55 protein-coding genes and 3 pseudogenes (1 of these 58 cut by a window edge) are annotated in these 56,173 nt (G+C 63.1%); 26 read left to right on the top strand and 32 right to left on the bottom strand.

What is annotated here, in order from left to right:
* The 13 genes from fliF to fliR all read left to right on the top strand — a co-directional run.
* Window positions 1–304: the 3' end of a flagellar basal-body MS-ring/collar protein FliF gene (gene fliF, locus ACQ4WN_RS13955; protein WP_436552083.1), read on the top strand. 1,412 nt of this gene lie to the left of the window's left edge; the window shows 304 of its 1,716 coding nt (coding positions 1,413–1,716); the start codon falls outside the window, past its left edge; it ends in the stop codon at window positions 302–304.
* Window positions 297–1,295, top strand: a complete 999-nt coding sequence (gene fliG / locus ACQ4WN_RS13950) for a flagellar motor switch protein FliG (RefSeq protein WP_034787109.1) — start codon at window positions 297–299, stop codon at window positions 1,293–1,295. Before fliF ends, fliG begins: the two co-directional genes overlap by 8 nt.
* 43 nt (window positions 1,296–1,338) lie before the next feature.
* Complete coding sequence (locus ACQ4WN_RS13945; RefSeq protein ID WP_436552159.1) at window positions 1,339–2,040, top strand: flagellar assembly protein FliH; 702 nt, start codon at window positions 1,339–1,341, stop codon at window positions 2,038–2,040.
* Window positions 2,041–2,129: 89 nt separating this feature from the next.
* Complete coding sequence (fliI, locus tag ACQ4WN_RS13940) at window positions 2,130–3,446, top strand: flagellar protein export ATPase FliI (RefSeq protein ID WP_436552158.1); 1,317 nt, start codon at window positions 2,130–2,132, stop codon at window positions 3,444–3,446.
* Window positions 3,447–3,478: 32 nt separating this feature from the next.
* A complete protein-coding gene (gene fliJ / locus ACQ4WN_RS13935) occupies window positions 3,479–3,919 on the top strand; it encodes a flagellar export protein FliJ (protein WP_436552082.1) in 441 nt (146 codons plus the stop codon).
* A 19-nt stretch (window positions 3,920–3,938) separates the two neighbouring features.
* Entirely contained in the window at window positions 3,939–5,231 is a 1,293-nt protein-coding gene (locus ACQ4WN_RS13930) for a flagellar hook-length control protein FliK (RefSeq protein ID WP_436552081.1), read from the top strand.
* A 186-nt stretch (window positions 5,232–5,417) separates the two neighbouring features.
* Window positions 5,418–5,930, top strand: coding sequence for a flagellar basal body-associated protein FliL (gene fliL / locus ACQ4WN_RS13925; RefSeq protein ID WP_436552080.1), 513 nt, complete (start codon window positions 5,418–5,420; stop codon window positions 5,928–5,930).
* A gap of 6 nt (window positions 5,931–5,936) precedes the next feature.
* Complete coding sequence (fliM, locus tag ACQ4WN_RS13920; protein WP_070220128.1) at window positions 5,937–6,923, top strand: flagellar motor switch protein FliM; 987 nt, start codon at window positions 5,937–5,939, stop codon at window positions 6,921–6,923.
* A gap of 52 nt (window positions 6,924–6,975) precedes the next feature.
* The gene (gene fliN / locus ACQ4WN_RS13915) at window positions 6,976–7,410 is read left to right on the top strand and encodes a flagellar motor switch protein FliN (RefSeq protein WP_034754038.1); all 435 of its coding nucleotides are present in this window, start codon (window positions 6,976–6,978) and stop codon (window positions 7,408–7,410) included.
* Complete coding sequence (gene fliO, locus ACQ4WN_RS13910) at window positions 7,407–8,015, top strand: flagellar biosynthetic protein FliO (protein ID WP_436552079.1); 609 nt, start codon at window positions 7,407–7,409, stop codon at window positions 8,013–8,015. Before fliN ends, fliO begins: the two co-directional genes overlap by 4 nt.
* Window positions 8,005–8,781, top strand: coding sequence for a flagellar type III secretion system pore protein FliP (fliP, locus tag ACQ4WN_RS13905; RefSeq protein WP_071075858.1), 777 nt, complete (start codon window positions 8,005–8,007; stop codon window positions 8,779–8,781). Before fliO ends, fliP begins: the two co-directional genes overlap by 11 nt.
* A 10-nt stretch (window positions 8,782–8,791) precedes the next feature.
* Window positions 8,792–9,061, top strand: coding sequence for a flagellar biosynthesis protein FliQ (fliQ, locus tag ACQ4WN_RS13900; protein WP_099762562.1), 270 nt, complete (start codon window positions 8,792–8,794; stop codon window positions 9,059–9,061).
* A gap of 22 nt (window positions 9,062–9,083) precedes the next feature.
* Window positions 9,084–9,938 (top strand): flagellar biosynthetic protein FliR, encoded by an 855-nt coding sequence (fliR, locus tag ACQ4WN_RS13895; RefSeq protein WP_436552078.1) that lies wholly within the window; start codon window positions 9,084–9,086, stop codon window positions 9,936–9,938.
* 2 nt (window positions 9,939–9,940) lie between these two features.
* Here the strand turns inward: fliR and ACQ4WN_RS13890 are convergent, their stop codons facing one another.
* From ACQ4WN_RS13890 to flgB, 13 genes are all read right to left on the bottom strand, one after another.
* Window positions 9,941–11,203, bottom strand: a complete 1,263-nt coding sequence (locus ACQ4WN_RS13890) for an MFS transporter (protein ID WP_436552077.1) — start codon at window positions 11,201–11,203, stop codon at window positions 9,941–9,943.
* A gap of 48 nt (window positions 11,204–11,251) precedes the next feature.
* Window positions 11,252–11,695 carry a MarR family winged helix-turn-helix transcriptional regulator gene (locus tag ACQ4WN_RS13885; protein WP_436552076.1) on the bottom strand — a complete coding sequence of 148 codons (444 nt, stop codon included), beginning with the start codon at window positions 11,693–11,695 and terminating at the stop codon, window positions 11,252–11,254.
* A 168-nt stretch (window positions 11,696–11,863) separates the two neighbouring features.
* Window positions 11,864–13,105: a flagellar hook-associated protein FlgL gene (gene flgL, locus ACQ4WN_RS13880; protein ID WP_436552075.1), complete on the bottom strand. Its 1,242-nt coding sequence runs from the start codon at window positions 13,103–13,105 to the stop codon at window positions 11,864–11,866.
* A gap of 51 nt (window positions 13,106–13,156) precedes the next feature.
* On the bottom strand, window positions 13,157–15,124 hold the full coding sequence (gene flgK, locus ACQ4WN_RS13875) for a flagellar hook-associated protein FlgK (RefSeq protein WP_436552074.1): 1,968 nt from the start codon (window positions 15,122–15,124) through the stop codon (window positions 13,157–13,159).
* Between the two features lie 87 nt (window positions 15,125–15,211).
* Window positions 15,212–16,138, bottom strand: a complete 927-nt coding sequence (flgJ, locus tag ACQ4WN_RS13870; protein ID WP_436552073.1) for a flagellar assembly peptidoglycan hydrolase FlgJ — start codon at window positions 16,136–16,138, stop codon at window positions 15,212–15,214.
* Between the two features lie 10 nt (window positions 16,139–16,148).
* Window positions 16,149–17,264, bottom strand: a complete 1,116-nt coding sequence (locus ACQ4WN_RS13865; RefSeq protein ID WP_436552072.1) for a flagellar basal body P-ring protein FlgI — start codon at window positions 17,262–17,264, stop codon at window positions 16,149–16,151.
* A 2-nt stretch (window positions 17,265–17,266) separates the two neighbouring features.
* On the bottom strand, window positions 17,267–17,917 hold the full coding sequence (locus tag ACQ4WN_RS13860) for a flagellar basal body L-ring protein FlgH (RefSeq protein WP_436552071.1): 651 nt from the start codon (window positions 17,915–17,917) through the stop codon (window positions 17,267–17,269).
* 50 nt (window positions 17,918–17,967) lie between these two features.
* A complete protein-coding gene (flgG, locus tag ACQ4WN_RS13855) occupies window positions 17,968–18,750 on the bottom strand; it encodes a flagellar basal-body rod protein FlgG (RefSeq protein ID WP_076568129.1) in 783 nt (260 codons plus the stop codon).
* Between the two features lie 72 nt (window positions 18,751–18,822).
* The gene (locus tag ACQ4WN_RS13850) at window positions 18,823–19,566 is read right to left on the bottom strand and encodes a flagellar basal body rod protein FlgF (RefSeq protein WP_436552070.1); all 744 of its coding nucleotides are present in this window, start codon (window positions 19,564–19,566) and stop codon (window positions 18,823–18,825) included.
* 109 nt (window positions 19,567–19,675) lie between these two features.
* A complete protein-coding gene (locus ACQ4WN_RS13845; protein WP_436552069.1) occupies window positions 19,676–21,223 on the bottom strand; it encodes a flagellar hook protein FlgE in 1,548 nt (515 codons plus the stop codon).
* A 54-nt stretch (window positions 21,224–21,277) separates the two neighbouring features.
* Window positions 21,278–21,976 carry a flagellar hook assembly protein FlgD gene (locus ACQ4WN_RS13840; protein WP_436552068.1) on the bottom strand — a complete coding sequence of 233 codons (699 nt, stop codon included), beginning with the start codon at window positions 21,974–21,976 and terminating at the stop codon, window positions 21,278–21,280.
* A gap of 15 nt (window positions 21,977–21,991) precedes the next feature.
* A complete protein-coding gene (gene flgC, locus ACQ4WN_RS13835) occupies window positions 21,992–22,393 on the bottom strand; it encodes a flagellar basal body rod protein FlgC (protein WP_436552067.1) in 402 nt (133 codons plus the stop codon).
* A gap of 2 nt (window positions 22,394–22,395) precedes the next feature.
* A complete protein-coding gene (gene flgB / locus ACQ4WN_RS13830; protein WP_426071621.1) occupies window positions 22,396–22,845 on the bottom strand; it encodes a flagellar basal body rod protein FlgB in 450 nt (149 codons plus the stop codon).
* 191 nt (window positions 22,846–23,036) lie between these two features.
* Here flgB and flgA point away from each other — a divergent pair, with 191 nt between their 5' ends.
* The 3 genes from flgA (at window position 23,037) to ACQ4WN_RS13815 (ending at window position 24,628) form a co-directional block, all read left to right on the top strand.
* Window positions 23,037–23,732, top strand: coding sequence for a flagellar basal body P-ring formation chaperone FlgA (gene flgA / locus ACQ4WN_RS13825; RefSeq protein ID WP_436552066.1), 696 nt, complete (start codon window positions 23,037–23,039; stop codon window positions 23,730–23,732).
* A gap of 111 nt (window positions 23,733–23,843) precedes the next feature.
* Window positions 23,844–24,152, top strand: coding sequence for a flagellar biosynthesis anti-sigma factor FlgM (flgM, locus tag ACQ4WN_RS13820; protein ID WP_034787161.1), 309 nt, complete (start codon window positions 23,844–23,846; stop codon window positions 24,150–24,152).
* 8 nt (window positions 24,153–24,160) lie between these two features.
* Entirely contained in the window at window positions 24,161–24,628 is a 468-nt protein-coding gene (locus tag ACQ4WN_RS13815; protein ID WP_436552065.1) for a flagella synthesis protein FlgN, read from the top strand.
* A gap of 63 nt (window positions 24,629–24,691) precedes the next feature.
* Here ACQ4WN_RS13815 and ACQ4WN_RS13810 read toward each other — a convergent pair whose 3' ends face one another.
* The 11 genes from ACQ4WN_RS13810 to ACQ4WN_RS13760 form a co-directional block, all read right to left on the bottom strand.
* On the bottom strand, window positions 24,692–25,552 hold the full coding sequence (locus ACQ4WN_RS13810) for a hypothetical protein (protein ID WP_436552064.1): 861 nt from the start codon (window positions 25,550–25,552) through the stop codon (window positions 24,692–24,694).
* Window positions 25,553–25,625: 73 nt separating this feature from the next.
* Window positions 25,626–25,988 (bottom strand): translation initiation factor Sui1, encoded by a 363-nt coding sequence (locus tag ACQ4WN_RS13805; RefSeq protein WP_436552063.1) that lies wholly within the window; start codon window positions 25,986–25,988, stop codon window positions 25,626–25,628.
* Window positions 25,989–26,038: 50 nt separating this feature from the next.
* Window positions 26,039–26,827, bottom strand: coding sequence for a flagellar motor protein MotD (motD, locus tag ACQ4WN_RS13800; protein ID WP_436552157.1), 789 nt, complete (start codon window positions 26,825–26,827; stop codon window positions 26,039–26,041).
* Window positions 26,828–26,832: 5 nt separating this feature from the next.
* The gene (locus tag ACQ4WN_RS13795; protein WP_071075840.1) at window positions 26,833–27,579 is read right to left on the bottom strand and encodes a flagellar motor protein; all 747 of its coding nucleotides are present in this window, start codon (window positions 27,577–27,579) and stop codon (window positions 26,833–26,835) included.
* Window positions 27,561–28,292 (bottom strand): RNA polymerase sigma factor FliA, encoded by a 732-nt coding sequence (locus tag ACQ4WN_RS13790; protein ID WP_436552062.1) that lies wholly within the window; start codon window positions 28,290–28,292, stop codon window positions 27,561–27,563. Before ACQ4WN_RS13790 ends, ACQ4WN_RS13795 begins: the two co-directional genes overlap by 19 nt.
* Window positions 28,293–28,336: 44 nt before the next feature.
* Window positions 28,337–29,200 carry a MinD/ParA family ATP-binding protein gene (locus ACQ4WN_RS13785; RefSeq protein WP_436552061.1) on the bottom strand — a complete coding sequence of 288 codons (864 nt, stop codon included), beginning with the start codon at window positions 29,198–29,200 and terminating at the stop codon, window positions 28,337–28,339.
* Window positions 29,193–30,521, bottom strand: coding sequence for a flagellar biosynthesis GTPase FlhF (flhF, locus tag ACQ4WN_RS13780; RefSeq protein ID WP_436552060.1), 1,329 nt, complete (start codon window positions 30,519–30,521; stop codon window positions 29,193–29,195). Before flhF ends, ACQ4WN_RS13785 begins: the two co-directional genes overlap by 8 nt.
* A gap of 315 nt (window positions 30,522–30,836) precedes the next feature.
* A complete protein-coding gene (flhA, locus tag ACQ4WN_RS13775; RefSeq protein WP_436552059.1) occupies window positions 30,837–32,933 on the bottom strand; it encodes a flagellar biosynthesis protein FlhA in 2,097 nt (698 codons plus the stop codon).
* Window positions 32,930–34,123: a flagellar biosynthesis protein FlhB gene (gene flhB / locus ACQ4WN_RS13770; protein WP_436552058.1), complete on the bottom strand. Its 1,194-nt coding sequence runs from the start codon at window positions 34,121–34,123 to the stop codon at window positions 32,930–32,932. Before flhB ends, flhA begins: the two co-directional genes overlap by 4 nt.
* A 139-nt stretch (window positions 34,124–34,262) precedes the next feature.
* Window positions 34,263–35,261: a fumarylacetoacetate hydrolase family protein gene (locus ACQ4WN_RS13765; RefSeq protein ID WP_436552057.1), complete on the bottom strand. Its 999-nt coding sequence runs from the start codon at window positions 35,259–35,261 to the stop codon at window positions 34,263–34,265.
* 88 nt (window positions 35,262–35,349) lie between these two features.
* Window positions 35,350–36,060, bottom strand: coding sequence for a pseudouridine synthase (locus ACQ4WN_RS13760; protein WP_077409252.1), 711 nt, complete (start codon window positions 36,058–36,060; stop codon window positions 35,350–35,352).
* 257 nt (window positions 36,061–36,317) lie between these two features.
* On the opposite strand from ACQ4WN_RS13760, the gene ACQ4WN_RS13755 reads away from it, so the two are divergent.
* Window positions 36,318–36,695: a hypothetical protein gene (locus ACQ4WN_RS13755; RefSeq protein WP_436552056.1), complete on the top strand. Its 378-nt coding sequence runs from the start codon at window positions 36,318–36,320 to the stop codon at window positions 36,693–36,695.
* 384 nt (window positions 36,696–37,079) lie between these two features.
* Here ACQ4WN_RS13755 and ACQ4WN_RS13750 read toward each other — a convergent pair whose 3' ends face one another.
* The 4 genes from ACQ4WN_RS13750 to ACQ4WN_RS13735 form a co-directional block, all read right to left on the bottom strand.
* A complete protein-coding gene (locus ACQ4WN_RS13750) occupies window positions 37,080–38,081 on the bottom strand; it encodes a S49 family peptidase (RefSeq protein ID WP_436552055.1) in 1,002 nt (333 codons plus the stop codon).
* A gap of 40 nt (window positions 38,082–38,121) precedes the next feature.
* Window positions 38,122–38,499 carry a Rieske (2Fe-2S) protein gene (locus ACQ4WN_RS13745; RefSeq protein WP_436552054.1) on the bottom strand — a complete coding sequence of 126 codons (378 nt, stop codon included), beginning with the start codon at window positions 38,497–38,499 and terminating at the stop codon, window positions 38,122–38,124.
* Window positions 38,496–39,155: an HAD-IIIA family hydrolase gene (locus ACQ4WN_RS13740; RefSeq protein WP_436552053.1), complete on the bottom strand. Its 660-nt coding sequence runs from the start codon at window positions 39,153–39,155 to the stop codon at window positions 38,496–38,498. Before ACQ4WN_RS13740 ends, ACQ4WN_RS13745 begins: the two co-directional genes overlap by 4 nt.
* A gap of 84 nt (window positions 39,156–39,239) precedes the next feature.
* Entirely contained in the window at window positions 39,240–40,235 is a 996-nt protein-coding gene (locus ACQ4WN_RS13735) for an RluA family pseudouridine synthase (protein ID WP_436552052.1), read from the bottom strand.
* Between the two features lie 697 nt (window positions 40,236–40,932).
* On the opposite strand from ACQ4WN_RS13735, the gene ACQ4WN_RS13730 reads away from it, so the two are divergent.
* From ACQ4WN_RS13730 to ACQ4WN_RS13705, 6 genes are all read left to right on the top strand, one after another.
* A complete protein-coding gene (locus tag ACQ4WN_RS13730; protein WP_436552051.1) occupies window positions 40,933–44,052 on the top strand; it encodes an Rne/Rng family ribonuclease in 3,120 nt (1,039 codons plus the stop codon).
* A gap of 92 nt (window positions 44,053–44,144) precedes the next feature.
* Entirely contained in the window at window positions 44,145–45,491 is a 1,347-nt protein-coding gene (gene chrA / locus ACQ4WN_RS13725) for a chromate efflux transporter (protein WP_436552050.1), read from the top strand.
* 29 nt (window positions 45,492–45,520) lie between these two features.
* Complete coding sequence (moaA, locus tag ACQ4WN_RS13720; protein WP_436552049.1) at window positions 45,521–46,642, top strand: GTP 3',8-cyclase MoaA; 1,122 nt, start codon at window positions 45,521–45,523, stop codon at window positions 46,640–46,642.
* Between the two features lie 62 nt (window positions 46,643–46,704).
* A complete protein-coding gene (gene moeA / locus ACQ4WN_RS13715) occupies window positions 46,705–48,552 on the top strand; it encodes a molybdopterin molybdotransferase MoeA (RefSeq protein ID WP_436552048.1) in 1,848 nt (615 codons plus the stop codon).
* Window positions 48,549–49,331, top strand: a complete 783-nt coding sequence (locus ACQ4WN_RS13710) for a hypothetical protein (protein WP_436552047.1) — start codon at window positions 48,549–48,551, stop codon at window positions 49,329–49,331. The genes moeA and ACQ4WN_RS13710 overlap by 4 nt, the downstream gene beginning before the upstream one ends.
* 293 nt (window positions 49,332–49,624) lie before the next feature.
* On the top strand, window positions 49,625–50,563 hold the full coding sequence (locus tag ACQ4WN_RS13705; RefSeq protein WP_436552046.1) for an MHFG family PEP-CTERM protein: 939 nt from the start codon (window positions 49,625–49,627) through the stop codon (window positions 50,561–50,563).
* Window positions 50,564–50,575: 12 nt separating this feature from the next.
* On the opposite strand, the gene ACQ4WN_RS13700 is transcribed toward ACQ4WN_RS13705, so the two are convergent.
* Window positions 50,576–52,225: a DNA recombination protein RmuC gene (locus tag ACQ4WN_RS13700; protein ID WP_436552045.1), complete on the bottom strand. Its 1,650-nt coding sequence runs from the start codon at window positions 52,223–52,225 to the stop codon at window positions 50,576–50,578.
* Window positions 52,226–52,229: 4 nt separating this feature from the next.
* Window positions 52,230–52,625 (bottom strand): group II truncated hemoglobin, encoded by a 396-nt coding sequence (locus tag ACQ4WN_RS13695; protein ID WP_436552044.1) that lies wholly within the window; start codon window positions 52,623–52,625, stop codon window positions 52,230–52,232.
* Window positions 52,626–52,758: 133 nt separating this feature from the next.
* Between ACQ4WN_RS13695 and ACQ4WN_RS13690 the strand changes: the two genes are divergently transcribed.
* Window positions 52,759–54,018, top strand: a complete 1,260-nt coding sequence (locus ACQ4WN_RS13690) for an MFS transporter (protein ID WP_436552043.1) — start codon at window positions 52,759–52,761, stop codon at window positions 54,016–54,018.
* Window positions 54,019–54,271: 253 nt separating this feature from the next.
* Window positions 54,272–54,721: a MarR family winged helix-turn-helix transcriptional regulator gene (locus ACQ4WN_RS13685; protein WP_436552042.1), complete on the top strand. Its 450-nt coding sequence runs from the start codon at window positions 54,272–54,274 to the stop codon at window positions 54,719–54,721.
* Between the two features lie 10 nt (window positions 54,722–54,731).
* On the opposite strand, the pseudogene ACQ4WN_RS13680 reads toward ACQ4WN_RS13685, so the two are convergent.
* Window positions 54,732–55,259 (bottom strand): annotated as a pseudogene (locus tag ACQ4WN_RS13680) (aminotransferase class I/II-fold pyridoxal phosphate-dependent enzyme); the annotation flags it as partial.
* Here ACQ4WN_RS13680 and ACQ4WN_RS13675 point away from each other — a divergent pair.
* Window positions 55,164–55,997, top strand: a pseudogene (locus ACQ4WN_RS13675) (sensor histidine kinase); the annotation flags it as partial. The pseudogenes ACQ4WN_RS13680 and ACQ4WN_RS13675 sit on opposite strands and share 96 nt — an antisense overlap.
* A gap of 63 nt (window positions 55,998–56,060) precedes the next feature.
* On the opposite strand, the pseudogene ACQ4WN_RS13670 reads toward ACQ4WN_RS13675, so the two are convergent.
* Window positions 56,061–56,173 (bottom strand): annotated as a pseudogene (locus ACQ4WN_RS13670) (IS1595 family transposase); the annotation flags it as partial.

Genomic DNA, 56,173 nt, shown 5'->3' with positions numbered 1-56,173 from the left:
GGCGAAATTCCTCATCACGGCCCTGATTTTGCTGTATATCTTCATCAAGATCGTGCGCCCGATGCTGCGCCCCGTGATGCGCAAGATCGACGATTTCGGTGCGCCACCGCCCGTCATCGAGCCGGAACTCGCCAAGGACGACGCAGAAAACGAAGTCCTGCTCAGCGAAGCCGAGCTGGAAGAACTGGAAGAAGATACGGCCCGCGGTTATCGCGAAAACCTGGCGATGGCCAGGAAACTGGCACAGGAAGACCCGCGCGTGGTGGCCAACGTAATCAAAGCATGGATAGGCAATAATGACTGAGACAACGGGACTGCAAAAAGCATCCATCCTGATGCTGGCACTGGGCGAGAGCGAAGCGGCTGAGGTCATGAAATTCCTCGGCCCGCGCGAAGTGCTGAAACTGGGCGCCGCCATGGCCACCATGAAGGGCATTGCGCACGAACAGGTGGTGGAGGTGCTGGACGACTTCCGCGCGCAGACAGAACTCAATTCCACGGTCGGCCTCGATTCGGACGAATACATCCGGCAAGTCCTCACCAAGGCGCTGGGCGACGACAAGGCTTCCGTGCTGCTGTCGCGCATCCTGGGCGGCAAGGATGCGTCCGGCATCGAATCGCTGAAGTGGATGGATTCGCAATCCGTGTCCGAGCTGATCCGCAACGAACACCCGCAGATCATCGCCACCATCCTGGTCCACCTGGAGCGCGACCAGGCGTGCGAAATCCTCGGCCATTTCACGGACCGCCTGCGCAACGACGTGGTGCTGCGCATCGCCACCCTGGACGGCGTGCAGCCGGCCGCCTTGCGCGAACTCAACGATGTGCTGACGAAACTGCTGTCGGGTAACGAAAACATCAAAAAATCGTCGCTGGGCGGCGTGCGCGCAGCGGCCGAGATCCTCAACTTCATGAGCGGCGAGCAAGAGGGCTCCGTCATGGACAATATCAAGAACTACGACAACGACATGGCGCAAAAGATCATGGACGAAATGTTCGTGTTCGACAACGTGATCGATATCGACGACCGCGGCATCCAGTTGCTGTTGCGCGAAGTACAGTCGGAAATGCTGATCATCGCCCTGAAAGGCGCGTCGCAAGAGCTGCGCGACAAGATCTTCAAGAACATGTCGCAGCGTGCCGGCGAGATGATGCGCGAAGACCTGGAGTCGAAAGGCCCCGTGCGCCTGTCGGAAGTGGAATCGCAACAGAAACAGATCCTGCAAATCGTGCGCCGCCTGGCGGACGAAGGGCAGATAGTACTGGGTGGAAAAGGCGAGGATTCGTTTGTCTAATTTAATACCCAAAGAGCAACAAACCGCTTACCAGCGCTGGGAAATGACCTCGTTTGGCGACGAGCGTCCCAGCGTGGTGGCGGCGCGCAAGCTGCTCGAACCGGAGCCGGAACCGGAATTCGACCCATTTGCCGAGCTGCCGGAAGAAGAGCTGGCCCCGCCGCTCGAATATCCGACGCAGGAAGAACTTGACGCCATCCGCGAAGAAGCGCGTGCCACGGCCTTCGATGAGGGCCGCGCCGCCGGCTATGCGGAAGGCCACGCGGCCGGGCATGCCGATGGCCATGCGCAATCGTATGCCGAAGGCAAGGCCGCCTCCGGCGTGGAACTGGCGCACCTGCAAACCATCGCCGTCGACTTCGGCACGGCCGTGCACCAGGCCGATGAACTGATCGCCAACGACGTCATGGAACTGGCCTTGCAACTGGCCAAGGGCATGCTGAAAACGGCCTTGCCCGTGCGCCCCGAGCTGATGCTGCCGATGGTGCGCGAAGCCATCGAATACTTGCCCGTGCTGCAACAACCGGCCTTGCTGATGCTCAATCCGGAAGACGCGCAAGTGGTACGCGACGGCATCGGCGATGAGCTCGACAAGGGTGGCTGGCGTGTCATCGAAGACCCGACCGTGGAACGCGGCGGTTGCAAGATCGACACGGCCAGCAACCAGATCGACGCGCAGACGTCCACCCGCTGGCAGCGCCTGACGCATGCGCTGGGCAAGGACCTGGACTGGCTGGCGCCGTGAGCGAGTCCGTCAAAGGACCGGCTGCCCATGCGGCGCGCTGGCGCGCCTACCTGAACGACTGTTCGGCCGTGGTCGGCTTTGTCGAACCGATGCAAATTTCGGGGCGGGTCACGCGCGTGGCCGGCCTGGTGATGGAAGCGGTGGGCCTGCGCCTGGCCGTGGGCGCCGCCTGCACCGTGCCGCTGCCCAATGGCGGGCGGGTCGAGGCGGAAGTGGTAGGTTTTGAAGGCGAGCGCCTGTTTTTGATGCCGCAAAGCGACGTCGAGGGCATCGTGCCCGGCACGCGCGTGTTTTCCGTCGAACCGGCTATTCCCCGCCCCGGCAGCGTGGCGCACCCGCGCCGCCGCCCCAGCGACCGCGCGCGCCACCTGCCGGTAGGCCCGCAACTGCTGGGCCGCGTGCTCGATGGCGCAGGACGGCCGCTTGATCAGCTGGGCCCGCTGCATACGACCGATAGCGCTCCCATCAATGTACGCCCCGCCAATCCGCTGGGCCGCGCGCCCATCGTCGATACGCTCGACGTGGGCGTACGCTCGATCAATGCCATGCTGACCGTGGGCCGTGGCCAGCGCATGGGCCTGTTCGCCGGTTCCGGCGTGGGCAAGAGCGTGCTGCTGGGCATGATGGCCCGCTACACGGAGGCGGATGTGATCGTCGTCGGCCTGATCGGCGAACGGGGTCGCGAGGTGAAGGAATTTATCGAGCAAATCCTCGGCCCCGAAGGCCTGGCCCGCTCCGTCGTCGTGGCGGCGCCGGCCGACACGCCGCCCCTGATGCGCCTGCAGGGCGCCGCGTATGCAACGGCCATTGCCGAGTATTTCCGCGACCAGGGGCAAAATGTACTGTTAATCATGGATTCGCTGACCCGCTACGCCATGGCGCAGCGCGAAATCGCCCTGGCCATCGGCGAACCGCCTGCCACCAAGGGCTATCCGCCGTCCGTCTTCGCCAAGCTGCCCGTGCTGGTGGAGCGGGCCGGTAATGGCGAAGAAGGCGGCGGCTCGATCACCGCCTTCTACACCGTGCTGACCGAGGGCGACGACCAGCAAGACCCGATCGCCGACTCGGCACGCGCGATTCTCGACGGCCATATCGTGCTCAACCGCCGCCTGGCCGAGGCGGGCCACTACCCGGCCATCGACATCGAGCAATCGATTTCACGCGCTGCCCACTCGATCACCACGCATGAACACCAGCAGCAGGCGCGCAAGCTCAAGCAACTGTATTCGCGCTATGAACGCAGCCGCGACCTGATCAGCGTGGGTGCCTACAGCGCCGGCACCGATCCCGTGCTGGACCAGGCCATCGCCCTGCATGAAAAGATCGAGGCGTTTTTGCAACAGCAAATCACGGAACGGGTCAGCATGGACGAGAGCTTGGGGCAACTTACCGCTCTATTCGACTGATTAGGGCTTGCATAGCGGGAATATAATCAGACATGGCTTCTCCTTCCCAACTTGCAACCCTGATCGACCTTGCCCAGCGCGAAACGGATGATTGCGCCAAGCGTCTGGGCGCGGCCCTGAAAGCGCTCGACGATTGCCGCCAGAAGCTCGACATGCTGTCCGGCTACCGCGATGACTATGCGAAGCGCTTCGAGGCGAGCATGAGCAATGGCATTACGCCCATGGCCTACCGCAATTTCCAGGCCTTCATGGTCAAGCTCGACAGCGCCATCCTGGGCCAGCAGCAAGTGGTCGAGCATGCGCAAGCACGCAGCGACAATGAAAAGATGCGCTGGCAGCTGGCCGAACGCAAGCGCATGTCGTACACCACCCTGAACAACCGGGCGCAGGAACAGGCGCTGAAGCTGGAAAACAAGCGCGACCAGAAAGCAATGGATGAGCACGCGGCGCGACAAGCCTATTACAAACGCTAAGCAACACTGAGGCAGCATCATGCAAACCCTGCAAAACCCGATTTCCCAGATTGTCTCGCCGAACGCCACGCCGGGCGCCGCCAACCGCAGCCAGCCGCCCACCAGCGGTACGGCGGGCGACTTCCAGCGCACCCTGAACCGCCAGATCGAGCAACGCCAGGCCAGCCGCAATATGGAGCAAGCAGCAGCACCGGCGGCGACCCGCCCCGCCAGCCCTGCCGCCACGCCGGCACCCGCCCAGGCGCCGGCCAAGGAAACGAAGCCGGCGCAAGCGGGCACCGAACAGGCCGCCAACAGCGAACAGCCATCCGCGCCGGCCAGCGAGGCGGCCGCGCCCGCCACCAGCGATGCTTCCAGCACCGCGGCCGAGGCAAGCGTGCCTGCCATCCCCACCGCGACAGCACCGCCGCCTGCCGATCCGGCCGCCGAGATGCTGGCCCTGGTGGGCAGCATCCAGTTGGCCATCCAGCCGCAAGCGGCAACAGCCAAGGCCGTGCCGGAACTGCCCGCGCGCGCCAGCGTCAAGGCCGACGGCAAGGGCCTGGCCGCAGGGCCATTGCTGGCAGCCGGCCAGGGCAGCGGCAAGGCCGCCGCCACCAACACCACCGCGCAAGCCGACAGCGGCGACTTTGCCGACAGCCTGGGCCAGGCCCAGGGCAAGACAACTGCCACGCCAGGCACCAGCGTGCCAACCGGCAAGGCCGAGCCTGGAAAACTGGCCATCGATGCCCAGCTGGCGGCCACCGCCAAGGCTGGCACCGCCGTGGCCGAAGCGAGCATCAAGGAAACGTCAGCCGACCTGAGCCGCCTGGCGACCCAGTTGCAGCCAAGCGCCCTGCAGCACGCTGCCGCCGCTGTGGCTGTGCCGGCAGACAAGCTGACGGGCCGCGTCGGCACGCCGGCCTGGGACCAGCAACTGGGGCAGAAAGTCGTGTGGATGGCGGCCGGTGGCGACCAGAGCGCCACCCTGACCCTGAATCCGCCCGACCTTGGCCCCGTGCAAGTGGTCCTGACGGTTACCAATGACCAGGCCGATGCCGCCTTCATGTCGGCCCAGCCAGAAGTGCGCCAGGCGCTGGAAGCGGCCATGCCGCGCCTGCGCGAGATGATGAGCGAAGCGGGCATCGCCTTCGGTAGCGCCACCGTCTCGGCCGGCACGCCGGAACAGCAAAACAATGGCGAGCGGGCCGGCTCGGGCGAACGCCGCGGCACTGGCCAGGGCGGCGGCGTATCGGGTGGCGAGATCGCTATCGCGCCAGCGGCAGGCGGACGCAGCCGGCCCAGCCTGAGTGCCGTGGATACCTTTGCCTGAGGCCAATTCGTCGTCCTCGGGCCACAGGCGGGCCCCACAGCGTAACTTTTCGTATAAAAACAGCGAGTTGAGGGCGCTTCCGCCCTCTTTTCACTGCATCCTTCTGCGCAGAATTTGCCGATAATGACATAATGGCGTCGTGATCCACTTCCATGCACTCGAGTACCATTGAAAGCAAATCCAAAAATGAAAGCAGATCCGAAAGCAGATGCAGGCCTGGCCCCCGCCGGCGCCTCGAAAAAAAAGCTTCTGATCATCGTGCTGGCCTCGGTGCTGGTGGCCGGCAGCATCGGTGGCGGTGCAGCCTGGTACTTCCTGCATGGCAAGGCCGATAAAGAAGAATCGGCGCCCAACAAGAAAAAACATGCCGTTTCCAAGGCAGGTCCGCCCGTCTTCGTGCCCGTCGATGCCTTCACCGTCAACTTGCAGCCGGAAAATGGCGAGCAATACCTGCAAATCGCATTCACCTTGCAAGCGAGCAGCCCGGAAGAAATGGACTTGATCAAGGTCAACATGCCGAAGGTGCGTAGCCGCTTGCTGCTGCTGCTGTCCGGCAAAAAGGCATCGGAACTCAATACCGTGGAGGGCAAGCAGCAACTGGCGGCCGAAATCATCAATCAGGTGAACCAGCCGTTCGAGGACAAAGGGCCGGAGCAGGACGTGACGGACGTATTATTTACCGCATTCATCATTCAATAAGCAGCCATGGCCGATAATTTCCTCTCCCAGGAAGAAGTCGATGCCCTTTTGAAGGGCGTCAACGGAGATCAGGACGACGCGCAGACGCCGGAAGATGTCACGGGAGTTCGTACCTACAACCTGGCAACCCAGGAGCGCATCGTGCGCGGCCGGATGCCAACGTTGGAAATTATCAACGAGCGTTTTGCCCGCCTGCTGCGCGTGGGCCTGTTCAACTTCCTGCGCCGCAGCGCCGAAGTGTCGGTGGGTTCCGTGCGCGTGTCGAAGTACAGCGAGTTCATCCGCAACCTGGTGGTGCCGACCAATCTGAACCTGGTGCACATGAAGCCGCTGCGCGGCACAGCCCTGATGGTCTTCGATCCGGGCCTGGTCTTCCTGCTGGTCGACAATCTGTTCGGCGGCGACGGACGTTTTCATACGCGCGTCGAAGGGCGCGATTTTACGCAGACGGAGCAGCGCATCATCTTGCGCATCCTCGACATCGTCTTTGAAGCCTACACCAAGTCGTGGGAGCCGGTCTTCCCCGTCGAGTTCGAATATATCCGTTCAGAAATGAACACGCAGTTCGCCAACATCGCCACGCCGAATGAAGTGGTGGTTGCCTCCACGTTTACGGTGGAACTGGGCTCCGTTTCCGGACAAATCCACTTCTGCATGCCGTATTCGATGATCGAGCCGATCCGCGATTCGCTGACCTCGAGCCTGCAGGGCGAAGCGCTGGAAGTGGACAAGCGCTGGATCCGCCTGATGACGCAGCAGATCCAGATCGCCGAAGTCGAACTGGTGGCCTCGCTGGGCACGGCGCGCGTCTCGTTCGACGAAATCCTGAACATGAAGGTAGGCGACATCATCCCGCTGAATATTCCCGAACTGATCGCCGCCACCGTCGACGGCGTGCCCGTCATGGATTGCACGTACGGCGTGTTGAACGGACAATATGCGCTAAAGGTCGAAAAGTTGCTGGCTAATGCCGACAACATGAACAATCATTAAGTAATGCACCCGGGCCGCGCTGCGGTCCGCATCTGTACAACAGGAGAAACACATGTCTGACAACCAAGACGACCAAAGCGCGGAAGACGATTGGGGCGCGGCTATTGCCGAGCAGGCCAAGGCGGAAGCCGAAGCGCTGCAAAACCAGGCTGCCAATACGGCCAGCGCGGCCAGCGCCGCCGTGTTCAAGGACTTTTCCAAGCAGGCATCGAAGTCGGAAACGCACAACGATATCGATTTCATCCTCGATATTCCCGTGCAGCTGACGGTCGAGCTGGGCCGCACCAAGATCGCCATCAAGAACCTGCTGCAACTGGCACAAGGTTCCGTGGTCGAGCTCGACGGCCTGGCGGGCGAACCGATGGACGTGCTGGTGAATGGCTGCCTGATTGCCCAGGGCGAAGTGGTGGTGGTGAATGACAAGTTTGGTATCCGCCTGACCGACATCATCACGCCTTCCGAACGCATCCGAAAATTGAATAAATGAAGCCTGGCCTGTTGATTTCCACCCTGCTGCCGCTGGCAGCAGCTTGCTGCATCGCCCAAGCTGCACCGGCGCCGGCGCCCGCGTCGGCGCCAGTTGCCGCAGCGGTGACGGCAGAAGCGCCGGCGGCCAGCGTCGCCAGCGCGCCTGCCGAAGTGGCAACTGAAAAAACCGCTGCAGCCGCTGAAGCGGCGCCCGCGCCAGCTGCCGCCCTGCCCGCCATGCCGGCGGGCGCGCCCATGACGATGGCGCCGACGAGCTCGGCCGGCAGCTTGCTGCAAACCATCTTCGCGCTGGTGTTCGTGCTGGCCCTGCTGATCGGTCTGGCCTGGTTCATGAAGCGCTATGGCCCCAAGGTCATGGGTGGCAACAACAAGATGCGCGTCGTCAGTTCGCTCAATCTGGGTGGACGCGAACGCATCGTCCTCGTCGAAGTGGCCGACCAGTGGATCGTCGTCGGCGCCTCGCCAGGCAGGATCAACGCGCTGGCCACCATGCCGCGCCAGGAAGGCGATTTGCCGCAACTGGCCACGGCGCAAAATGGCCCCGCGGCCGCCAATTTTTCCGAGTGGCTGAAACAGACCATCGAAAAACGCAATGGGAAATAAGCAGCAGATGGCGTGGTCCAACGTGAAGACTCCCCTGACCTGGCTGCTGGCGGCGGCCGCGCTGGCCTTGCCGCTGTGGGCCATGGCCCAGCCGGGCATCCCGGCCTTCAACAGCACGCCGGCGCCGGGCGGAGGACAGAATTACTCGCTGCCGGTGCAGACGCTCATCCTGATGACGTCGCTCACCTTCCTGCCGGCGGCCCTCTTGATGATGACCTGCTTTACGCGCATCATCATCGTGCTGTCCCTGCTGCGCCAGGCCATCGGCACGCAGTCGGCGCCGCCCAACCAGGTGCTGGTGGGACTGGCCCTGTTCCTGACCCTGTTCGTCATGGGCCCCGTGTTCGATAAGATCTATACGGATGCCTATCTGCCTTACCAGGAAAACAAAATCAGCATGCAGCAAGCGATGGACAAGGGCGTCGATCCCCTGAAAACCTTCATGCTCAAGCAGACGCGCCAGGCCGACCTGGCCCTGTTTGCCAAGATGTCGCGCTCGCCGGCCCTGCAAGGTCCGGAAGACGTGCCGTTGCGCATCCTCGTGCCCGCCTTCGTCACGAGTGAACTGAAAACGGCGTTCCAGATCGGCTTTGCCATCTTCATCCCCTTCCTGATCATCGACATGGTGGTCGCCAGCGTGCTGATGTCGATGGGTATGATGATGATGTCGCCGGCCACGATCTCGCTGCCGTTCAAACTGATGCTGTTCGTGCTGGTCGATGGCTGGCAACTGCTGCTGGGCTCGCTGTCACAGAGTTTTTACTAGGGGAAATACGATGACACCCGAAAGCGTCATGACCCTGGGCCGCCATGCGATGGAAATCACCCTGATGGTGGCCGCGCCCATGCTGCTCGTCGCCCTCATCATCGGCTTGATCGTCAGCATCTTTCAGGCGGCCACGCAGATCAACGAGTCGACCCTGTCCTTCATCCCCAAGCTGGTCGGCATCTTTGTCGCCCTCGTCGTGGCGGGCCCGTGGATGCTGTCCGTCATGCTCGACTACATGCGCCAGGTCTTCACGGGCATCCCGAACCTGGTCGGTTAGTGCATCAATCGCTGATCTTCCTATGCTGACCCTGTCGAGCATCGAGCTGAACACGTGGATCGCAGCACTGCTGTGGCCGCTTAGCCGCATCCTCGGCCTGATTGCGGCCGCGCCCCTGTTCGGCAACGCGGCCGTGCCAGCCAGCGTGAAGGTGACCCTGGGTGCGCTGCTGGCCATGATCATCGCGCCCACCGTACCGGCCCTGCCTGCCGTCAACCCGATGTCCTTGCCCGGTTTGCTGATCCTGACGCAAGAGATGCTGGTGGGCCTGGCCATGGGCTTTTCCATCCGCATCGTGTTTTCCGCCATCGAAATGGCCGGCGAGCTCAGCAGCCTGACCATGGGCCTGGGCTTCGCCTCCTTCTTCGACCCGCAAACCAAGGGCAGGTCTTCCGCCATCAGCCAATTCCTCGTCATGCTGGCCACCTTGATGTTTCTGACAGTCAATGGCCACCTGGTCTTGCTGGCGGCGCTGGCGGAAAGTTTTGTCAGCCTGCCCATCTCATCGAGTCCCATCAGCGGCGGCGGTTTCCAGCAATTGGCCGCCTGGGGCGGGGAAATCTTCCGTTCCGGCCTGCAGATTTCGCTGCCCATCATCGCCGCCTTGCTGCTGACCAACGTGGCGCTGGGCATTTTGACGCGCGCCGCGCCGCAGCTGAACATTTTCGGTATCGGCTTCCCCGTCACGCTGGGCGTGGGCTTGCTGGTGATCAGCATGGTCCTGCCCTACCTGGCCACGCCCTTCCAGAACATGTTCCTGCGCGGCATAGAAACGGCACGCTTGCTGCCGCGCGGCTTCGCCACGCGCGACCGGCCACCGCCGCCGCTGCCGGCCAATCCCCTGCGCCCCGCGCCGCCGGCCACGCCAGCGCCGTAAGATCAGCGCTGCTGGTCGCTGCTGAGTGCGAGGCGCCAGCGCCGCACATCGACGTTCAGGCGCAACTGGTGATGCTTGACCAGATAGTGCACGCCGACCAGCGCCGCCGCCAGCCCCGACAGGGCGCCGATGCCCAGCGCCCAGCGCGGGCCGAAGGTATCGGCCACCCAGCCCACGACGGGCGCGCCCAGCGGCGTGCCGCCTGCCGAGATGGCCAACAGGATGGCCATCACGCGGCCCCGCATGGCGGGCGCCGTCGACAGTTGCACACTGCTGTTGACGCTGGTGGTAAACGTTTGCGCGGCGATGCCGATGACCACCAGCATCATGCCGAACAGCCAGTAATTGGGCATCACGGCGGCCAGCGCGCAGGCCAGGCCGAACAGCGCTGCCGCCCCCAGCAGCAAGGCCAGCGTAGGCTGGCCACGCCCCGCCGCCAGCAGGGCGCCGGCCACGGAGCCGCATGCCATCACGGAACTGAGTACACCATACTGGCCGGCGCCCGCATGGAAGGCCGTGACCGACATGGTCGACAGGAAGATGGGGAAATTCATGCCAAAAGTGCCGATCAGGAACAGCATCAGCAGGATGGCCATCAGGTCGGGCCGCTGGCGCACATAGCGGAAGCCCTCGCCCAGGCTGGCGCGCGTGGCCTTCAGGCGCGGCGCGCGGCGCAGCAGTTCCACGCGCAGCAGCAACAGCGAACCGATCACGGCAGCAAACGAGGCGGCGTTGATGATGAAGACCCAGCCGCTGCCGACGCTACTGATGAGCAAGCCGGCCACCGCCGGGCCCAGCATGCGCGCCGCATTGAACGAGGTGGAATTGAGCGCCACGGCATTCGTCAAATCTTCCTCGCCGACAATGTCGGAAACAAACGTCTGGCGCACGGGCGAATCGAAGGCCGTCACGCAGCCCAGCAGGAAAGCAAACACATATACATGCCACAGTTGTACCCGTCCGCTGATGCACAAGATCCCGAGTCCCAGCGCCAGCAAGCCCATGGCCGCCTGCGTACACAGCAGCAGCTTGCGTCGGTCGAGCAGGTCGGCCGCCATGCCCGTCAGGGGCAACAACAGCAGTTGCGGGCCGAATTGCAAGGCCATGACGATGCCGACGGCACTGGCTTTATGCTGCGTCAATTCGCTCAGCACCAGCCAATCCTGGGCCGTGCGCTGCATCCAGGTGCCGATATTCGACACCAGGGCGCCACCGGCCCAGATACGGTAATTGGGAATGCGTAGCGAACGGAATGTGTTGTTCATCTGGGCGTGCGGGCTCCTTGCCGGGGTCGTGGTGGATGGTTCAGCGGATCACTCCGCCAAGCGTTTGAGCAGGGCCACCGCATGGTTCAGTTCGGTGACTTCGTCCGGCGTGAGCCGGGTTTCAATGGTGCGCGCCAGCCAGTCTTCGCGCGCGGCCCGGCTGGCCGCGATCCAGGCACGGCAGCTGTCCGTCAGGGTCAGGATCGTTTGCCGTCCGTCGGCCGGATCGGGCGAACCCGTCACCATCCGCGCCTCGGTCAGCGCCAGCACCGTGGCGGCCATCGACTGGGGCCGCATGCCTTCGGCGCGCGCCAGACTGCTGGCCGTGGCCGGGCCGTCGCGCTCGAGGCGGCTCAGCACGGATGCCTGCGACATGCTGACATCGCCCAGATGCGCTTCTTCGCGCAGGCGGCGGCGCAATTTTCCGATGAGAATGCGCAAGTCGCCGGCCAGCTGCAATACGTGTTCGTGCTCTTCTTGTGGGGTGTGCATGGGAGGCAGGTAATCAATCAACAGGCTCCACTATAACAGATACACAGGTAGACTGCACAGTTTGCCTGCATATATTATCAAGGCGACCATCTTGCGGACGTAAAAAAGCCGGGGCGGGAGATGCACTCCCTGCCCCGGCCCGGCTGGCCGTCACGCTGAAATGACGGCTTAGCTGATGTAGTTGAACAGCGACAGGCCCGAGATCGAAGTGAACGATTTTTGCGCCGCCTGCAGGGTGACTTGCTGCTGACTGAAAGTGGAAATGGCTTTGACCATGTCCAGGTCCTGCAGGTCCGACAGGGTGGTGGCGTACTGGATGTCGAGGTCGTCGCCAGCACTGTCGAGATAATCGAGTTCCTTCATGCGGGAACCGACTTCCGCGCGCACGGACAGTACATTGTCGTAGGCCGTGTCGAGAATATTATGCGCGGCGTTCAAGCCGTTCGTCAGGCGTGCCTGGCCCGCATCGCCGCTACCCGGCTGGCGCAGCACGCCGATCAGGTTTTTCACGGTGGTGAACAGCGATTCCTTGGCGCTCGGCTCCAGCGTAAAGCTGTCCTGGTCGGCCGGCTTGCCCGTGATATTCACTTGCTGGCCATCGAAGGTGATGGCGTCGCCCGCCTTGTAAGGGATGGGCACGGCGGGATTTGGCACCGTCTGGCCCAGCGTGGCGTCCGTGACGGTGTAGGTGGTGACGGCGGAGGTACCCGTGCCCGTGACCTTGAAATCGATCGAATACTTGTGCCCCGTCAATGCCGACGGGTCCGTCACCGTGCCGCCCGAAATGATGCCCGAGCCGCCGCGCGTAAAGTTGGCGGTGGCGGCCGCCGTGGTGAACTTGCCATTGCCGGTCAGGTTATTCTCGAACACGGTGGCACCGGAATCGCTGGTAGCGAGGTAGCGCGCCGAACCCACCTGCAATTCGCGCTGGCCCTGATCGCCCACATAGGTGGCGCCCGTCGGCGTCTGGCTGAATGGCTGGGTGGTGGATTTATAGCCGGAAAACAGGTAGCCGCCGGCGCCATCGGCCGTGTTGGCGATGCCCAGCAAGTCAGTCAGCCGGCCTTCCAGCTCCTTGGCCAGGGTATCGCGGTCGACATCCTTGAGGGCAGGATTACCGGCCTTCAGGACCAGGTCTTTCACGTCGGCGATCAGCGAAGTGGTGCTGCCCAGTGCCAGCTCTTCCTGCGACAGGAAGTTCTTCGCGTTCGAGCGGTTCGTCACGAACTGGGTATTGATCGATTGCGACTGCGTCACTTCCAGCGCGCGCGCCGAGGCGATCGGATCGTCGGCCGGCGTCAGGTTGCGGCGGTTCGCCGACAGTTGCATCTGCGTACGGTTCAAGGCGCCCTGCAGATTATTCAGCTGCGAGCTGCCCTGGTCATAAATCATTCGTGTGCTGATGCGCATGATGCTGCCCTTCCAGAAAGCCGCCGCGCGCTATGTCGCGGCAAAAATTGATTAACGTCCCAGGCCGATCACCACGTCGAACAGGGTGCTGGCGATCTGCATGACCTTGCCGCACGCCTGGTAGGACTGCTGGTAACGCAGCAGGTTGGCCGCCTCTTCATCGAGGTTGACGCCGGAAACGGCCTGCTGCTGGGTGCTGACCTGCTGCAGCAAGGCCAGGCTGGCCAGGCCGCTGACCTGTACTTCACGTGTCTTGTTACCCACGAAGCTGACGGTCTGCGCATACGAACCCTGGAACGTGGCATTGCCGCCATCGAGGATGTTCTTCGTCTGCAAGCCCGCCAGCAGCGCGGCATTGCGGTTGTCGCCCACGCCGCCCCTATTGGGCTTGATCGTGAAGGTATCGCCCTGTGCCGGCGCGCCCGTCATGCTGACATTGATGCCGCCAAAGCTGAAGTTATCGCCTTCCTTGTACGGGATATTCGCCGTGCCGGCCGGATAGGTCGTGGTGGCCCCATTCAAGCCCTTGACCGTCACCGCCTGGCCGGGTGGGAAACCCGTCAGCGAGGTGGTCGCCTTGTCATATGTCAAGGTCAAGGGAGCCGTCAGGGCATTGCCCGGGCTCAGGTATGCCTTGTCGACGGAGCCGGCGCTGAGCTTACCCGAGCCCGTATTGGCCACCGGCGCCGAGGTGGCGATGGGCGCGGCGGCGGCGATCTTGTTGCGGTCGGTGATCAGCACGTTCAGGCCGGCCGCGCCATTCGCCGTCGGCCTGATGACGTAGTTGTCGCCCTGGGCAGCCGTGCCCGAGATCGAGAAATCGACGCCGTCGATGGTTTGCGGCCCCGTTTGCGGATAGGGATTGATGATGGTGTGCGCACCGTCCGATTCGCGCGTCACCACATAGTTGCTGCCGTCGTATTTCAGGCTGTAATCGCTGGCCGTCAGCTTGGTGGGGTCGCTGACCTTGGCCGACAGCACGGTGGTGCTGCTGGCGTTGTTGCCGCGGTCGGCGCCGATCACGGGGTCGGGTATCTTGAAGAAGTCTCCGCCCATGGCGTCATTCAAGTCCTGGCCCAGCTTGTGCTGGTCATTGAAGGTGCTGGCCAGCGCGATGGCCACCTTGCCCAGGGAGTTCTGGACATTGTCCAGGGTGCCGCTGCGGAAATCCAGCAAGCCGCCCAGCGAGCCGCCGGTCAGGGAGCTGTCCGGCAACACGGTGACGGTACTGCCCGTGACATAGCCCACCTCGATGCGGTTCGGGTCCGTCCGCGAAGGCGTGGCCGCCAGCTCGAAGCTGCGGTCCGCCACCACCAGCGGCTGGCCCGCGCCGATGGAAATGGTGACGGTATTGTTGGCAGCGGGTTGCACCGTCGCCTTGACATATTTGTTCAATTCCGTGATCAGCTGATCGCGCTGGTCCAGCAGATCGTTGGGCTGGTTGCTGGCATCGACCGACAACTGGGAAATCGACTTGTTCAGCTCGGCGAGCTGCTTGGCGTAGGTATTAATCACCGTCACATTCGACGTGATCTGCGAATTGACGCCGTCGCCGATCTCCGTCAGGCGCGCGCTCAAGCCCTGGAAACGGGAAGCGAGCGAGCCGGCGCTCGACAGCAGCGCCTGACGCGAGGCGACCGAAGACGGATTGGCGCTGAAATCCTGCACGCCCTTGAAGAAGTCTTGCAGGGCGGGCGACAAACCCGCCGTGGGATCGGCCAGCAAGTTGTCGATCTGGCTGATCTGCGTGTAATAGCTATCGAGCGCGCTGGTGGCACTTTGTGCGGCATTGACCTGGGTGGCCATGAAGCTGTCGTACTGGCGCTTGATCTGCGACACTTCCGTGCCCGTGCCGACGAAGCCATAGCCGGCAAAGTTGGACTGCGAAGTCTGCTGCAGCACCGTCTGGCGATTGTACCCGGGTACATTCGCATTGGTGATGTTATGCCCGGTCGTCGACAGGCCCACCTGCGCTGCAAGCAAACCGCTCTTACCGATGCTGAGTAGATTCGAAGTCATGGTGTCTTATTGGTTACCGTCAAATGTATTTACGGCAGCCGCGGCGAAAACTTGAAGCGCGCGGCCTGCACATGGGCACGGCAGGTATCAGCCGACCAGCGAATTCTTGATGATTTTTGTCAATTTGGCGGCGTAATTCGGGTCCGTCGCGTAGCCGGCCTTTTGCAAGCCCTGGGCGAACGTACTGGCGTCGCCTGCGCTGGCCAGCACTTTCTCGTAGCGTTTGTTGTTGGTAATCAACTGCGCATAATCCTTGAAGCTGTCCGCGTAACTGTCGTAGGCGCGGAATTTTTCCACCTTGCGCTGCGCCTTGCCATTCACATATTCCGTGGTGACGGCTTCGGTGACCTTGCCCTTCCAGTCGTTTGACGCCTTGATGCCGAACAGGTTGTGGCTGCTGCTGCCGTCGCGGCTGATGATTTCGCGCTTGCCCCAGCCCGTCTCCAGCGCCGCCTGGCCCAGCATGAACTTGGCCGGGATGCCGGTGGCACGGCTGGCTTCTTCCGCATGCACGCCCAGCTTTTCCTGGAAGGCGCGCACGTGCGGCGCCTGCGTGGCGTTGGCCTTGTCGCTCAGGGTCTTGCCGGTGCCGGTGGCACTGCTTGCACCATCGGTGAGGGCGCCCTGCTGCTGGCGGAAGGCGGCCAGCGCCTGCGCCATGCTCGAGGAACGCGGCGACGGCGCTTCGGCCCCATCGGCGGCCAGCGCCTGGCTCGATGACGACAGTTGGCGGATCAGCACGTCCGCCAGGCCCGTGCCTCGCTTGGCCAGGTTCTGGCTCGTCTGCTGGTCCAGCATCGAGGTGTACATCTTGCTTTGCTGGCTATCCATGATGCCGTCCTGCGGCGTGGCGTCGCGCATGCTTTTCATCATCATGTTGATGAACATGGCTTCAAATTGCGTGGCTGCCTCTTTCAGGGCGGCGGGGTCCTTCGCCCTGGCGGACTGGCGCAAGCCATCCATGCCCTTGACGTCATAGGCGGCGGTATTGCTGAGGTCGGTTTGGCTGATCATGGCATGTCCATCAAATGATTTCGAGTTCGGCGCGCAGCGAACCGGCCGCTTTCATCGCCTGCAGAATGGCCAGCAAGTCTTGCGGCGAGGCGCCGATGGCATTCAAGGCTTTCACCACGTCGGACAGCGAGGCGCCGCCCTTGACCAGCATGACCTTGCCCGGTTCCTTCTTGATATCGATCTGTGCCGTCTGCGTGACCACCGTGCGTCCACCCGACAAGGGCGCGGGCTGGCTCACCTGCGGCTCGACATTGATGGTGACGGACAGGTTGCCGTGCGAAATGGCGCACGTTTCCAGGGTCACGGACTGGTTCATCACGACCGAACCGGTGCGCGCATTCATGATGACCTTGGCCGCCAGGCGGGCCGGGTTGACTTCGATGCTTTCCAGCTGGCCCAGGAAGGACACGCGCTGGTCGCTGCCGCTGGGCGACTGCACCTGGATCACGCGGCCATCGAGCGCGGCGGCCGTGCCGGCGCCGTAACGGCTGTTGATGGCGTCGACCACGCGGCTGGCGGTGGCGAAATCGGTGGCATTCAATTCCAGGCGGATGGTGTTGTTGGCACCCAATACCGAGGGCACGCTGCGCTCGACTGTCGCGCCGCCCGAGATGCGCCCCACGCTCAAGTGATTGATGACGACCGAGCTGCCGGCCGCCTGCGCACCCACGCCGCCCACCAGCACGTTGCCTTGCGCCATGCCGTACACCTGGCCATCGGCACCCTTCAATGGCGTCATCAGCAAAGTGCCACCGCGCAAGCTTTTTGCATTGCCCATCGACGATACCGTCACGTCGAGCAGCTGGCCCGGCTGGGCAAACGCGGGCAAGGCCGTCGTTACCATCACGGCAGCCACGTTTTTCAGCTGCAAACTGGTGCCTTGCGGCAAGTTGATACCTTGCTGCTGCAGCATCGCCGCCACGCTCTGGATGGTGAATGGGGTTTGCGTGGTCTGGTCGCCGCTGCCATCGAGGCCGACGACGAGGCCATAGCCCATCAGCTGATTCTGCCGCACGCCGGCGATGCTGGCCAGATCCTTGATGCGCTCGGCCTGCGCCACGGGTGCCAGCAGAGAGATAGCCAAGCCGACAATGGCGAAAAAGCGGGGAAAAGTAAACGTGGCCATGATCAGAACGGCAACAGGCTGAGGAAGAAGCGCGACGCCATCGAGGCCATTTCGGCGCGGTCGATCTGGCTGTTGGTGCGGTATTCGACGCGCGCTTCGGCCACCTGGGTCGATGGCACGACGTTGCCGATGCCGATCGTATCGGGATTGACCATGCCCGAGAAGCGGATGAATTCGGTGCCCTTGTTCATGGCGATCTGTTTTTCGCCGGCGACGATCAGGTTGCCATTCGGCAATACCTCGATGACCGTCACGCCTATCGTGCCGCTGAAGGTGTTGCTGGCGGACTGGTTGTCGCCATCGGCAAATTTCGTCGCGCCATTCGCCTTCACGCTACCGCCCAGGCTACCCTGGGCAAAGCCGGGCACGCTGAAGCCCACGCTGCCGGACTTGTTGCCGGAACTGGCGCCCGCCTTGACGGCATTCGTGCGCTCGGTAATGGCAATCGTCATGGTGTCGCCCACATGCCGCGCGCGGCGGTCTTCGAAGGCGGGACGGTAGGTCGACGGCTGGTAGATGGAACCATTGCTGACGACCACCGGTTCGGGCATCGGCGCACGCGTGGTGGTCGGATATTGCACGATCGAGGTGGGCGTGATGGCGCAGCCGGACAGCAGGACTGCGGACAACAGGGCGATGATAGGGTATTGCATGACGAACCTCCGCTGCCATCCGGCGGCGGATGGCATGACGACTATGAAAATTAAAGTTGCGACAATTTCTGCAGCATTTGATCGGATGTGGTGATGGCCTTGCTGTTGATCTCGTAGGCGCGCTGCGTCTGGATCATGTTGACCATTTCCTCGGCCACGTTGACGTTCGAGGTCTCGATATAGCCCTGCATCAGCACCCCGGCGCCGTTTGTGCCCGGAGTGTTGGTTTGCGCCACGCCGGAGGCGCCCGTTTCCATGTACAGGTTTTCGCCCTTCGATTCCAGGCCGGCCGGATTGACGAAGGTGGTCAGCTGCAGGGAGCCGATCTGCGATGGCGCCACGGTATTGGGCAAGGTAACGGAGACGGTGCCGTCGCGCGCCACGGTCAGGCTCAGCGCATTGGTCGGCACGGTGATGGCGGGCTGAATGACGAAGCCTTCGGAGGTCACCAACTGGCCATTGGCATCCGTCTGGAAGGAGCCGTCGCGCGTGTAAGCGGTGGCGCCATCGGGCAGCAGCACCTGGAAGAAACCGGTGCCGTTGACCATCACGTCACGCGAATTGCCCGAAGCCTGCGGATTGCCCTGGGTATGGATGCGTTCGGTAGCCACCGTGCGCACGCCCGTGCCGATCTGCAAGCCCGACGGCAGCTGGGTTTGCTGCGAGGATTGCGCACCAGGCTGGCGCACATTTTGATACAGCAAGTCTTCAAACACGGCGCGCGACTTCTTGAAGCCGGTGGTGCTGACGTTGGCCAGGTTATTGGCGATCACGTCCATCTGCGTCTGCTGCGCTTCCAGGCCGGTCTTGGCTATCCAAAGGGAACGAATCATGTTTTTTCTCCAATAACAGCGCTTGCCAGCCCTGTAGACTATTTCTATGTGACCATTATGCGACCGGCTCTATCAATTCAAAGCGAGGATCTGGGTGGCTTTCGCCGCGTTATTCTCGGCATTCTTCAACAAGCTCATTTGTGTTTCGAACTGGCGCGCCAGAGCGATCATGCTGACCATGGAGTCGACGGGGCTGACATTGCTGCCTTCGAGCGCGCCTGTGGTCAGTTTGACGGCCTGGTCGGCCTGCGCCACCGTGCCATTCTTCAGGCGGAACAGGCCATCGTCGCCGCGCACCAGTTGCTGCTCGGGCGGGTTGACCAGCTTGATGCGCCCCAGCACTGTGGACGGGCCCGGCGGCACGTCCGTGGAAATCGTGCCCACCGTGCCATCGCTGGCGATGGCCACCGTCACGCCCGGCGGAATGGCCAACGGACCCGTGTCGCCCTGCACCATCAGGCCCGATTGCGTCTGCAACATGCCATTTTCATTGAGCTTGAAGGCGCCGTTGCGCGTATAGGCTTCGGAACCGTCGGCCGACTGCACCGCAATCCAGCCATTATTTTCCACGGCGACGTCGAGCGTGCGCCCCGTGTGCTGCATCGGACCTTGCGTGAAATCGGAACCGACCGTCGAATCGACGACGAAGGTGCGCGTCGGCATCATGCCGTCGGCCACCACGGGCACGGCGCGAAACGAATCGAGCTGGGCACGGAAACCCGTGCTGGTAGCGTTCGCCAGGTTGTTCGCCGTGGTCGCCTGCTTGTCCAGGATGTGCTTGGCGCCCGAGCCGGCGGTGTAGATGAGACGGTCCATTTTTTATTTCTCCTGTTGCCTGAAACCCAACGTAGAAACCGGGGTCGGACGGGGACGCCAAGTCCCTGAGGGTCCGACCCCAGCCTTTCGCCGTTAAGGGTGCAAACGATTAACGCAGATTCACCAGGGTCTGCAAGACCGAATCCTGCGTCTTGATGGTCTGCGCATTCGCCTGATAGGCGCGCTGCGCGGTGATCATGTTGACCAGTTCGGCGGTCAGGTCGACGTTCGATACTTCCACTGCCGAGGCGCGCAAGTCGCCCAGACCGCCCGAGCTCGGTTCGCCCGTCATGGGGCTGCCCGAGGTCGAGCTTTCCGCCCAGGCATTGTTGCCCAGCGGTTCGAGGCCATTCGGATTGGCAAACTTGGTCAATACCACCTGGCCCAGGTCGCGCGTCTTGCCATTGTTATACTGGCCCTGGATCACGCCATCCGTACCCACCACGAAACGGCTCAGCTGGCCGGCCGCATAGCCATCGGCCACGGTGCGCTTTTCGCTGGTCGACGAACTGAGCTGGGTGGAATTGGTGAAGTCGACCTTGATCGCCAGGTTCGCGTTCGCGCCCGTGGCGGGGAAGACGGGCAGGTTGACCGTCACCGGCAAGGTTTGCGGCGGCGTCAGCGCCAGCATGGCTGCCTTGTCCAGGCTACCGACGCTGTTGAACACCAGCGAAGCCGACCTCACGGCGGGCACTTCCGTCACCGAGGCGATATTCTTGTCGATCTGGTCTGGCGTCAGGCTGGAATTGACGCCATTCGGCACGGCGCTGCCATAGGTGGCGCTGATGGCGGCCAGTTGCGCGGGGCTGGCGCCGGCCGCAGCGGCGGCGGCGCGCACGGCGGCGCCGGCTGCATTGCCATAGGCCACGGCGGCCGCCGTGATATTGGCTGGCACCAGCGGCACGGCCGTGACAGCGGACTGGTAGGCGGCGCGCGCGGCGACCGAGGCGGCATCGGTCTGCGCCGCCGCCGCCACTTTCGCGCTGGTAATTTCCTTGCCGTCGGTGGCCGAGTAGACATCCCAGGTATTGGTGCCCGTCTTGACGTAGAAATTGGACATGGTGTGCGAATTGCCCAGCGAATCGAAGACCGGCACGGGGAATTGTTTGGTCCACGACTTTTGCTCGCTCACGCTGAACGGCACCACAGTCGGCATGGCCGAGTTGGAATCGAGGTTGACCTGGGTATCGACCTTGGTAGTCGCCTGCGGCGCCATGTCGGACGGGTCGATCTGCAGGGGCACGGTGGCACCGGCCAGGATCTTGCCGTTCGCATCGGCCGGATAGCCCGTCAGCTGGGCTTTCTGTGCATTGATGATGAAGCCGCTCTTGTCAACCTGGAACTGGCCGTTGCGCGAATACTGGATGGCGCCGTTCACGCTGGTGCGGAAGAAACCGCCGCCATTGATGGCGATGTCGAGCGGATTCGACGAACTCTCCAGGTTACCCTGATTGAACAGCTGCGCCACTTGCGACACGGCCACGCCGATGCCGGGCTGGTTGCCACCCACGCCATACAGCGAGTTGGCATAGATGTCGGCAAACTGCGCCTGCGACTGCTTGAAACCCACGGTGGCCGAATTGGCGATGTTGTTGCCGATGACGTCCAGCGATTTGGCGGCGCCATTCAAGCCGCTCAAGCCTTGTTGGAAAGACATTGTGTTCTCCTGGTAGAAATTAGGGGTAGAGGGTCTACGCTACAAATGAGCGGCTTACAAAATCTGTTTCACATCGGCCATGGTGATGCTGCCCACGCCCGGCACATTCAATTTCACGCCACCTGCGCCCGTCGACACGCTGGCGACCGAACCGAACATCAGCGCCGCTGCATCCGTGAGCTTGGCGCCGCCGCGCGTGGCTTCCACCGAGAAGGTATAGGCGCCGTCGGCCAGCACGATCGGCTTGCCATTCTTGTCGAGGTCGGCGGTGGAGCCGTTCCAGCCCAGCGGCAAGGTACCCGCGTCCTGCGGGCCAAGGTCGATGGAATGGACTTGCTTGCCCGTGCTGTCGTAGATGATGACTTTGACGCTGTCGGCCGGCGTCGCCAGGTCCACGCCCAGCAGGGCCGCGCTCTTGCTCAGGGTGATGTTCTTGCCTGCCGTCAGCACGCCGTGGCCGATGATATTGGCCGCCTGCATGGATTCGGCCTGCTGGTAGCTGGTTTTCAGCGTTTCCAGGGTGGTATTGAGCTTGTTGACGCCCGTTACCGTGGACAGCTGGGCCAGCTGGCTCGTCAGCTGCGCATTGTCCAGCGGGTTCATCGGATCCTGGTTTTGCAGCTGGGTTACCAGCAGGGTCAGGAATTTGTTCGTCTCCTCCTCGACGCTGCCCTTCGCGGCCGTCGTCTTCTTCGGATTCATCGTCGCCATCAGGTCGGTGACGGGGCTGGTGCTGGTATCGATGGTTGCCATAATAGTCAGTCAGCCTTATTGGCCGAGCGTAAGTGTTTTCAGGAGCAGCGACTTGGCCGCGTTCATGGTTTCCACGTTGGTCTGGTAGGAACGCGAAGCCGACAGCATGTTGACCATCTCGTCGACCGTATTCACGTTGGGCATGGTGACGTAGCCCTTCTCGTCGGCCAGCGGGTTCTTCGGGTCGTAGACCAGCTTCATCGGCGACGGGTCTTCGATCACCTTCTGCACCTTGACGGCCGTGGCGCCGTTGCTCATGGGCACGGCTTCGAACACCACCTGCTTGGCGCGGTAGGCTTCGCCCGTGGCGCTGGTGGCGCTGTCGGCATTGGCCAGGTTGCTGGCCACCGTGTTCAGGCGCTGCGCCTGGGCGCTCATGGCCGAACCGGACACATTAAAGATATTAAATAGCGACATGATTATTGTCCTCCCTGGATAGCCGTCAGCATGCCCTTGATCTGCGAGTTGAGGAAGGTCACGGCCGCCTCGTAGCGGATGGCATTGTCGGCAAAGGCGTTGCGTTCGAGATCCATGTCTACCGTATTGCCGTCGACGGCGCCCTGGGCCGGCGCGCGGTACAGCAGCGGCGTGCCGTCGGCCAGGGTCTCGACCTTGCCGCCCGTGCTGCCACCGGTGGCGGCCACGCCCTTGCCCGGCATATGCTGCGGCGCCGTGCCCTTCAGAGCCGGCTGCACGCCATCCTTGCGCGCCATCGCCCCCTTCAGCGCGCTGGCGAAATCGACATCGCGCGCCTTGTAGTTGGGCGTATCGGCATTCGCGATATTCGAGGCGAGCAATTCCTGGCGCGTCGAGCGCAGGCTCAGCGCCGTCTCGTTGAAGCGCATGTAATCGTCGAGTTTCCCTATCATGTCAGGCTCCGGAAAGATCTGCCACTGGCGCCTGAGATGGCGGAAGGATGGCGGTATAGTGATGACAGGAAACATAGTACGGTGCCCACAAGCAAGGCCATCGCCGGATCAGACTGCACTTTTACCCCTTAATCGGCGCTTCGATCAGGGCCGCGCGCACTATCATGGCAGTATTCCAGAGGCCTATCACCATGAAAACACCGCTCGCACTCCTTCTCGCTCTTGCCGCCCTGCCAACGCTAACCCAGGCGCAAAACGCCGGCCGGCAAACGCCTGAAGCGCTGCGCAACAGCGTGGAACAATTCCTGCAGGTGCAAAGCAACGGTTTGCCGGGCAAGGTGACGATCACCGTCGGCGCCGTCGATCCGCGCCTGAACCTGGCCGCTTGCCCCGCACCGCAAGCATTCATGGCGCCGGGCGCCCGCGCCTGGGGCAAGACCACCGTGGGCGTGCGCTGCACGGTGCCAGGCAACTGGACCATCTATTTGCAGGCCAACGTGGCCGTCGTGGGCGACTACGTGGCCAGCGCCGTGCCGCTGGCGCAAGGGCAAGCCATCGATGCCAGCCAGCTGGTGACGATGCAGGGCGACCTGGCCGCATTACCGGCAGGCATCGCCACCGACATGGCCCAGGTCGTGGGTGCAAGCACGAATATCTCCTTACCACCAGGCACGCCGATGCGCCTCGACACCCTGCGCCGCAAGCCGGTGGTGATGCAGGGCCAGTTGGTGCGCGTCGTTTCCAGTGGCAACGGTTTCCAGGTAGCATCAGAAGGACGCGCCATCGGTAGCGCCGGCGATGGTCAGACGGTACAGGTACGCACGCAGAGCGGCCAGCAGATCAGCGGCGTGGCGCGTGCAGGTGGCATGGTGGAGGTCGCCTTTTAAACACGGATGGACAGCGATATTCTGGTCTGGCGCACTAAAGTTTCGGCAGAAGGTGCCGATAACCACACATATCCCGGAGTTTCTTGACTTCGACCAGACGAGGATCACGCTGTGAAAATTACCGATAACACCATTAAAAGCAATCCCGGCCTGCCGGTGGCGCCCGCGAGCACCTCTGGCGCCCGGAATGCCGAGAAAGCCCAGGCAACACCGACGACGTCGGACAATGTACGCCTGTCGCCGCAAGGACAGGCATTAGCGGCCAGTGCAACTGCCGGCAGCGGCGCCGTGTTCGACACGAAAAAAGTCGAACGCATCAAGCTGGCGATCGCCGACGGCCAGTTCCAGGTCAACTCTGAAAAAGTAGCGGACGGTCTCCTCGACACAGTCAAGGACTTGCTGCACTCACGAAATAGATAGGTTCCCTCATGCAATCAGTGACTCCGTTTTCCAGCCTGCGCGACGAGCAACAGCTCATGACCACATTGCTGGCATTGATGAAAGAAGAACAGCGGCATCTGGTTGCCGCTGACATCGATGCGATCACGGAGCTCACGGCGCGCAAGACGGCACTCGTAGGACAATTGAGCCAGCTGGCGGCGCAACGCCACCAGGCGCTGGCGGCAGCCGGTTTCACGGCCGCCGAGGCGGGCATGGAAGACTGGCTGGTCGGCGCCAGCGAAGCCGAAGCGGCATCCCTGTGGAAAGCCCTGCTCGAGACCACGCGCGAAGCCAAGGAGCAAAACCGGCTGAACAGCCTGCTGGTCAACAAGCACATGCTGCACACACAAGGCGCCCTGAACGCCATGCGCCCCACGGCTCAGAGCGGCAACTTCTACGGCCCCAGCGGCCAACCGATGACGAACACGGCCAGCCGGCGCGTCGTGATCGGCTAATTTCCCTTCTTATTTCCCTTATTTGACAGATCCCCCCCGGCAAGGCGCAGCGGCCTTGCCAGCTCATCCGTGCGCGGGACGCCCCGTGTGCTGGCGAAATTTCGCCGCGATGGCTTGGCCCTTCGCTGCGGCGGCAGCCTGCTGCACCGGCGTCAGTTCAGCCTGCAGCCAGTGCCAGTATTCATCCTGGTAGGGATTGGTGACGCCGGGCGCCAGGATGTCGTCGTAGACGAGGCGCAGGGCCAGCAGGTAGCCATACGCTTGCGGCGCATCCTTCTGCACCACCTCGCCATCGCGCAGATACGCCATCATCAGGGTAGCCACGCTGGAAAGTTCCGCCTCGTCCGCCTGCGCCGTCAGCTGGGCGATGGCTTGCCGCTTCCATGCCTGCACCAGCGGATCGTCGGGACGGTTGCGCAGCGCGCTGCGGTCGCCGAACGGGCCTTCCGACAGGAACAGCGTGGCAGCACCCGGCACGCCCGCCTTCGCGGCAGTGGCCAGATAGCCGAGGCGGTCGTCGCGCTGGCGCTGCGTCAGGCCCGCGCACAGCTGCTGCTGGGCGGCTTTTTCTTCCGCCGTCATCTCGCGTCCCAGCTCGAATTCCAGCCCCGGCAAGCGGCTTTCGCGTTGAAAAACGATGCAGTCGTCGATCAGATTGAAGGCCGCATACGCGTCTTCCGCCCTGCCGCTGGCACCCAGGCGTTCGAGCCGCAGCGCCAGGGACACGACAACGGGCGCGGCATCGGCGACCGGGCTGGCATCGATATTCAAATACGATTCCAGGCTGCGTCCCGCTGGCCCGCTGGCGGCAGCGGTGGCAGCAACTGCGGGCGCGCCGCCGTCGGATGCGGGCCAGTACGCCAGCGCCAGCGCTGCCGCGATGGCAGCGGCGATGGCGATGCCGGTAAGTTTGATATTCATCATGAAGTGGCGCGCGTGGACTGAAAACGCACGTTACCACAGGCGCGCGGCACAGTGCCGCACGCACGCGAGCCGGCTAGCCGCCGGCCTTTTTCGGCTGGTGACCCAGCTTGGCCAGCGCGGCCATCACCGTCTCTACATGGTCGCCCTGCACTTCGATCACGCCATCCTTGACGGTGCCACCCGAGCCGCACTGCGTGCGCAGCTGCTTGCCCAGCAGGGCCAGCGCGATGGCGTCCAGCGGCAAGCCCTTCACCACGGTGACGCTCTTGCCGCCGCGTCCCTTGGTCTGGCGCGACACGCGCACCACGCCGTCACCCGCAGGCGCCGCCTTGGCTTGCGCCTTGCACGCGCATTGCGCCAATGGCTGGCGGCATGCGGGACACATGCGGCCCGTTTCGGTGGAATAGACGAGACCGCCCAGGGAACTGCTTTTCATGATCGAGAGATAAAAAGGGAGAAGGCCGCGATTGTACCAAGCAACGGAGTTCAGTTAGCCGGTACCGGCGCAGGTGCAACAGGCGCCGTCGGCACTTCCGTCACCGTTTCCGGGATGCCGGATAAAATCGTCACGGCGACCCTGCGGTTGCGCGCGCGCCCTTCCGGCGTGGCGTTCGGCGCCACGGGGATGTTGTCGGCGTGGCCCACGGCCGTCAGGCGCGACGCTTGCACGCCGCTGGCGATGAACAGGCGCACCACGGCGCTGGCGCGCGCGGCAGACAATTCCCAGTTCGAGGCAAAGGCCGAATTGCTGATCGGCTGGACATCCGTATGCCCTTCCACCTGCACGTCGTGCGTGTCGTCCTTGAGCAGCACGGCGACGGCGCGCAAGGCCTGGTCCGATTCCGCCGTCAGGCGCGCCGCGCCCGGGTCGAACAGCACGCTGGCATTGATTTCCACGCTCACGCCGCGGCTCGTCTGCGTGACCCGCACTTTTCCTTCCTTGACCAGCGGCGCCAGGGTGGATGTCAGGTCCTGCGCCAGGCGCGTCATGTGTTCGCGCTCGCGGCGGATGGCTTCCGTGCGGCGTTTCAGGGCGGGATTCGGCAGCGGGATCGCTTGCGGTGCTTCCATGATGATGGGCGGCGCGCCCTTTTCCAGACTGAAAGCCTGGCCGATGGCATTCTGGAAGACGCGGTATTTGCCCTCGTTGACTTGCGAAATCGCATACATCACGACGAAAAAGGCGAACAGCAAAGTGATGAAGTCGGCGTACGAGATCAGCCAGCGGTCCTGGTTGTCCGGTTCCTCGTCATACTTCCTGCGCGCGCGCCGCATCATGCTCAGTGCTCGTGCAGCAGGCTGGCCACGCGCTCTTCGATGATGCGCGTATGGTCGCCCGTGGCGATGTCGTACAGCACGGCGGCCGTGATTTCATATTGCAGCACGCGGCGCGAGACGATGGCCTTGAGTTTATTGGCCACCGGCAAGAACAACAGATTGGCCAGGCCCACGCCATAAATCGTCGAGACAAAGGCGACGGCGATGCCGCTACCTAATTTACTCGGGTCGGTGAGGTTTTCCATGACGTGGATCAGGCCCAGTACGGCGCCCAGAATACCGATGGTGGGCGAATAGCCGGCCGCCGATTCCCACACCTTGACGGCCTGGCGCTCAGCCATTTCATAGGCGGAGATTTCCACGTCGAGCAGCTGGCGCAGCTTGTCGGGGGCGATGCCGTCGACGATCATGCGCAAGCCCTTGGCGTTGAAGCGGTCGGCCGTGTTTTCCATCAGGCGCTCGAGCGCCAGCGGGCCGTCGCGGCGCGCCGTCAAACTCCATTGCCCGATGTCGCGCGCCAGCGCGGCGCGCGTGTCGGCCGGCGGCAGGAACACCCAGCGCAGCATTTCCAGGCCGCGCACAAAGGTGCGCAGCCGCGTTTGCAGCAGCACGGCGCCGAAGGTGCCAATGACCACGATGGCAAAGGCGGCCGGCTGCAGCAGGGAGGCCATCTTGCCGCCTTCCAGTGCCTGGCCGACCAGCAGGCCCGCCAGCGCCAGCGCCAGCCCGATTACGCTGGACCAGTCCACGCCAGCTCCCTCAAGGTTGCGCGCAGGCGCGCGACGGCCTGGGTATGCAGCTGCGAGACGCGCGATTCGGACACGCCCATCACCGCGCCGATCTCCTTCAGATTCAGCTCTTCTTCGTAATACAGGCCCATGAGCATTTTCTCGCGTGGCGGCAGCGCGTCGATGGCATCGATCACGGATTGCCGGAAATCGGTATCAAGCAGGGATCGCAAGGGGTCGCTGTCCTCGTCCACGCAATGGCGGTCGAGAAAGCTGTCATTGCCGTCCGGGTCATGAAAGTCTTCGTAGTACAGCAACTGGTGGCCGCCGCCGTCGCCCAGCATTTCCTGGTAGTCGGACAGCGACATCTTCAGCAATTTCGCCACTTCCGACTCCGTCGGCGGGTGGCCCAGGCGCTGCTGCAGGGTGCTCATCGCCTCTTCGATCTTGCGCATGTTCTGGCGCATGCTGCGCGGCAGCCAGTCGCTGGTGCGCAATTCGTCGAGCATGGCGCCGCGGATGCGCAGCACGGCATACGTCTCGAACTGCGCGCCATGCGTCTCTTCATAGCGGCTGATGGCGTCGAGCAGGCCGATCATGCCGGCCTGGATCAGGTCATCGACCTCGACCGAAGGCGGCAATTTCGCCTTCATATGGTGCGCCAGACGCTTCACCAGCGGAATGTGCTCCGTCAGCAAATAGTCCTTGTTCGATTTCCCTTTGACCGTGTACATAGGCTGCTTATTGTTTTAACTGCTATCGTGTGCTGATGATGGAATCAGGCGCTGAACTGCTGCAAGCTCCCCGTCTGATACAAGGTGCCACCGAGCACCGGCGCCGCCGAACGGGCCAGCCGCTCGGCCAGTCCGCGAAACGCCACCGAGGCCCCCGCCAGCGGAAAGGCATCGACCACGCTGCGGCCCAGCCGCGCCGCACGGTGCAGATACTCATCGGCAGGCACCGACCCCATCGAAGTCAGTTTCACGGCCAGGTAGCGGCTCGCCGCTTGCGCCATATTATCGTATACCACTTTTGCCTCGGATTCGGAAGCGCCGGTGACCAGAATGCCAAAAGGACGGCGTCCCAGTTCCTGGCTCAGGCGCTTGATCAGGCAGTACGCGGCCTTGATCGAGGTGGCGCTGGTCGAGACTTGCACCACGATATCGGACGAAGCCATCAGCGGCACGGGGAAGCAATCGCCCTCGTCGGCCACGACGCCGTCGACCAGCACGATGCCGCTCTGGCGCGCCAGCACTTCGAAGGTCTTGCCCAGGCGGCGCAATTCTTCCTCGCCCGCATAGTCCATGCTATCCATCAAATGGTTGCGCGCGCCCAGGCTGGCCACGCCGAAGCCTTGCGGCACCTGGTGGATGACCTGGTTCAACGCGCACTGCTGGCGCGCCACGTCGCGCAGGCTGGCGCCGTGCGCCAGTCCCAGGCGCGCAGCGACGCCATCGCTGCCGCCACTGGCGTCGAGCAGCAGCACGTCATTGCCGCCGTAGGCCAGCGAGGCGCCCAGGTTGACCAGCATGGCGCCCTTGTCATCTTGCGGCGTGGCCGATAAAAATGTCATCACGCGCGGCTGCGGGCCGGCCAGCATGCGGCGCAAGCCCTCGGCCTGGTCGAAATCGAAATTAGCCAAGGTGCACCCCGCGCGCTTCATTGTTGCGGGCAGCCGCCTGCGCCATCAGCAACGGCAGTTCGGCATCGGAAAACTGCGTCGCCGCCGCATCGCGCTTGAGCTTGAAGGCGCGGTCGATCAGGTAGCCGCGGTCGGCCAGGTACAAATCTTCCGGCACGCGCTGGCCGTTCGACACATAAAACAGGTTCAGCTTCTGGCGGATCACCACGTCGAGCACATTGCCGATCGAAGCCGCTTCATCGAGCTTGGTCATGATGCAGCCGGCCAGGCCGCTGCCCTGGTAGGCGCGCACCACTTCATTGAGGGTTTCCTGCGTCGCCGTGGAATTCAGGCACAGCAGGCGTTTCACATCGGCGCCGGCGCCCGACAACATGGCCACCTGTTCCGTGACCATCTGGTCGCGCTGGCTCACGCCCACCGTATCGATCAGCACCGTGTGCTTGTTCTTCAATTCCTTCAGGGCGATGCGCAAGTCCGCTTCATCTTTCACCGAATGCACCATCACGCCGAGGATCTTGCCGTAGATGCGCAGCTGTTCATGCGCGCCGATACGATAGGCGTCCGTGGTGATCAGGGCCAGCTTTTCAGGGCCATGGCGCATCACGCAGCGGGCCGCCAGCTTGGCCGTGCTGGTGGTCTTGCCGACGCCGGTCGGGCCCACCAGGGCAAACACGCCGCCCTGCTCCAGCATGGCGTCTTCATTGGCCACCGTATTCAGGTTACGGCTGAGGACGGTCTTGATCCAGCGCATGCTTTGCGCGCCATCGAGGCCGGCGGGCAGCTTGTCGATCAGGTAGCGCGCCAGGCTGGCCGAAAAACCGGCGGCCAGCATTTCGCGCAGCACCACGGCTTTTTGCGGCTCGCGCTGCTGCGTCGAGCCCCACGAGATTTCCGCCAGCTGGGTTTCCATCATGCCGCGCATGGCGCGGATTTCATTCATCATGCCGCTCATCTCGGCGGCGGCGTTCTCTTTGACGTGCGCCAGCGCGCTGGCCATCATCTGCTGCATGCGGGCCATGTCCACTGGCTCGGAAGAAGCCTGGCGCGGCGCGGCCGCGCGTAGCGCAGCCGGGCGCTGGGCCGGGGCGGCCGGACGCTGCGGCGTGGCGAACTGGGTCTGCAACTGGGGACGGGGCTGGGCCATTTCGGACGCGGCCGGCGGCGAGGCCAGCGAAGCGGCATCGTCATTGGCCAGCGCGAGGATTTCCACCACGCCATCGGCCTGGCGGTTCGACAGGATCACGGCATCGGGGCCCAGCGCTTCGCGCACCTTGCGCAGCGCATCGCGCGACGAGGCGCCCGTAAATTTCTTCACATTCATGACCGGCCTCCCAAGGCGGGGGTGGCGCAATACTGGCTGAACTGTGTGACCATCGTCGACTCCTGTTGCTTGGGTGCTGTCTTCCACATGGACACAGATCACCCGGACAGTTTCTATTATTAGCGATGCCTGGAGGAAATGATCGAAGGAACAGGACGGGAAAGTACCCGTTATTCAGTTTGCCGGGAGGAAATTGATGTTTTTTTGACCAAAATCAAGGGCTAAGCAAAGGCTGGGGTCAGACCCCCTCACACCTTGGCGATGACCTTGGTGTTGGCGGTGTTGAGGGTCTGACCCCGGTATTGACTATGCCAACTATTGCGCGCCCACCAGGCTGGTGACGCGAATGGTCTTGGTTTCCGGCACTTCCGCATGCGACAGCACTTTCAGCTGCGGCAGGGCGCGGCGCAGGAAGCGCGACAGCAACGCGCGCAGCGGCGCCGGCACCAGCAGCACGGGCGTCAGGCCCAGCGCTTCCTGCTGCTGGGCAGCCAGGCCCGCCTGGTGCGCGATGGTATCGGCCAGGCCCGGCTCGATGCCCGCGCCATCGCCGCCATTGCCCATGGCTTGCATCAGCAGGCGCTCCAGGCGGCTGTCCAGGGTCATCACGGACAGTTCGGCCGCGCCGGGGAACAATTGCTGCACGATGGCGCGGCCCAGGGATACGCGCACCAGCGCCGTCAAATCGTTCGGGTCTTGCGTATTGACCGTATGCTCGGCCAGGGTTTCGATGATGGTGCGCATGTCGCGGATGTGCACGCCCTCGGCCAGCAGGTTCTGCAGCACTTTTTGCAGAGTCGACAGCGACAGCATCTTCGGCACCAGGTCTTCCACCAGGCGCGGCGCATCCTTGCCCAGGTGATCGAGCAGCGATTGCACTTCGGCGCGCCCCAGCAGCTCGGAGGCGTGCGAGGTGATCAGATGATTCAAGTGCGTGGCCACCACGGTGCCCGCATCGACGACCGTGTAGCCCATCGATTGCGCCTGGTCGCGCAAGCTCGCGTCGATCCAGGTGGCGGGCAAGCCGAACGCGGGGTCGCTGGTGGCCAGGCCCGGCAAGGTGCCGCTGGCCATGCCGGGATTGATCGCCAGGAACTGCCCGTTGAATGCTTCGCCCACGCCCACTTCCACGCCCTTGAGGGTGATGCGGTAGGCGGACGGCTTCAATTCCAGGTTGTCGCGGATATGCACGGGTGGCGCCAGAAAGCCCACTTCCTGGGCAAATTTCTTGCGGATGCCCTTGATGCGCTTGAGCAATTCGCCGCCCTGCGTCTTGTCGACCAGCGGGATCAGGCGGTAGCCCACTTCCAGGCCCAGGGTATCGACGGGCATGATGTCTTGCCAGCTGGCTTCTTCCTGCTCGGGCGCCACGGTCGCTTGCGGCGCTTCGGCCGGCGTTTCCGCCGCCGCCTTTTCCTGCGTACGCTTCTTGCTGATCAAATACGCGGAACCGGCCAGCAATGAGGCCAGCAGGATGAAGACCATGTTCGGCATGCCGGGAATCAAGCCCATGCCGCCGATGATGCCGGCGGTAATATATAGCACTTGCGGTTTCGCAAACAATTGCCCCACCAGCTGGGTGCCGATGTCCTGGTCGCTGGCCACGCGCGAGACGACGATACCGGCTGCCGTGGAAATGATCAGCGAAGGAATCTGTGCCACCAGGCCGTCACCGATGGCCAGCAGGGTGTAGTTCTTGAGCGCATCGGCAAAGCCCATGTCGTGCTGCAGCAAGCCCACCAGCAAGCCGCCGACGATATTGATGACGGTGACCATGATGCCGGCGATGGCGTCACCGCGCACGTATTTGCTGGCACCGTCCATGGCGCCATAGAATTCCGCTTCCTGCGCCACTTCCGTGCGGCGGCGGCGCGCCTCGTCTTCGCCGATCAGGCCGGCGTTCAGGTCGGCATCGATGGCCATCTGCTTGCCGGGCATGGCGTCCAGCGCGAAGCGGGCACCTACCTCGGCGATACGGCCCGCACCCTTGGTCACCACGGTGAAGTTGATGATGGTCAAAATGATGAACACCACGATACCGACCGTGTAATTACCGCCGATCAGGAAGTGACCGAACGCTTCAATCACTTTACCGGCCGCGTCGGCGCCCGTATGGCCTTCCGTCAGCACCACGCGCGTGGACGCCACGTTCAGCGACAGGCGCAGCATGGTCGACACCAGCAGGATGGTCGGGAACGCCATGAAGTCGAGCGGCTTGACCGTGTACAGCGCCGTCAGCAGCACGATGATGGACAGCGCGATATTGAAACTGAAGAAAATATCGAGGATGAAGGCCGGCAGCGGCAGCACCATCATCGCCAGCAGCATGATGATGATGACAGGCGCGGCGATGCCCTTGCTGGCGTTGTTGCTCATTCCGCTGAGCCAGGCTGGCAATCTCAGGCCGTTCATGGTGTGCTTCCTTTATTCTTGTCTGCTGCGTCTGCTGCGGCTTTGATCTGCGATGCGGGGTCGAGCGGATCGAGTTCCGGCGGCACGTCGAGTTTTTTCGGCTTGTCGGGGCGCTGGCCGTGGCCACTGCCATAGCTGCGCAGCTGGAACACATACGCCAGCACTTCGGCCACGGCACCATACAGCGCCTCGGGGATCTCATCGCCAATGTCCGTGTGCTTGTACAGCGCACGCGCCAGGGCCGGTGCTTCCAGGATGGCGACCTTGTGTTCGCCCGCCAGTTCGCGGATCTTCGCCGCCACCTCGTCGATGCCCTTGGCCACCACCTGCGGCGCGCCGCGCGAATTCTCGCCATACTTCAAGGCCACCGCGTAGTGGGTAGGATTGGTCACCACCACATCGGCCGTCGGCACGTCGGCCATCATGCGACGGCGCGACATTTCATGCTGCATCTGGCGGATCTTCGCCTTGATCTGCGGATTACCGTCCGACTCCTTCGATTCCTGCTTGACTTCCTGCAAGGACATTTTCATCTTGTTGGCGTAGTGCCACATCTGGTAGGGACCGTCGATGGCGGCGATCAGGCCCAGCGCGCCCACGATCATCAGGAAGGCCGTGATCAGCAGGCTGATCAAATGAGCCGAACCGGCGCGCAAGGATTCCACCGACAGGCCCAGCACGGCGTCTTTCTGGTGCTGCATCACCATCCAGGCGACGACGCCGACGACGATGGTCTTGGCGACAGCCTTGAGCAACTCCACCAGCGCATTCTTCGAAAACATATTGCCCAGGCCGCGAATCGGGTTGAGCTTGCCAAAATTGGGGGTGAATGCCTTGGAACTGAACAGCCAGCCGCCCACCAGCACGGGCGAAGCGAGGGCGACGAGCATGATGGCCGCGGCATACGGCAGGCAAGTCAGCAAGACTGAGCCCACGTCGTAGCCGATGCGCAACATCATCGCGTCGGGATTGAGGATCTGCTCCCGGTCCAGAGTCAGGCCGGACACCATGACGGCCGTCAGCCGGCGCACGATGGCGTCGCCGGCAAACCACAGGCAACAGCCGGACGCCATCAGCACCGTAAACGTTGCCACTTCACGCGATCGCGGAACGTCGCCTTCCTCACGCGCCTGCTCGAGGCGCTTCGGTGACGCGGCTTCGGTCTTTTCTGCGTCGCTGTCTTCCGACATCAATCAACTCCGGTGAAGTCCTGCAGCCTGGTTAGGCGCAATACGGACTGGGCATGACGCATTATCGGTTCAATGACGGCAACGCCATCAAGGGAAAAGGAGGGCGAATCCCCTGCTTTTCCTTTGCTCCGCAGAAACCTTAACGCGACTTGCGCGTCTCGGCCTGTTTCAGCGTTTGTTCTATCGCGCCAAACAGCGACTTGCCATCGTCACCCAGCATGTCGAATCGAACAACATCACCGAACAGCAAATAGGGCGTACTGACGACGCCATCGGCGATCATCTCCTGGTTACGTCGCTCAACGATACTGGAAAACCCCTTCTTGACTTCCTTGTTGGCGATGCCGCCCGCGCTGACCACGCTGCCGGCGCGCGCGTTGCGCGTCTGGCACAAGTGGGCGAGCAATTGCGGGTAATTGAAGGCCATGTCGGCGCCCGCGTGGGGCTGGCCCGTCAATTTGCCGTTCAGGCTGCAACGCAGCGCGTAATGCACCTTGCCGCCGCGCCAGGCGTCGCCCAGCTCGTCGGGCGTGATAGCCACGGGCGAGCAGGCCATGGCCGGTTTCGATTGCAGAAAGCCGTAACCACTGGCCTGCTCGTCGGGCGCCAGGTTGCGCAGGGTAATGTCGTTGACCAGCATCAATAGCTTGATGTTCAGGTGTGCCTGGTCCGGCGTTGAACCCATGGCCACGTCGTCCGTGATGGCGGCGATGCCCGCTTCATAATCGATGCCCCACTGCTCGTGCGCCAGGGTGATGTCGTCGTGGGCACCGAGGAAATCGTCGCTGGCGCCCTGGTACATCCGTGGCGCCTCGCGCAGATTGGCAGGCGCGTCAACGCCCGCCGCCTTGCAGGCCCGCTCGATCTGCTGCAGGTAGGACGTGCTTCCCACGCGCAGACTGCTGCGCGGCAAGGGGGCCATGCAGTTGGCGGGATCGAACTCGAAGGCCCGATGGCCACGGCCGCTATTGATGGTCTGGTACAGCAAGTCCAGCTGGGGGGCGATGAAACTCCAGTCGTCGAGCGCCTTTTGCAGGGTCGAGGCGATGCCATCGGCCAGATGGGCGGTTTTCAGGTCGCGCGAGACGACAGCCAGCTGGCCATCGCGCGTGCCATCCTTCAGGGTAGCTAATTTCATGTGCGGGAAACTTCGTCAAATGCAGGCAGTGGGGACTAAAGACGCCAAAAAGCCGGGAAATCCCCGGCTTTGACGGTCAGGAAGAGATTCAGGCCAGCAGCGCGATCTGCTCGGGCGTGAGGTAGCACCACTCGCCTTCGGCAATGCCCAGCGACTCCAGCGTGAGGCTGCCGATGGCGGAACGGTGCAGCGCGCTGCAATGGTTGCCGGCGGCGGCCAGCATGCGCTTGACCTGGTGGTATTTGCCTTGCTCGAGCACGATTTCCAGCTGGAATTCTCCGCGCTTGACGCAGACCAGGGCGGCCAGCGGGGCCGGTTCGTCGTGCAACTGCACGCCAGCCAGCAACAGGGCCACCAGCTCATCGGTCACGGGCTCTTGCGTGGTAGCCTGGTAAATCTTTGGAACGTGACGCTTCGGCGACGATTGTGCATGGATAAACGGTCCATCGTCGGACATCAGCAGCATGCCGGTCGTATCGTGGTCAAGTCGGCCGACAGGCTGGACTTCGCGCCATGTGAACTGTTCCGGCAACAAGGTCAGCACACCAGGATGATGGCTGGGTTTGCGCGAGCATTCGAAGTTGGCGGGCTTGTTCAGCGCCAGGTACAGGTGCGCGCGGTAGACCCACTCTTCTTCAAAAACGTGCAGCACCAGGCCTTCGGTCTCGACGGTGGTGCGGTAATTGGTCTGGGTGACGCCATCGATGACGACATCGCCATCTTCGATGAGGGAACGACAATATTTACGGGTGCCAAAACCCTGCGATTGCAGGATGCGGTCTAGGGATAATTTACTCATGGGCGTGACTTTACCAGAAGCAGCTGGCAGCGTGAAGCGGCGGCGCGCGCCGCCTGCGCCTGGCGGTAGAGCGCGCGCCAACCTTGTGCAGGCACAGATAAGGCGAAGCACAAGGTGATATTTCGATATAAATGGCCAATTCCTTTGAGATATATCAAGCGCTCGAAATATCGCATTGATAGACTGAAACTTCGTTAGGAATCCGCCTAATGTACGTTAGGAATAGTGGCAGTCTCCACCCCTTACAAGGACATCGTATGAAGCATACCGAAACCATCACCTTACAAGGCAGCATCGCCGACATGCGCAAGCGCATCGCTGCGGAACAGGCATCCATGCACAAGGTCAGACTCGGGGTGGCGCGCTGGCGCAACAGCCCGGCGCAGCAGGAGGCGGACGTGCCGCCATCACCCGCGAGCCAGACGCACTGGCATGCCGAGGCGCAATGCCATTTCATGGGCTGGCTGGAACGGGGCGGTTTTGCGCACGCAGATGCGGATGCGGCAGTCGACAACGTGAACGCACACGCCATGGCCGATACGCCGCCCGATACCAGCAGCAGCACAGCAACGGCGCCGGCCCGCCAGGCAGCCACCCCGCCCCTGCCCGCACACTGTAACGGCTGCGCCGCCTGAGCGCACCGTCATTGGAGCCGCCATGCCCCGCCCCCGCATGCCTATCTTGCCCACTCGCCCAGACAACGCAACAACGTCGATTCGCGCCAGCACATCCAGCACGAGCGACGCACAAAAGGAAACGGCGGCATTGCGCCGCCGTTCCCAAGCCCCAACGGGACTTTAGTGAGGAATGTAAATTCACTCAAAACCACATCTGCGATGCGGCGAGTAGTTCCAAGACCTGCTAATCAAGTTAGTACTGACAACATAGTTGATATATCGCCCCTCCTTGAAAAGAACTACGCCTTCACTATAGCCCAAGCAGCCCGTTTTTCAAGCCAAAATACCATCTTATTGAAAGTCATTCTCGGCTGGCTTGCCTGCCTGTCAAGAGTGATATCCTCAACGCAATGCCGGTTGTGACTGCTGCACGGCCGCTTTCATGGCACCGGCGCCCATGGCGGCGCCAAATTTCTTCAGCACCCGCTCCGGCAAGCCTTCATGCTGCGTGTAGTCGACGATGTCTTCCGCCTTGACGACATCGCGCGCCACGCTGTCGACCGTGCCGAAATCATCGGCCAGGCCCATTTCCACGGCCTTCGCGCCCGTCCAGTACAGGCCGGAGAACGTCTCTGCCGTTTCCTTCAGGCGCTTGCCCCGTCCCGTGCGCACCACGTCGATGAATTGCTGGTGGATTTCATTGAGCATGCCTTGCGCATACGCCTTGTGTTTTTCGCTCAGGGGGCTGAACGGGTCCATGAAACCCTTGTTCTCGCCCGCCGTCAGCAGGCGGCGCTCGACGCCGACCTTTTCCATCACGCCCGTAAAGCCGAAGCCATCCATCAGCACGCCGATGGAACCGACCACGCTGGCCTTGTTGACGTAGATGCGGTCGGCGGCGGCGGCGATGTAATAGCCGCCCGAAGCGCACATTTCATCGACCACTACATACAAGGGCTTGTCCGGATAGCCCTTGCGCAGGCGTTGCATCTCGTCGACGATCATGCCAGCCTGTACGGGACTGCCGCCCGGACTATTAATATGCAGCACCACGGCGACGGAACCGGCATCGGAAAACGCCTTGTCCAGCGCGGGAATGACGACGGCGGCCGAACCGCTGCCTTCGGACTCGATGGCGCCGCTGATGTCGATCAGGGCAGTGTGGCGGCCCAGGGTTTCGCTGTCGTCGGCCGTGTTGTAGTCATAAAACACCCACAGCGCGAACAGCACGATCAGCAGGCTGAATACCTTGAAAAAGATGCTCCAGCGGCGGTGCGCGCGTTGCTCTTGCAAAGTGGCAAATACCAGCTTTTCCAGCACGTCGCGCTCCCAGTTTCCCGCAGGGGCACCGTGGCCGGCGGCTGGCGCGCTGCTGTCCACCTTGTCATTCGTGTTATCGCTCATGGTTCACTTTGTTTAAATTGCAATAATGCCTGTGCCTGCTTCAGGCCGGCAGCGGCTGGACATACTCATCGGGCTGCCAGTACAGCTGGCCATCGCGCTCGGTCACGGGTATCGGACGCAAACGGCCGCCCTTGCAGGGGCCGCCCGCGCAGTAGCCGCTTTCCGGCACATAGATCGCGCCATGCGTCGAACACATCAGGTACAAGCCGCTGGACTCGAAAAACTCGCCCTCGGCCCAATCCAGTTCGATCGGCACGTGGGCGCAGCGGTTCAGATAGCCATACGCCTTGCCGCCGTGGCGCACGACAAAGCCGGTGGTCGCTTCGCCACCGGCCGAGACGGGAAAGCGCACGCCCTTGCCGCCATCGGCCACCGCGTCGGCGGCACAAATCAACACTTCCGCGACGTCGGCCATCATGCGTGCTCGCTCAGCCATTGGTGCAGATCGGCCACCGTGGCGGCCGAATACAGGGGATTGCAAGCCTGCAATTGCTCCACAAGATGCGCCCCATACTCTACGGCAATACCAGCCGCGCCTGCATTGCTTGCCATCAACAAATCATGACTGGTGTCGCCGATCATCACGGTGCGGCGCATATCCTGCCCCAGTTCGCGCGTCAGCTCCTGCAGCATGGCCGGATGGGGTTTGGAAAACGTTTCATCGGCGCAGCGCGTCGCATCGAACAGCGACAGCAGCTTGACGGCATTCAAGGAACGGTTCAGGCCAACACGGCTCTTGCCCGTGGCGACGGCCAGAAAATACGCTTGCTGCGACAATTCCTGCAGCATTTCTTGTACGCCGGGAAACAGGGTCAGCTCATGGTCACGCGACAGATAGTGATAGCGGTAGCGTTCGGCCATGCGCGCATGGTACTTCGGCTCGACATCGGGCATCACCAGCCGCATCGCTTCCTGCAAGCCAAGGCCGATCACATGCGAGGCCAGCAACTCGGTAGGAATTGGCAAGCCCAGGTCTTTGGCCGATGCCTGGATACACTTGACGATGGTCGAGGTACTGTCTATCAGGGTACCGTCCCAATCGAAGACGATCAGATCAAATTGCTTTCTTGCCATGTTTCCCGACGGCAAAGCCGCCGGCTCCTTGAAAATGAATGATGGCGACTGACTACCTTGTGAGTAGTGTCGCGCGCACGATAGCTATCGTGCAGCAACGGCCAATGGTTTGCCCAAGCTTACCAAGAAACGCTCGCATTCGGCAGCCAGCGGCGCATTCAGGGTCATGCTCTTGCCCGTTTCCGGATGCGTAAACGTGATCTGGTGCGCGTGCAGGAACATGCGCTTCAGGGCGCCGCGCGTGCTGTCGGCTTTCAACAGGGCACGGTTGAGGGCAAAGTCGCCATATTTATCGTCGCCGGCGATGGGGAAACCGGAGGAAGACAGATGCACGCGGATCTGGTGCGTGCGTCCCGTCTTCAATTCCGCTTCCAGCAAGGCGAAGTTGTGATATTTATGCAACAGTGAAAACACCGTGTGCGACGCCAGGCCATCGGCCTGCACGGCCACCCGGCGCTCGCCTTCGGCCGTCGTATATTTGTGCAGCGGCAACTTGATATGCTGGCGCGCATTCTTCCAGTCGCCCGCCACCAGCACCAGGTAGCGCTTGTCGGTGACGCCGTCGCGCATCTGTTCGTGCAAATTCGTCAATGCCGTGCGTTTCTTTGCCAGCAACAACAAGCCGGACGTGTCGCGGTCCAGGCGGTGTACCAGTTCCAGGAACTTGGCGTCGGGGCGCGAAGCGCGCAATTGCTCGATCACGCCGAACGAGACGCCCGAGCCGCCATGCACGGCCACGCCGGCCGGCTTGTCGATGACCAGCAACTGCGCATCTTCGAAGATGATCTTGAATTCGGCGGCCGGCGCGCCCGTGGGGGCCTTTTCGGCCACGCGCACGGGGGGAATGCGCACCACGTCGCCGGCGGCGAGACGGTACAACTGATCGATACGGCCTTTATTAACCCGCACTTCTCCCGATCGCAAGATCCGGTAGATGTGGCTTTTAGGCACTCCCTTGCACACTCTTAATAAGTAGTTGTCGATGCGCTGGCCTGCTTCTTCCTCGGCGATCGTTACGAATTGGGCTTGCGGCTGAACCGGGGGTGTTGAAGGGGGAACAACATCTTTTTGACTCTTCATTTACTATGTCTTCCCAGAAATCTCTCTAAGTCCTTCATTTTGAATATATAATTGTTTTTGCTGCGGCCCTGGCTGCTGCGAGTGTAAGAATAAAAGCACATTTTACACAGGGGCGTCTCCACCGGCCTCGCCAAATTGCAAATTCGGTGGAAAAAAATGTATATGCACCATCCCTGCGCGAATCAAGGTTGCACCGTAGTTGTAATCGGATAACGCGTGGAGATGCTGAAGTGAGTGTGGGATTATAAGGATAAGTACCCGTTAGCGCGACTTATCGAGTCGGGCTCGCGGGTTGATGAAGTTGATAACGCTTGCCGTTTTCGCCAAACCCCGTATGTGGCCAAATACTGAGGGTTGTCGATGATAGGCTGAGGCCAAGCCTCGCCATCGCGATCCCTGTAATGAGCCGGCTAACGATTTTGGCTCTGAATTTGCTGACCACTTGCATTCTCTGCCCCCGATGCAGTTCATTCTCATTCGGGCTGTTTCAGATGAGTTGCAGGTGTCCTGTGCACTCGGCATGACGATTGACCTCACCGCGCCTGTTGCGGCCGTAACGTATACCTCGTACGCGTTGTTGCTCCGCACGCCTGGGCATTTCCCCCGCCAACACTCCCGTTCTCGCATATATCCCTGTACTTTCGCCGCTTCCCCGGAAGCGGCTTTGAGATGGCCTACGGGTCGCGGAGTTATAAAAATGAAACGCATGTTGTTTAATGCCACGCAGCAAGAAGAACTGCGCGTAGCGATTGTCGACGGACAGAAACTGATCGACATCGATATCGAGACAGCCGGGCGCGAACAGCGCAAATCCAACATCTACAAGGGCGTGATCACGCGCATCGAGCCTTCGCTCGAAGCGTGCTTCGTCAGCTATGGCGAAGACCGCCACGGCTTCCTGCCTTTCAAGGAAGTTGCCCGCACGTACTTCCGCGAAGGCGTGGACGTTCGTAACGCCTCCGTCAAGGAAGCGCTGCGCGAAGGCCAGGAAATCATGGTCCAGGTCGAAAAGGAAGAGCGCGGCAACAAGGGCGCTGCCCTGACCTCGTTCGTTTCGCTGGCTGGCCGTTACCTGGTCTTGATGCCAAACAACCCGCGTGGCGGTGGCGTATCGCGCCGCGTGGAAGGTGAAGAGCGCCAGGAATTGCGCGAAACCATGGATAAACTGGACTTGCCTGCTGGCATGTCCGTGATTGCCCGCACCGCCGGCATCGGCCGCAACGTCGATGAACTGCAGTGGGACTTGAATTACCTGATGCAACTGTGGCGCGCCATCGAAGGCGCAGGCAAGTCGGCCAATGGCGCCTTCCTGATCTACCAGGAATCGTCCTTGGTCATCCGCGCCATCCGCGACTACTTCCAGCCCGACATCGGCGAGATCCTGATCGACACCGACGAGATCTACGACCAGGCGCACCAGTTCATGAGCCACGTGATGCCCGACATGGTGCACCGCGTAAAGCGCTACAGCGACGACGTGCCGCTGTTCTCGCGCTTCCAGATCGAACACCAGATTGAAACGGCGTACAGCCGCACCGTGCCGTTGCCATCGGGCGGCGCCATCGTGATCGACCATACCGAAGCGCTGGTCTCCGTCGACGTCAACTCGGCCCGCGCCACGCGCGGCTCGGACATCGAGACGACCGCCTTCAACACCAACTGCGAAGCGGCCGAAGAAGTGGCCCGCCAGCTGCGTTTGCGCGACCTGGGTGGCTTGATCGTCATCGACTTCATCGACATGGAAGTGGCAAAAAATCAGCGCGAAGTGGAACAGCGCCTGAAAGATGCGCTGCACCATGACCGTGCCCGTGTACAAATGGGCAAGATTTCCCGCTTCGGCCTGATGGAACTGTCGCGCCAGCGCCTGCGCCCTTCGCTGTCCGAAGGCTCGCACGTGACGTGCCCGCGCTGCTCCGGCACCGGCCACATCCGCGATACCGAATCGTCCGCCCTGCAGGTGCTGCGCATCATCCAGGAAGAGGCGATGAAGGAAAACTCGGCCACCATCCACGTGCAAGTGCCGGTGGACGTGGGCGCCTTCCTGCTGAACGAAAAGCGCGGCGAAGTGCTCAAAATCGAGAACCGCCACCGCATCGCCGTGATCCTGATCCCGAACAAGCATCTGGAAACGCCGCACTACAAACTGGAACGCATCAAGCACGACGATCCGCGTCTGGAAGACAGCCAGGCCAGCTACAACCTGGCGGAAAGCGCTGAAACCGACATGGCTTACAGCAAGCGCCAGAAGGAAGAAGCCAAGCCGCGCCAGGAAGCCGTCGTCAAGACGATCACCCCTGACCAGCCGGCACCGCTGGTCGAGCGCAAGCCCGTCGAAGCGAAACCAGCTCCAGTTGCCGCACCTGCCGCACCGCAAGGCTTGATCGCCAAGATCATCAGCTTCTTCACCGGCGCCCCGGCCCCCGTGGCACCGGCGCCCGCGCCTGTCGCGCCAGTCAAACCGGCCGGCACCGACCGTGGCGACCGCAACAGCCGTGGCCCGCGTGGCCGTGGCCGCAACGGCAAGCCTGGCCGCGAAGAACGCGAACCGGGCCAGGGCCGTCCAGCCCAGGACGATGCTGCCAAGGAAGCGGAAGCACTGGAAAAGGCGGCCCGTCCGCCACGCCCACCGCGTCCGCCACGCGAACCGCGTGAAGCACGCGAAGCCGGCGATGCAACGGCGGCACCACGCGAACGCGGCGAACGTCCGGAACGTACTGAACGTCCCGAGCGCGCAGAGCGCCCGGAACGCGCCGAACGTCCAGAGCGCGCCGAACGTCCGCCACGCCAGCCACGCGAAGGCCGTGAACCACGCGCCGACAAGGCTGTTGTTGCTGAAGTGAAAGCGGATGAACTGGCCCTGGTTGGTGCCAGCGCCAGCGCTGTCAACGTGGTCGTGGCGTCAAGCGGTCCGGACGCTGATACCGCAGCAACAAGCTTGCTGAAAGCACCGGCGAATACCGGTCCTGAAGGCGAAGAGATGGAAAACGACGTGGAAGGCGAAGAACCGCGCCGCCGCCGTCGTCGTGGTGGCCGCAACCGCAACCGCCGCGACCGCGAAACGGGCGAGCTGATCGAATCGGCAAACGGCGAGAACGAAGGCCAGGACGCGCCAGTGATCAGCTTTACGGTCGCTCCGGCGCCGGAAGCTGCTGCCGCTGTCGTTGCTGACGCGGCCCCGGTCGCCGTCGTGGCTGCCGCCGCTGTCGTTGCCGTCGCTGCGCCAGTGGAAGCTGCCGTCGCACCAGCCATCGTGGCCGAAGTGGTTGAAGTGGCCAAGGTTGTGGACATCGCCAAGGTCGAAGAAGCCGCTCCTGCCGCTGTAGCTGCGCCAGTTGCTGAAGTGATCGTACCGGCAGCCCCTGTCGAAGCGGCACCAGCTGCCGAGTACAGCTTTGCCGAGAAAGCGGAAGCTGCGCCAGCGGAAATCATCGTGGAAGCCGCACCAGTGGTGGAAGCTGCACCGCTGGTCGAAGCCATCGCCGTGATCGAGGCAGCACCAGCACCAGTGGCTGAAGCAGCACCTGCCGTGGTGGAAGCCGCACCGGTGGTGCTTGCTCCTGCGCCAGCACCGGCAGTGGCTCCTGTTCCTGCTCCTGTCGCCGCTCCGGCTCCAGCGCCGGCACCGGCGCCACTGGACTTGAACGCAGTGCTCGGTTCGGCCGGCCTGACCCTGGCTGCTACCGATCCGGAAAAACTGCGCCTGGCGCAGGAAGCGGCTGCCAAGGCCGTCGCCCCGGTACGCAAGCCGCGCGAACGCAAGCCATTGCCGCCGCAATCGGATGAGCCGTTGATCCAGGTCAACACGCAGCGTCCATAAGCGCGCCGGGTTCGCCCAGCCGACAATGATGAAAGGGGGAGCTCAGGCTTCCCCTTTTTTACGTCCACACCTTTGCCAGCCAGCCGCCAGCCATGCACGAGAACGCCAACCTTCCCCGTCCCGCCCCCGTCAGCCTGCGCAGCGCCTTCTGGTACTGGCTCAAGCTGGGCTGCGTCAGCTTTGGCGGCCCGGCCGGGCAAATCGCCATGATGCATGCGGAACTGGTGGAAAGGCGGCGCTGGATTTCCGAGCAGCGTTTCCTGCATGCCCTCAATTACTGCATGCTGCTGCCAGGGCCGGAAGCGACCCAGCTGGCCATCTATATCGGCTGGCTGATGCACCGCACGCGCGGTGCCCTGGTGGCGGGCCTGCTATTCCTGCTGCCCTCGCTGCTGGTGCTGATCGTCCTGTCCTGGCTCTACATGGCGTATGGCCACGTGGGCGCCATCGCCGCCATCCTGTACGGCATCAAGCCGGCCGTCGTCGCCATCGTGCTGGCGGCCGCCTGGCGCCTGGGCCGGCGCACCTTGCGCAGCCCCGGCCTGATTGCCATTGCGGCGGCTGCATTTGTCGCCATCGCCGTGCTACGGCTGCCATTTCCATTGATCGTACTCGCCGCAGCCCTGCTGGGCATGGCGGGCGGGCGCTGGCTGCCGGCCCACTTTCATGCCGGCGCCACCTCGCATGGCGGCGCGGCCGGCTTTGGCCCCGCGCTGATCGATGACGACACGCCCACGCCGCTGCACGCGCAGCTCAAATGGCCGCGTCTGCTGGCCACTTGTGCGCTGGGCCTGGCACTGGCTTTCATCACCTGGCTGGGCCTGGCGCTGGCGGGCGGGATGGATCAGCCGCTGGCGCAAATGGGCGTGTTTTTCAGCAAGGCGGCCCTGCTCACGTTCGGCGGCGCATATGCCGTGCTGCCCTATCTGGTGCAGGGCGCCGTCGACCATTACCACTGGATCACGAGCGCGCAGATGATGGATGGCCTGGCGCTGGGCGAAACCACGCCCGGCCCCCTGATCATGATCGTCGCCTTCATCGGTTTTGTGGGCGGCTGGAGCCACGCCGCAGGCATCGCCGGTGAACACCTGTGGCTGGCAGGTGTGTGCGGGGCGCTCGTCGCCAGCTGGTTCACCTTCCTGCCCTCGTTTATCTTCATCCTGGCCGGCGCACCGCTGGTGGAAGCGTCGCGCGGCAATTTGCGCCTGAGCGCTCCCCTGACGGCCATCTCGGCCGCCGTAGTGGGCGTCATCGCCAGCCTGGCGCTGTTCTTTGGCCGCCATGTCTTCTGGCAAGCAAACCCGCTGCCGCACTGGGACTGGCTGGCGATCGCCATCGCGCTGGCGGCCGGCGTGGCGCTGATCAAGTTTCAAATGGGAACCATCAAATTGCTGCTCGCCTGTGCCATCTTCGGCCTCGTGCTATCGTATCTGCCTTGACCGATTTAACGTAAGTGGTATCACCTTTCATGGCTGACAAGATTATCTACCTCACCGAGGCCCGCAATGGGGCTTTGGTGATCCCCGCGCGGCTGGAAAGCCCCAGCGGCAACGTGGCCGACAGCCTGGGCCGGCCCCTGCACGACTTGCGCATCTCGATTACCGACCGCTGCAATTTCCGTTGCGTGTATTGCATGCCCAAGGACGTGTTCGACAAGAACCACGTGTATCTGCCGCACACGGATTTGCTGTCGTTCGAGGAAATCACGCGCATCGCGCGCCTGTTCGTCGCGCACGGCGTGGAAAAGATCCGCCTGACGGGCGGCGAACCGCTGCTGCGCAAGAATATCGAAAAGCTCATCGCCATGCTGGCCGCACTGCGTACGCCATCGGGCCGGCCGCTGGACCTGACCCTGACGACGAACGGCTCCCTGCTGGCAAGAAAAGCGCAAGCGCTCAAGGATGCGGGCCTGAACCGCGTCACCGTGTCGCTCGACTCGCTCGACGACGCCACCTTCAAGCGCATGAATGATGTCGATTTCGCCGTGGCCGACGTGCTACACGGCATCGATGCAGCGCATGCGGCAGGCCTGGGGCCCATCAAGATCAACATGGTCGTCAAGGCCGGCATGAACGAACAGGAAATCGTGCCCATGGCGCGCCACTTCAAGGGCACGCCCTACATCTTGCGCTTCATCGAATACATGGACGTGGGCGCCTCGAACGGCTGGAACTTGCAGGAAGTCATTCCTTCGGCCGACGTGGTGCGGCGCATAGCCTTGCACATGCCCTTGCTGCCCATCAACCCCAACTACACGGGCGAGACGGCGGCGCGCTGGCGCTATGCGGATGGCAGCGGCGAAATCGGCCTCATTTCCAGCGTCACGCAAGCGTTCTGCGCCGACTGCAGCCGCGCCCGCCTATCGACCGAGGGCAAGCTCTACACGTGTTTATTCGCCAGCAGCGGCCACGACTTGCGCAGCCTGCTGCGCGGCGGCCACAGCGATGCCGAAATTTCCTCTGCCGTGGCGCAACTGTGGCGCGGCCGCGGCGACCGCTATTCGCAGTTGCGCACCAGCCAGACGGATTTGACGGGCGCTGCGCTTGAGCACGGTAAAAAGAAAGTGGAAATGTCGTATATCGGCGGCTGAATCGGGCGCGGCACACGCCTGCCGCTGCTACCATGGCGTATGCATCCACATTTTCGCCTCTCATGATCAACAAACACGACATTACCGGCCTGATCCTGGCCGGCGGCCTCGGCACGCGCATGGGCCAGCGCGACAAGGGCATGCTGCCCCTGCATGGCCAGCCCCTGGCGCGCCACGTGCTGCAGCGCCTGGCGCCGCAAGTGGGCCAGCTGGCCATCAGTGTCCACGCTGAGGCCGGTGATTACACGCACTTTGGCCTGCCCGTGTGGCCGGACGTGCTGCCAGGCCAGCTGGGTCCGCTGGCCGGCTTGCATAGCGGCATGCAGCACGCCAACACCCCCTACCTGCTCACCGTGCCTTGCGACTCGCCCCTGCTGCCGCCCGACCTGGCTACGCGCCTGGCGGCCGGTTTGACGCAAGACAATGCCGACCTGGCCATCGCCGTCACCGAAGAGACCGACCCGGCTTCGGGATCGACGGTGCGCCGCCCGCATCCCGTCTTTTGCCTGGTGAAAACATCGGCCCTGCCCCAGCTGGACGCCTACCTGGCCACCGGAGAACGCCGCATGCGCACCTGGCATGGCCCATTGAAACTGGCCGAAGTGCTCTTCGAGAACAATACTGCATTCGGCAACATCAATACCCCGGACGATCTGGCCGCCCTGCAGGCGCAGGGACTGTCCGTGCCGATGGCGCAAGCGATTCTGGCCGACAGCGTCGCCCCCGTGGCCGACATCGAGCAATTGCCACTGCCGCAAGCGTTCGAGCGCATCCTTGCCGCCGACATCATCTCGCCCATCAGCGTGCCCGCGCACGACAATTCCGCGATGGATGGCTATGCGCTGCATGGGGCCGACCTCGGTGGGAGCGTTCCGCTGACCCTGGCCGTGGTCGACACCATCCTGGCCGGACGTCCCGGCACGGTGGCTGTGCAGCGCGGGCAATGCGCGCGCATCATGACGGGCGCCGTCATGCCGGATGGCTGCGACAGCGTGGTGCCGCAGGAACTGGTGCAACAAGCCAGCGAACAGCACATCACCATCGCGCCGGCCTGCATCCGCCCCGGCGACAACCGCCGTTTCAAGGGAGAAGACCTGATGCAGGGCCAGCCTGCACTGCTGCAAGGCAAGCGCCTGGGTCCGGCCGAACTGGGCTTGCTGGCCTCGCTGGGCATCGCCACGGTGCCCGTGCGCCGCCGCCTGCGCGTGGCTTTCTTTTCCACCGGCGACGAATTACGCTCGCTCGGCGAGCCGCTAGCCGCAGGCTGCATCTACGACAGCAACCGCTACACCCTGCTGGGCATGTTGACGCGCCTGGGTTGCGAGGTGCTCGACATGGGCATCGTCAAGGATGCGCCGCAAGCGCTGGAAGCGGCCCTGCGCGGCGCCTGCGCCAAGGCCGACGTCATCATCACCTCGGGCGGCGTGTCCAGCGGCGCGGCCGATTTCACGCGCGAGATCCTGGCACGACTCGGTGACGTCGCCTTCTGGCAAATCAATATTCGCCCCGGCCGTCCCATGGCCTTTGGCCGGATTGCCAGCGAGGGCGACTCGGCCTTGCTGCTGGGGCTGCCCGGCAACCCGGTGGCCGTGATGGCGGCGTTTTATTTCCTCGCGCGCCCGACCTTGCTGCGCCTGATGGGCGCCGATGCGGACACGGCCAGCCTGCCCCTGCTGCAGGTGGCGGCACAAGCGACTATCCGCAAGAAGCGGGGCCGCACGGAATACCAGCGCGGCATCGTCGAGCGCGGCGCGGACGGCCGCCAGCACGTGCGCGTGACGGGTGCGCAAGGCTCCGGCATTCTGCGCTCGATGACGCAAGCCAATTGCATGATCGTGCTGCACGAAGCGCAAGGCCATGTGGCAGCCGGCGACCTGGTCGATATCGTGCTGTTCCATGGACTGATATGAAGCTGATACTGGCACTGGCCCTGCTACAGGGCATGGCGGCGTACGCCGGCGAAGTCCACAGCAATGGCTACACGGTGCGCTTCGACGAGCGCATCGAGGATGCACAGGGTGACTTGCACGGCGAAATCGTGGGCAGCATCCGCCTCGTGCGCACCAGCGACCAGGCGCTCGTGTGGCAGGAAAACACGCGCTTGCGGCCCGACTGCGGCGACGTTGCGGCCGTCACTGCCATCAACGATAGCTTTGTGGCCCTGTGCGGCCACCTGGGCGGGCGCCATTACACGCAGAAAATCATCTTAATGCAAGGCAACTCACCAGCCATGGTGAGCGTGGACCAGTACGATTCGCCCAGTCCCGTGCGCGTGGAGCGCAACGGATCGCTGGCCATCGACGTCCTGCGGCGCGACCTGTTCCCTGGCGAACTGACGGGCCCGCATTACTTTCCCACTGTCTACCGCTTGCACCGCGATGACGCCACGTTCGGTTTCGTCCCCAGCTTTGATGCGGACACTGCCGAGCGCTACTGGCAGCACTACCGCGCCACGCGCCAGGCGGCGCCGGCGGCGGACGTGCTGCCGGAACTGCTGGCCGCCCTGCTGGCGGCCCAGGCCGGCAAACAATCCATCTGCGCGGAGCTCGACACGCTCGCCGCAGATTTACAGCAGGGGCGGCAGCACGATGCACAAGGCGCGCGCGCCTTGATGCGCAAGTGGCTGCACAAACTGCCCGCCATCGGCTATCCCCGCTTCGCCGCACCTGCCTGCCGGGATACTTTCTAGCACGACATGCGATCGGCGCTGCGGCGCCAACTCGCTCAACATCCTTTCCCTAGCACCACGACGGCCCGCCAAGCGCGGGCCGCTCTCATTGCCCCTTCGCAATGAATTGACCTGCGCTTTAAGCCTTCGCCTATCAAGACAAAAATATTAATTATTTCTTTAAATGACGTGTAAATAAACACAACATAAATTGTAATTATTTTATTTATTTGTTGATACTACAGTTTCTTCGGTGATAACCTCTTAATCACACAAAATATAATTTTTATATTGTTTTCAAGAGGAAACTATCAATGAAACACAGCTCATGGATCGCCGGCGCCTGCATGCTGGGAGCGGCTTGTCTGCTTGGCATGTTGTCCCTGGTGCCGCTGCCCGCCTATGCCAAAGGGGCCCCACGGGCAGACGTGCTGGAGCAGTGCAGCTGGAACCGTCCCGGTGCCGACCCGTTCATGGGCGATGTGGTGGCAGCCGTGGACAGGTACCCGGACATCGCGCCGCAGGTGCGCGAAGAATTGAAGACGCGCATGCGCGCGCGACAGTACGATGAAATCGTCGTGATCAGCCGCGACGCCATCCGCGGCAAGGGCAACTACGATGCGCGCATCAGCGACATGCATTTCGGGCCGGGCCGCGTTTGCCGTAATGTCACGCGCTCGGGCTGGAGCGAGCAGATGCAGGAAAGGGGACTCGTCTATTGTGTGCAGGGACAATGCATCCTCGTGCCGACGATCTGCCGCAATGTCAGCCGCATTACGCAGGTGTCAGCGTCAGCGCCGCCGGCAGCCAGTGCCGCTCCCGGTGGCGCCGCTCCCGCTCCCGCTCCCGCTGCCGCCGCGCCCGCCGCCCCGGAAGCAGCAGGCGCGCCCGTGCTCGATAATCCCGACGCCTTGCGCGGCGGTTCCTTCACGGGCGGCGTCATACCGCCGGCCGTGGCCAGCATTCCTTTCCTGCCCTTCGATTATGTGCGTACCGCTGGTGGCATCACGCCGCCGGCCGGCATGGGCGGCGGCGGAGGCGGAGGCGGAGGCGGGAATGGCTTGCCGCCTGGCTCGACGGGCAGCAGCATCATCGTGCCGCCCACCGTGACCCTGCCGACGCTGCCGACGCTGCCGTCCACTGACCTGTCCATCCTGCCGGCCGTGCCGGAACCGCACACCTGGGCCATGCTGCTGGCGGGACTGGCGCTGCTGGCCCGTGCTTCGCGGCGCCACCGGCCAGTAGCGGCCTGAACGCCAACGGCGCTATTCGCCGTCCGCCTCGGCGGACGAGCCCGCGTCCGCCACGCCCAGCAGCAAGGCCGCTGTCTCGCCCGGCAAGGCTTCCACGGATTTCAATTTGCGCGCCATCTGCCGGCTGCGCACTTCCGCGCTTTCGATATTCTTTGCCGCCTTTTCCAGGGTCAGCCGGGTTTGCGACAGCACATCGCCAAACTTGCCAAATTCCGTCTTGACGGCGCCCAGTACCTGCCATACTTCCGACGAGCGCTTTTCCAGCGCCAGCGTGCGGAAACCCATCTGCAAGCTGTTGAGCAAGGCGGTCAGGGTGGATGGCCCGGCGATGCTGACGCGGTGCACGCGCTGCAATTCGTCGGCCAGTCCAGGGCGGCGCAGCACTTCCGCATACAGGCCTTCCGTGGGCAGGAACAGGATGGCGAAATCCGTGGTCTGCGGCGGCGCCAGGTATTTCTCGGCGATGGTTTTCGCCTCGCCCCGTACGGCACGCTCCAGCTCGCGGCCGGCCAGGGCCACGCCGTCGGCATCGGCCCGCTCGGCCGCTTCGACCAGGCGTTCGTACTGTTCCTTGGGAAACTTTGCATCGATAGGCATCCACACGGGCGGCCCGCCGTCGGCGAGGCCCGGCAGTTTCAGGGCGAATTCCACGCGCGCGCCGCTGCCCGGCACCGTTTCCACGTTCTTTGCGTACTGGTCGACAGTGAGTACCTGCTCCAGCAGCATTTCCAGCTGCACTTCACCCCAGGTGCCGCGCGTCTTCACATTAGTAAGCACCCGCTTCAGGTCACCCACACCCAGCGCCAGCTGTTGCATCTCGCCCAGGCCCTGGTGGACTTTTTCCAGCCGCTCCGACACTTGCTGGAACGAGGCGGAAAGCCGCGTTTCCAGGGTAGCGTGCAGTTTTTCATCGACCGTCTTGCGCATCTCTTCCAGGCGCGCGCCATTGTCAGCCTGCAAGTCGCGGATCTTGTTCTCCAGCGTAGCGCGCACTTCCAGCATGCGCTGCGCATTCGATTCCGTCAGCTGGGCCAGGGTTTGATTCGTGCTCTCGGCAAAGCGCGCCAGGCTTTGCGCCTGCTCTTCGCGCCCACTCTGCGCCTGAGCCTTCATCTCCACGCGTAGGCTGTCGAGCTGTTGCAGGGTGGCTGCCTGGAACTGCGCCAAGCCGGTGGCCATATTTTGACGCATCTCTTCCAACCGCCTGCCATTGTCCACCTGAAGCTCATGTATCTTGCTTTCCAGCGTGGCGCGCACTTCCAGCATGCGCTGCGCATTCGATTCAATCAGTTTAGCCAGGGTTTGATTCGTGCTCTCGGCAAAGCGCGCCAGGCTTTGCGCCTGCTCTTCGCGCCCGACTTTCCCCTGCGCCTGCATTTGCATGCGCAGGCTGTCGAGCTGTTGCAGTGTTGCCGCCTGGAATTGCGCCAGGCCGGCGGCCAGGTCCTGCCGCGTCGCCTGTGCCGATGCCTGCAACTGCAGCCGCACTTCACGTTCGACGCGGTCGATGCGTTCCAGGCTTTGCTGCTGGTGCTGCTGCACCAGCGCCAGCGTGGTGGCGCCATCGCCGGCCGCGCCACGCGGACGCAACAGCAGCAAGATCAACAGGACGATGGCGACGGCGGCGGCGCCCAGCAGGCTGTAAAACTCGATTGGGTTCATGGGATCAGTCAGGTTTGTTGCGCATCCAGTCGGCTGTCTGATAGAACGATTCCATCAGGCGCACGCGCAGGGACTCTTCGATGCCCGTGTCTTCCATGGCCCAGGCCATGGCACGCAGCCACTGGTCGCGCTCGCTGGTGCCGATGGCGTAGGGCAAGTGCCGCGCGCGCAGGCGCGGGTGGCCGAATTTCTCGATATACAAATCCGGCCCACCCATCCAGCCCGTCAGGAAGAAATACAGCTTGTCGCGCGAACCGTCCGTGGACGGCGGATGCATGACGCGGATGCCGGCGAACTCGGGCTCGAGTTCCATCAGATCATAAAAACGGTCGACCATTTCACGCAGCACGGGGGCGCCGCCGATGGTCTCGTACAGGGTAGGGGTAGTGGTATCAGTCATGGCCGCCATGATAGCGCAAGCGTCGGCGCGCCACGCGGTGCCCGCTGCCGCTGCCACAATAAATGGCAATATACTTGACTACTCAAGCTTATATCAATTACTATGCAATTTTTCAAACACGGACAAGACGACCATGCCAAGCGCTATAGACACTCCTTTGCTACGCAATAGCAACTTCCGCTGGCTGCTGGGCGGCGGCCTGGTCTCCATGCTGGGCGACCAGTTCAGCATGCTGGCCCTGCCCTGGCTGGTGCTGGGCCTGACCGGCGATAGCCTCAGCCTGGGCTTCGCCGTGGCCCTGATGGGCGCCCCGCGCGCCGTGCTCATTTTGTTGGGCGGTACCGTCGCCGACCGCTATTCACCCCGGCGCGTGATACTGCTGAGCAAATATGCGAACGCCGCCATCCTGCTGTTGCTGGCAGCACTGCTGTTGCTGGACCACGCCAGCCTGGCGCTCGCGTATGCGGCCGCGCTGGCGCTGGGCATCGCGTCCGCGTTTGGCATCCCGGCCGGCACGGCCATGCTGGCGCAGGCCGTGCCGCTGCAATCGTTGCAAAAAGCCAATGGCTTGCAGATGGGCGCGCGCCAGTTGTCCTTGCTGGCCGGCCCCCTGCTGGCGGCGCTGGTGCTCGGCGCTCACGCTGGCGCGCAGCAAACGGGCATGGCCGCGCTGGCCGCCGCCTTTGCCATCGATGCGTTGACGTTTCTGTTCTCCGCCTGGACCTTGCGGCAAGTCAGCCTGCGGCCACTGCCAGCGGCCGGCGCGGCGCAAGGCATGTGGCGCGACACGGCGGCGGGCCTGGCCATGGTGTGGCGCGACATTCCCTTGCGCAGCTGCTATGCCTACTGGGCGGTGGTGGCCTTCTTCGTCATGGGACCGCTGCAAGTGGCCTTGCCCGTGCTGGCCAGCGAACGCCTGCACGGTGCCGCGGCGCTGGGACTGCTGATGGGCGCGCACGGCGCCGGCACCCTGGCCGGCATGCTGGCATCGAGCCTGGGCGGCGCCTGGCTGCGCCGGCGTTTCGGCGCCACCTTGCTGCTCGTCGACGCCATCGTGGGCTGCCTGTTGATGGTACTGGGACAAATCAGCACAGCCTGGCAAGGCGCAACCTTGCTGGCCGTCACAGGCATGCTGGGCGGCTACTTGCAGGTCGCCATCTTTACGTGGATACAGCGGCGCGTGGCGCCCGCCATGCTGGGCCGGACCATGGCCCTGTTCATGGGCATCTTCCTGGGACTGGCGCCCCTGTCGGCGGCGGCCACGGGCGCGCTGCTACGCCACCTGAGCGTGGCTGAACTGTTCTGCGGCGGCGGCGCCCTGCTGCTGGCGGCAGCCCTGGCGGCGGCACTCTTCACCGCCATCCCGCGCATCGCCGGAGCAGAAAAGAGGTGAACAAACGATACTAAATACAGCATGGACAAGACATGACAGGCAACCGTGGCGCGATGCAGCGGCGGCCATTTCCTGCGCAATCATCGACACCGTCAGGCTGCCCGACGACCCCGCCTTCGATGCGGACGCCGAGCTGGCCGCCCTGCTGGCCCTGCACCGTGCACAGTGGCTGGCACAGGGGAAGCCACTGTATTGAGCGGTATTGCTTTACACTTGCGCACTCAAGCACTTCGCAGCGAATACAATGGCAGCCATGAACGATCACACTCCCCCGTCGCCGGACAGCGATGGCGCGCTGGACTTTTTCTTGCGCCTGGCGCGCGCCCAGGCACTCATCGTGCGCCGCTTCGACAGCGCGCTGGGCAATGTGCATGGCCTGAGCTTCAGCGACTATCAATTGCTGTATCAGCTGCAGCGTGCACCTGGTGCGCGCCTGCGCCGCATCGACCTGGCAGAACGCCTGGCGCTGACGGCCTCGGGCGTCACGCGCTCCTTGATGCCGCTGGAAAAAATCGGCCTGGTGGCGCGCCAGGCCGATGTGCGCGATGCGCGCGTCGGCTATGCCGTGCTGACTGCCGCCGGCCAGCAATTGCTGGAACATGCCAGCGCCACCGCGCATGCGGTGGGCCGCGAATTGCTGCAAGATGCACCGGCAGAGCAGCTGGCAGCGCTATCGGCCATCCTGGGCCGGCTGGCAGGCTGACACGAGCGCCAGCTTGCCCAAGCGCCGCGTTGAGTGTCAGGCGCACGAGGGCGCGGTTCTTCGCCGTTGCCGGTGCACAGAACATGGCACCATAAATGCCCTGCCGTTCCAGCGCCACGATCTGTTCCGTGCCGTCGCTGACGTTGTAGCCGAGCGCGCTCAATCCCTCGCGCACCTGCAGCGTGTGGCGCTGTAAAGTGGCGCGACGCCCATCGGCGGCCATGATGAAATCGAGCGCTGCGTCCAGCCAGGCCAGCTCGTGGGCCAGCAGGCAGGAGCTGAAGATGGCAGGACGCGATTCGGACAAGAAATATCCCTTGAAGCGGCGGGAACAACCGATGAAACCGGCGCGTCCCGCGAAGGCCTTGGCCTGCGACGCCATGCGGAAATGCACGCGGTGTCCCAGGCCCCAGGCTTCCACCAGGCCCGCGCTTTGCGGGCCATGCGTGCACAGCGAATGGGACTCGTCGACCACCACCACGCAGTCGCTGCGCTCGGCAATGTCCAGCAGTTCCAGCCGCGTCACCATGCTGGCTGCCGTGGGCACGGTGGCAATGCCGCTGTACTACCTGCTGTGGCAATTCTTTTTCCGCAGTCTTATGAAAACCTGACCCTGCGCCTGACGGGCGTGGGCATCTGGAGCCAATCGCTGCTGATCGGCCTGGTGGTGCTGTTTCATTTCGAAACGGGACTGGCCTGCGGCGCCTACCTGATCGGCACGGGCGCCGCCTGCCTGGCCGTCATCCTGCAAGGGGAAGGCGCCTACCTGCTGCAGCGTGAAGTGCTGCAGCAATTGCCCGTGCACTGGTTCACCATCGCCGCGCTGTCCATGGTGAAAGTGGGCAGCAAGGTACTGGAACGGGAACGGCTGACGGGCATGGCGGCCGGGCTCGGTTCCGTGGCGCACGAACTGCGCACGCCGCTGCAGGATGCCCTGTCGCGTATCCAGTTCGAAGTGCGCCACATGCAGCACATGATCGATTTATTCCTGCTGAGCGCCAGTGCCGTGAACCGCAACCTGCAGCCCAGCCAATCGCTCTCGATGCTGGCGATGGTGAACGCCGTGCTCAGGCGCTACTCGTTTAACGGCAAGCTGCAGCGGGCCAGCGTCACGGTGGATGTGCGCGCCGACTTCCAGTTCGCTGGCCAGGATGAACTGTGCGTGGTGATCCTGCTGAACCTGCTGAGAAATGCGCTGAAAGCCATCCAGCGGGCCGGCAAGGGCCGCGTGCGCATCATCATCGACGGCGTCCGCCCCATGCACAGGCAGCTGTTCATCGACACGGGCTGCGGCGTTGCGCCGGCCCGCCTGCCGTTGATCTTCGAGCGTTTTTATTGGCTATGTCACCGTAAGGTGTGGGAACTCTCCCATGGTTGCCTTCAACAATGTTTCTGGGGAGCGGATGCGTCCGGCGTCGAGTATCCAGCGCCACCCCAGATAATTCGGCAGGT

It is taken from the genome of Janthinobacterium pasteuri (assembly GCF_051380775.1).
Classification (GTDB): Bacteria; Pseudomonadota; Gammaproteobacteria; order Burkholderiales; family Burkholderiaceae_D; genus Janthinobacterium.
Note: the sequence above shows the minus strand (reverse complement) of the source record. Positions and strands in the feature narration are given on the sequence as shown.

Coding starts and splice junctions, on each gene's coding strand:
- ACQ4WN_RS13840 (WP_436552068.1), bottom strand. CDS start 21,976: ATGGCAACCATCGATACCAGCACCAGCCCCGTCACCGACCTGATGGCG.
- fliO (WP_436552079.1), top strand. CDS start 7,407: ATGAAGCCTGGCCTGTTGATTTCCACCCTGCTGCCGCTGGCAGCAGCT.
- ACQ4WN_RS13860 (WP_436552071.1), bottom strand. CDS start 17,917: ATGCAATACCCTATCATCGCCCTGTTGTCCGCAGTCCTGCTGTCCGGC.
- fliR (WP_436552078.1), top strand. CDS start 9,084: ATGCTGACCCTGTCGAGCATCGAGCTGAACACGTGGATCGCAGCACTG.
- ACQ4WN_RS13945 (WP_436552159.1), top strand. CDS start 1,339: ATGACCTCGTTTGGCGACGAGCGTCCCAGCGTGGTGGCGGCGCGCAAG.
- ACQ4WN_RS13735 (WP_436552052.1), bottom strand. CDS start 40,235: ATGAAGAGTCAAAAAGATGTTGTTCCCCCTTCAACACCCCCGGTTCAG.
- flgC (WP_436552067.1), bottom strand. CDS start 22,393: ATGTCGCTATTTAATATCTTTAATGTGTCCGGTTCGGCCATGAGCGCC.
- ACQ4WN_RS13930 (WP_436552081.1), top strand. CDS start 3,939: ATGCAAACCCTGCAAAACCCGATTTCCCAGATTGTCTCGCCGAACGCC.
- fliL (WP_436552080.1), top strand. CDS start 5,418: ATGAAAGCAGATCCGAAAGCAGATGCAGGCCTGGCCCCCGCCGGCGCC.
- fliG (WP_034787109.1), top strand. CDS start 297: ATGACTGAGACAACGGGACTGCAAAAAGCATCCATCCTGATGCTGGCA.
- ACQ4WN_RS13815 (WP_436552065.1), top strand. CDS start 24,161: ATGCAATCAGTGACTCCGTTTTCCAGCCTGCGCGACGAGCAACAGCTC.
- fliN (WP_034754038.1), top strand. CDS start 6,976: ATGTCTGACAACCAAGACGACCAAAGCGCGGAAGACGATTGGGGCGCG.
- ACQ4WN_RS13810 (WP_436552064.1), bottom strand. CDS start 25,552: ATGATGAATATCAAACTTACCGGCATCGCCATCGCCGCTGCCATCGCG.
- moaA (WP_436552049.1), top strand. CDS start 45,521: ATGGCTGACAAGATTATCTACCTCACCGAGGCCCGCAATGGGGCTTTG.
- moeA (WP_436552048.1), top strand. CDS start 46,705: ATGATCAACAAACACGACATTACCGGCCTGATCCTGGCCGGCGGCCTC.
- ACQ4WN_RS13705 (WP_436552046.1), top strand. CDS start 49,625: ATGAAACACAGCTCATGGATCGCCGGCGCCTGCATGCTGGGAGCGGCT.
- ACQ4WN_RS13865 (WP_436552072.1), bottom strand. CDS start 17,264: ATGGCCACGTTTACTTTTCCCCGCTTTTTCGCCATTGTCGGCTTGGCT.
- flhF (WP_436552060.1), bottom strand. CDS start 30,521: ATGAATGTGAAGAAATTTACGGGCGCCTCGTCGCGCGATGCGCTGCGC.
- ACQ4WN_RS13730 (WP_436552051.1), top strand. CDS start 40,933: ATGAAACGCATGTTGTTTAATGCCACGCAGCAAGAAGAACTGCGCGTA.
- ACQ4WN_RS13695 (WP_436552044.1), bottom strand. CDS start 52,625: ATGACTGATACCACTACCCCTACCCTGTACGAGACCATCGGCGGCGCC.
- ACQ4WN_RS13685 (WP_436552042.1), top strand. CDS start 54,272: ATGAACGATCACACTCCCCCGTCGCCGGACAGCGATGGCGCGCTGGAC.
- flgB (WP_426071621.1), bottom strand. CDS start 22,845: ATGATAGGGAAACTCGACGATTACATGCGCTTCAACGAGACGGCGCTG.
- ACQ4WN_RS13885 (WP_436552076.1), bottom strand. CDS start 11,695: ATGCACACCCCACAAGAAGAGCACGAACACGTATTGCAGCTGGCCGGC.
- ACQ4WN_RS13710 (WP_436552047.1), top strand. CDS start 48,549: ATGAAGCTGATACTGGCACTGGCCCTGCTACAGGGCATGGCGGCGTAC.
- flgA (WP_436552066.1), top strand. CDS start 23,037: ATGAAAACACCGCTCGCACTCCTTCTCGCTCTTGCCGCCCTGCCAACG.
- motD (WP_436552157.1), bottom strand. CDS start 26,827: ATGCGGCGCGCGCGCAGGAAGTATGACGAGGAACCGGACAACCAGGAC.
- ACQ4WN_RS13790 (WP_436552062.1), bottom strand. CDS start 28,292: ATGTACACGGTCAAAGGGAAATCGAACAAGGACTATTTGCTGACGGAG.
- fliP (WP_071075858.1), top strand. CDS start 8,005: ATGGGAAATAAGCAGCAGATGGCGTGGTCCAACGTGAAGACTCCCCTG.
- fliM (WP_070220128.1), top strand. CDS start 5,937: ATGGCCGATAATTTCCTCTCCCAGGAAGAAGTCGATGCCCTTTTGAAG.
- flhB (WP_436552058.1), bottom strand. CDS start 34,123: ATGTCGGAAGACAGCGACGCAGAAAAGACCGAAGCCGCGTCACCGAAG.
- ACQ4WN_RS13760 (WP_077409252.1), bottom strand. CDS start 36,060: ATGAGTAAATTATCCCTAGACCGCATCCTGCAATCGCAGGGTTTTGGC.
- flgG (WP_076568129.1), bottom strand. CDS start 18,750: ATGATTCGTTCCCTTTGGATAGCCAAGACCGGCCTGGAAGCGCAGCAG.
- ACQ4WN_RS13845 (WP_436552069.1), bottom strand. CDS start 21,223: ATGTCTTTCCAACAAGGCTTGAGCGGCTTGAATGGCGCCGCCAAATCG.
- fliJ (WP_436552082.1), top strand. CDS start 3,479: ATGGCTTCTCCTTCCCAACTTGCAACCCTGATCGACCTTGCCCAGCGC.
- ACQ4WN_RS13700 (WP_436552045.1), bottom strand. CDS start 52,225: ATGAACCCAATCGAGTTTTACAGCCTGCTGGGCGCCGCCGCCGTCGCC.
- ACQ4WN_RS13750 (WP_436552055.1), bottom strand. CDS start 38,081: ATGAGCGATAACACGAATGACAAGGTGGACAGCAGCGCGCCAGCCGCC.
- ACQ4WN_RS13745 (WP_436552054.1), bottom strand. CDS start 38,499: ATGATGGCCGACGTCGCGGAAGTGTTGATTTGTGCCGCCGACGCGGTG.
- flgL (WP_436552075.1), bottom strand. CDS start 13,105: ATGCGCATCAGCACACGAATGATTTATGACCAGGGCAGCTCGCAGCTG.
- chrA (WP_436552050.1), top strand. CDS start 44,145: ATGCACGAGAACGCCAACCTTCCCCGTCCCGCCCCCGTCAGCCTGCGC.
- ACQ4WN_RS13850 (WP_436552070.1), bottom strand. CDS start 19,566: ATGGACCGTCTCATCTACACCGCCGGCTCGGGCGCCAAGCACATCCTG.
- fliI (WP_436552158.1), top strand. CDS start 2,130: ATGCAAATTTCGGGGCGGGTCACGCGCGTGGCCGGCCTGGTGATGGAA.
- fliQ (WP_099762562.1), top strand. CDS start 8,792: ATGACACCCGAAAGCGTCATGACCCTGGGCCGCCATGCGATGGAAATC.
- flgK (WP_436552074.1), bottom strand. CDS start 15,124: ATGACTTCGAATCTACTCAGCATCGGTAAGAGCGGTTTGCTTGCAGCG.
- ACQ4WN_RS13690 (WP_436552043.1), top strand. CDS start 52,759: ATGCCAAGCGCTATAGACACTCCTTTGCTACGCAATAGCAACTTCCGC.
- ACQ4WN_RS13805 (WP_436552063.1), bottom strand. CDS start 25,988: ATGAAAAGCAGTTCCCTGGGCGGTCTCGTCTATTCCACCGAAACGGGC.
- ACQ4WN_RS13740 (WP_436552053.1), bottom strand. CDS start 39,155: ATGGCAAGAAAGCAATTTGATCTGATCGTCTTCGATTGGGACGGTACC.
- ACQ4WN_RS13765 (WP_436552057.1), bottom strand. CDS start 35,261: ATGAAATTAGCTACCCTGAAGGATGGCACGCGCGATGGCCAGCTGGCT.
- flgJ (WP_436552073.1), bottom strand. CDS start 16,138: ATGATCAGCCAAACCGACCTCAGCAATACCGCCGCCTATGACGTCAAG.
- flhA (WP_436552059.1), bottom strand. CDS start 32,933: ATGAACGGCCTGAGATTGCCAGCCTGGCTCAGCGGAATGAGCAACAAC.
- ACQ4WN_RS13890 (WP_436552077.1), bottom strand. CDS start 11,203: ATGAACAACACATTCCGTTCGCTACGCATTCCCAATTACCGTATCTGG.
- ACQ4WN_RS13755 (WP_436552056.1), top strand. CDS start 36,318: ATGAAGCATACCGAAACCATCACCTTACAAGGCAGCATCGCCGACATG.